We start from the raw sequence: 57,671 nt of genomic DNA on the forward strand, positions 1-57,671 counted from the left end.
CGAACGCCACCTCGCGCCGGGCGGTGGCCGTGGCCACCCGCATGAGGACCACGCCGGAGACCTGGGCGTCCCGGCCGACCGGCTCGGCGATCACCACCGACCCCGGGCCGAACGGGGTGACCAGGGGCAGGCTTCCGGTGGTACGGCCGGACAGCGCCCGCTCGGCGGGCTCGCGCTCCCAGGCCCCGCCGCCCGCCACCCGCTCGCCGTCCCGGCCCCGGATCTCCACCGCGGTGCCGTACAGCCCGTGGTAGCGGGAGACCTCCTGGGCGAGCCCGGTGGTGTACCCGTCACGGATCGCCTGATCGGCGAGTTCGGCGAGGCGGGTCGCGTCCGCGCGCCGTTCCAGCAGCAGTTGCCCGGTGCGGTGCGAGGAGTACGCGCGGGCGAAGGGCACCGCGAGCGCGGCCACCAGGCACGCGATGAGCACGGTGTAGACCGTCAGGATCCTCAGGTGCATCCGCCGGTTCCCAGCCGGTATCCGGTGCCGCGCAGCGTTTCCACCAGCTCCGGACGGCCGGTCTTGGAACGGATTCCCGCAATATGAACATCGAGGGAGCGGGACGCCGACAGCAGCAGATCGCCCCAGATCGCGTCCAGGATCTCCTCCCGGCTGCGGACGACGCCGGGTTCGCGGGCGAGCAGCGCCAGCACGTCGAACTCCCGGCGGGTGAGGGCGACGGGGCGGCCGTCCACCTCCAGCTGCCGGGTGGCCAGGTCGATGCGTACGCCGCCGACCGCGACCACCGGGCCCGCGGCCGTGAGCGGCCGGGTGCCGCGCCGTACGACGGCCTCCATGCGCGCGATCAGCTCGGCCGTGCGGAACGGCTTGACCAGGTAGTCGTCGGCGCCGCCGCGCAGGGACCGCAGTACGTCCCGCTCGGCGGCGCGGGCCGTGACCACGATGACCGGGACGGCGGAGGCGCGGCGCAGCCTGCGCAGCGCCTCCAGCCCGTCCATGTCGGGCAGCCCCAGGTCGAGCAGGACGAAGTCGGCGCCGTCCTTGAGCCGGAGCGCGTCATCGGCGCGCCCGGCGCGGACGACCTGGTGCCCCAGCCGGTCGAGCGCCGAGGTCAGCGCGGCCGCCAGCCGGTCGTCGTCTTCGACCAGGAGTACGTGCATGGGCTTCAGGGTAAGGGGCGCGCCGAGGGCTCAGACAGCGGTCTTCCGCAGGCTGTCGGCGGCTTCCTTCTCGGCCGCTTCCCTGGTGAGGGCGGTGTCCCGGGTCTCGCGCATGGTGAGGTAGACGATGAGCGAGACGGCGGCGCAGCCGGAGACATACCAGTAGAAACCGGATTCCGCACCGGCCTTCTTGAACCACAGCGCCACATACTCCGCCGTACCGCCGAACAGCGCGTTCGCCAGCGCGTACGGCAGGGCCACCCCGAGCGCCCGGACGCGGGTGGGGAACAGCTCGGCCTTCACCACCGCGTTGATGGAGGTGTAGCCGGTGATGATGACCAGCGCGGCGAGCGAGAGCACCAGCGCGCCGAGGAAGGTGTCGGTGTTCGCGAGCGCGGTCATGATGGGCACGGTGCCGAGCATCGATCCGAAGCCGAAGGTGATCAGCAGCGGCCGTCGGCCGATCCGGTCCGACAGCGATCCGGCCGCCGGCTGGATCAGCATGAACAGGAACAGCGCGCAGAAGCTCACCAGCGACGCGTCGGACTTGCTCAGCCCGGCGGTGTTCGACAGGTATTTGGTGAGGTAGGTGGTGTACGTGTAGTACGCGACCGTGCCGCCCATGGTCAGGGCGATGACCAGCGCCGCCTCCTTGCGGTGGCGCAGCAGCTGGCGAAGGGTCCCGCGCTCGGCCGTCCCCCCGCCGGTGTCCTCCTCCTCGGTGTACGCCTCGGTCTCCAGCAGGTTGCGCCGCAGCCAGAAGACCACCGCGGCGGCCACGGCACCCACGATGAACGGGATGCGCCAGCCGTACGAGTGCAACTCGCCGTCGGACATGGTGCGCTGGAGCATGATCAGCAGTCCGAGGCCGATGAGCTGGCCCATGGTCATGGAGACGTACTGGAAGCTGGAGACGAAGCCACGGCGGCCGGGCTGGGACGCCTCGGTGAGATAGGTGGCGCTGGCCGCGTACTCGCCGCCGACCGAGAGCCCCTGGAGCAGCCGGGCCACCAGCAGGATGAACGCGCCGAAGTAGCCCACCTGGTCATATGTCGGCGCGATGGCGATGAGCAGCGCGCTGGCCGACATCAGCGTCACGGTGAGGGTGAGCGCGGCCTTGCGCCCGCGCCGGTCGGCGTACCGGCCCAACAGCCAGCCGCCGATGGGGCGCATGAAGAATCCCACGGCGAAGATGCCCGCGGTGTTGAGGAGTTGCGCGGTGTCATTGCCCTTGGGGAAGAAGGCACCGGCGAAGTAGGTGGCGAAACTGGCGTAGACGAACCAGTCGAACCATTCGACGAGATTGCCGATCGAGCCGCCGAGCACGGCTCGCCAGGGGGTACGGGGGTGTGCTGCTGAGCCGGTGTCGCTCACTGGGCCTCCAGGTACGTGCGGAAGCGGGTCGGCCGCTCGTTGAGGCGGTCGTCGCGCAACGCAGCGTCGGTGCGGACAGGGGCCGGCGTACAGACTCCGGACCGAGAGCTAACGTCCGGTTAACACACCGTCCCGCGCCGGACCTTTCCCCGCCGGGCTCCGTCCCGAACCGTTGACGTCTTCTGGGGGCCGCGGGATTGTGGTGGCTCCTGTTTGCTTGTGTTCGAAGTTTCGGACTTCGGGAGGCGGCCATGCGTGGCGTGTCAGCACCGGGCGAGTCGTACGGACGCAGGAGATTCCTCGGCGGAGCAGCCGCCCTCGGCGGGGCCGCGGCCCTGGCCGGGTGGCCCCGCCCGGCCGCCGCCGCACCGGCGGCGACCTGGGAAGACGTGATCAACGGCTCCTTCGGGAGCTACGGCGCCTTCGAGGCGGAGTGGAACTACCTCTATCCCTGGGGCTCCGACCACAACGGGAGCGCCCGGATGTACGGCAGCTCCACCGACCACAACCACATCACGCTCGCCTCCGGGGTGCTCACCCTGAAGGCCACCCGCATCACCTGGGACGAGGGCACCAGCAGTTCGTCCCCGCACCTCCCGATCCGCTACCACTCGGGCGCGGTGCACGCGAAGAACCAGATCGTGGTGACCGACCAGTTCCCCGACTACGAGGTCAAGGGCGAGTTCCAGGCGCCGAGCGCGGCCGGGACCTGGCCCGCCTTCTGGCTGACGGGGGTCAACAGCTGGCCGCCGGAGAGCGACATCCTGGAGTTCAAGGGCAACGCCAACAACTGGTTCAACACCTTCCGCAGCTCCTCCGACGTGTCCAGCACGATCGTCGGGGTCTCGGGCCCCGGGAACTGGCACACCTACCGCGCCTGGATCACCAAGGTGAACGCCACGGACGTGGACATCCACTACTACCTGGACGGCACCTGGAAGGCCGTCCACCGGGGCGCCGGTTTCGTCGGCAAGCCGCTGTGGCTCATCATCAACCTCCAGATGGACGGCTCCTCGGGCTCCTCCGGCCCGGGCGGCGACACGTACTACCGGGCCCGGAACGTGTACGTCGGCCGGAACCGCACCAGCTGACACCCCCTATCCGTGCGTCTGGAGCACCGCCTCGCCGCGGTCGGGGGTGCGCCTGCGGGCCGGGTGCCGGGGCCGGGGGATCCGGCGGGTCAGCCGGGGCGGAGCCTCCGGGGCCCTGGGGCCGGGCGGCCGGTCGTCGGGACCGTCGTCCTCCGGCCGCCGCACGGTGTCCGCCCCGGTCTCCGCGCCGTGCACCGTCAGCATCACCAGTCCCGTGCTCGCCACCAGTGCCGCGAGCAACGCCAGCAGCGTGCCCGGTGTGCCGTACTGGAAGTGCTCGCCCAGCATGGCGATGCCCACGGCCGTCGCCACCACGGGGTTGACCACCGTGGCCGTCGCGAGCGGCGAGGCCAGCCCGGCGCCGTGGTACGACGCCTGGGACAGCAGCACCCCGCTCCCGGCCAGCAGTCCGATCATGACGAGGCTGGGCAGCGCGTCGGCCCAGGAGCCCCAGATGCCCTCCACGGCGACGTTCTTGACGAACACCGAGGAGACGCCGAAGGCGGTCCCCGCGGCGATGGCCAGCAGCACCCCGCGCAGCCCGCCCGGCCGCAGCCACCGCGCGGCCGGCGCCAGCGCCGCGATGGCGGAGAGCGTGACCACGGCCAGCGTGAACCGCTCCCCGTCCGACAGCGCCTGGGACCGCGACGAACCGGTCAGCGACAGCAGCCCCGCAAGACCCGCGGTGGCCAGCACCGCGCCCCGCCACCCCGCCGTGCCGACCGGGCGCCGTACGAACACCGCCGCCATCGGCAGGGCGAAGACGATGGTGAGGGCGCCCAGCGGCTGCACCACGCTCAGCGGCCCGTAGGCCAGCGCGATCACATGGAGGACGGCCCCGGCCCCGTTCAGGGTCACCGCGGTCCACCAGCTCCCGCGCCGCAGCGCGCCGGTGGCGCCCGGCGGCGTGGTCGCCGCGACATGCTCCTGGAGGATGGCCCCGGCGGCGTAGCACACCGAGGAGACCAGTGCCAGCAGCACCGACAGCGCGAGCGAGGTCACGTCGAGGCCCCCTGGGCCGATCCGTCAACGTCCATGCCCTCATCCTTGAGGGTCGGACCCCACTCCGTCGTCGTCCTTGAGCACAGACTTCCTCCTACTACTTGCGTAGTACTGCGCGCCACCATTTCGCCTTGGCGGCGGCTGTGCGGGCCCGCTGGAGCAGTTCGTTCTGCGGCTGGGCGGGCCGGTAGACCGTGAGCGCCCCGGGCCGCTTGTCGATCAGCAGCGCCTCCGCGGGCTCCGCGGCCACCTCGCCGTCGTAGGCACGGGTGTCCAGGGCGTGCAGGCCGGTCAGCCGCAGCTGCCGCATCCGGCGGGTCGTATAGACGCGCGAGCGCCCCAGCGTGCCGGTGAGCGCCGAGAACAGCAGCCGGGTACGGGCCAGCGGCTGGTCCCCGTCGATGGCCCGGACGTCGAGCAGCCCGTCGTCCAGCTGCTGGCGGTACGCGGGCGCGAACCCCTCGGGGGAGTAGCCGCCGTTGCCGACGAACAGCACCCACAGCCGCCGCGGGTGCCCGTTGACCTCGATCTCCATGGGGGTGGCCGTGCGCAGCACCCGGCCGAGCGCGACGGCGGCCGCGGGCCACTTTCCCAGCCGGTCCTGCAAGCTTTCGCGGATGCGGACCAGCTCGGGGTAGAAGCCGAGGCTGAAGGTGTTGACGAAGTGACTGGTGCCGTCGCCTTCGGCCCCTTCGGCGCCTCCGGCGAGCGGGGTGGCCCGGGCGAGGTCCACGGCGACCGCGTCGCCCTCGGCCACCGCGTGCGCGGTGTCCTCGAAGTTCGGCACGCCGATGTCCAGCGCGAAGTGGTCGAGGGTGCCGCCGGGGAAGACGGCCAGCGGCAGCCCCCGCTCGGCGGCGAGCGCGGCCGCCGCGTTGACGCTGCCGTCCCCGCCGCAGATCCCCAGCGCCCCGGCCCGCTCGGTGGCGCGGCGGGCGGCCTGACCGAGCAGCGCCATGAAGTCGTCGTCGGGTCCGCAGTCCACGATCTCGGCCGCGGGCAGCAGCAGTTGGAGCTGCTCGGCGTCGGTGAACCCGCCCGCCGGCGCGGCGTTGCCCGCACCGTGGTTGACGACCACGACCAGCCCCTCGCCCTTGGGCAGGGCGGGCGCCGAGACCCGCGGCCGGGCCTGCGCCGGGACCTCCGGGCGCGGCGGCCACCAGCGGCAGGTGAGCGCGGCGGCCCCGGCCCCCAGGGCGATACCGGCCACCACATCGCTCGGGTAGTGGACCCCCACATAGACCCGGGAGGCGGCGACGGCGGCGGCGAGCGGGGCGACCAGCGTGCCGTACCGGGACGACTCGATGGCGACCCCGGTCGCGAAGGCGGCCGCGGAGGCGGAGTGCCCGGAGGGGAAGGAGCTGGTCCACGGCTGCCGACGGAGGCGCCGGACCAGCGGCACGGCGTCCAGCACCGGGCGGCGGCGCTCCACGGTCCACTTCACCACCATGTTCGACGCCAGCGAGGCTGCCGCGAGCGAGCCGACGCCCCGCAGCGCCGCCCGCCGCGCCGTGCGCCCGCCCGCGATCCCGAGCACGGCGGCCGTGCCGAACCACAGCTTGCCGTGGTCGGCGGCCCGGCTCAGCCGGGGCAGCAGGGGATGAGCGCCGCGCAGCCGGCTGGCCGCGACCCGCGCGAACAGCTGCCGGTCGATGTCACTGATCGGTCCCATGCCTCATGGGTAACCCGGAATGGCCAGGGCACGCCTCACCGGCACACGGTGTGATCCATCCCCCTTGGTTCCGCGCGGCGCGGGGCGGGGCCGTACGCGCGTACGGCCCCGCCCCGTATGACGTGACGTGGCGTCAGGAGGCGGGGAGCCCCCAGCGTGGCGCCGCCTCGTTCGGCTCGACCGGCCTGACCCTCATGTCCGGGTGATCGCCGCGCGCCGTGATCACCGCCTCGTGCCGCCTGCCCAGCGCGATGCGGATCGTCCCGGCGCCGACGTGCTCGTACGGCAGCCGCCGCCCGTGCTCGTCGTGCACCTCGATGCTGCCGGGCAGGGAGTGCCGTACGACGCAGGGCGCGCCCGCCTCGCTGCGCAGCCGCACCCAGCGGGTCACCCCGCCCTCGCGCGCCGCGCTCAGCAGGAACGCGCCCTGGGTGCGGAAGTCGTGCACCATGAGTTCGCGCCAGGCGGCGGGCAGCGCGGGGAACACCCGGATCACCCCGCCCCAGCTCTGGCACACCATGTCGTGCAGCGACTGCGCGGCCGACAGCGGGGTCTCGATGACCGGGCCCGACTCCTTGTACAGGGTGTTCGGCTGGATGAAGCGGGTCATCAGCTCGCCCAGGTACTTCAGCGCGTCCTCGCCGCGCCCCATCTGCGCGGACATCGAGGCGGCGCCGGTGAAGGTGTAGCCCTGGAGGGCGCCCTCGAAGCCCACCCAGTGGTTGAGGGACGTCTCGATCAGCTCGCGCCGGTCCGGGTCCTCCCAGGTCACCTCGTACAGCGGATAAACGGCGAGCATATGGGAGTAGTGGCGGTGCGACTTGGCGAACGGGACGCCCGCGCCGATCATGAAGCCGTTCTCGTCGACCGGATACGGGGTGAGCTTCGTGAGCACCTCCCGCCAGCGCGGTGCCGACGGGTCGTCGACGCCGAGGGTCTTCGCCGAGTCGAGGAGCGTGGCACAGCCCCAGCGCAGCAGCATCAGGTCGTAGTTGCAGTCGGGGGCGTTCACCCCGTACTCGGGCGAGAAGGTGGCGGGCAGGTGCAGCTTGCCGTCGCTGCCGGGGGTGAGGAAGTGGAGGTAGTACGCGACGGCCTTGCGCAGCAGGGGGAAGACCACGTCCCGCAGGATCGCGATGTCCATGGTGTGGCGGTAGCTGAGCCACACGTTGTGCAGCGCCCAGGTGAGGTTGCCGACCTCGGGGGTGGGCGGATCCTGGCCGGGTATGCCGACGGCGAAGCCGCCGTTCGTCACCGAGGCGCCGTTGACCAGCTGCGTGTCGGTGGTCCGCGGGATGCCCGCGGAGTCCTTGCGGTACGGGGTGTGGAGCTGGTTGGAGAGGTTGTCGCGGAACTCGCTCAGGGCACGGGTCACCGCGTCCAGCTCCAGGTGGTTGGAGCCGTGGATCAGCCAGTACTCCAGCTGCACATTGAGGTTCCACCAGGTGGCGGGCCACGGCGTGGGCTCCAGCCACGGCCCGCAGGTGGCCATTACGGGCGCGTCGGCGCGGGCTGCCGAGGCCACCTTGTAGAGCTGGATCCAGTAGAAGCGCTGGAGGCGGGCGTCGGGGAGGGAGAGGAAGCTCTTGCGGTAGTACGCGTGCCACCACGTGCGGTGGGTGGCCGCCAGCGCGTCGTACGGCAGCGCCGACGCGGCCCGGACGGCCTTCAGCGCGCGGTCGCGGGCGGTGCTGCGGGGGTGCGAGTGCGCGACGGTGACATAGAGGGTGCGGCGGCCGGAGCGGGCGCGCTCGCGCCAGGCCGTCACGTGCTGCCCGCCCGCGAGCAGTGGCTGCACGGCGGCCCGCATGCCGTGGTGGTCCTCGACGGTGGCCGGGGGGTTGCCGGTGTAGCCGTCGGGGACGGGCTTGAACGCGACGCGCGGGCTGATGGCCTCGGCCGGGTGGAACACCCAGCGGAAACCCGTCTCGCCACGGGTGGGGGTGACCTCGACGGCCATGACCGAGCGGGAGTTGTGGACCAGCGCGCGCAGGGTCAGGGTGCCCCGGTCGGTGGTGATCGTGCCGGTCAACTCGGCGTCGCGCAGCCGCAGCCGCCAGTCGACGGCCTTGACCGTGCCGACCGGCTCCAGGGTGAAGTGGCCGATCGGAAGCCGGGCGAGCCCGAAGAGGGAGCCGAACTCGGGGCGGTGGTCCTGCACCTCGGTGTGCTGGATGGTGAAGCGGACGGCCCCGGCGGTGTCGGGGTCGGCGTAGATGCCGGAGCCCAGGAGGGCGTTGCCGAGGTACGGGCCCTCGTACCAGGTCGTGGGCATCTTCTGCCAGACCATGTCGGCGTCGTCGAGGACGGTGGTCCAGGGGTCCGCGGCGGACGACGTCCGCCGGGCGGTGTCCGGGGCCGCGCGGGAGGCCGCGTGCGCGGCCGTGGCCGGCGCGGTGAGCCCGATGGTTCCGGCGGCCATGGCGCCACCGACGACGGTTCTTCTGGTGGGTGCGGTCACGTACGTGCCTCCAGTTCCTCGGGCTGAACCACTGGGCATGATGCAGCCCTTCCGGAGGAACCGGAAGCCCTCGCGCACGATAAACATCGGATGAGCGACCCGGACCGGTGCGTCGATTTGCCGCCACGAGCCTGTCGGAACGGCAATACCTCGGATCTCCTCGCCTTCGGCGGGCGAGATAGATCAACGGGCCGTGAACACCACCCACACCGTGCCCGGCGCGAACGTCATCCGGTCGCCGTCCGTGGTGGTGAAGGTGGTGCCGCCCCCCGCGCCCGGACGGGACCAGCGGGTCTCGTACGCCTTGCCGTCGCGCAGCACCACCGCCTTGCCCGAACCGACCGTCTCGGTGAAGGGCGTGACGCTGCCGAGCACATCGTGGAAACGCGACGGGCGCACCGTCGTGTGCTGCACCACGACCGTGGCGGCGCCCAGCCGTCCGCCGTCGGTGGTGCGGGCCGGGGTGCCGTCCATCGCCACCAGCCACCGCTTGGCCGCGGCGGACCAGGTGAAGGTGAACCCCGCGGACGGATAGCGCACCGACTGCCGCTTCCTGGGCTCCCCGCCCGGTGGCGCGGCGCCGAAGCGGAAGCCGATGTCCGAGGCGTCCGAGGCGTGCGGGGCGAGGCGCAGCGCGGTCTCGGGGCGCACATAGAGGTTGTGTGGCGCGGGGTGCTCCGTACCGCGGATATAGGCGCGGGGCGCCGTGGCGGGCGGCAGCGGATACAGCGGCGCGGCCTCCACGGTGGACCGCAGCCGGGACTGGACGCCCGAGTACGCGAGAGCCGGGCGCCCGAACTGGCGCAGCAGATCGAGGTCGCTCTCGCGGGCGCTGCGCACCGGCCCCACTTCGGTGGGCAGGCGGCTGGAGAAGACCGCGAGCATGCGGCTCAGTCCGCCCTCCACCTGCTCGACGTAGACGATGTCGGCCGCGCCGAGGCCGGTCTGGGGGCGGGCCTGGCTCGCGTTGTCGATCTTCACGGCGAGGACGGGCGCGGGCTTCGCGGACAGGCCGGTGAAGGGGAACTGCCCGGTGGCGGGGGACCGGGCGTGCTCGGTGGGCCGGGCCCGGCCGCCGTCCCGGCCCTGGTCCTGGCAGCCGCCCAGCAGGGCGAGCAGGCCGAGGACGACGAGCGCCGCGAGCAGCGGGGTCGCGGGCCGGGCGCCCGGTGGGCCGGGCCTCATCCGTTCGGCGGACATATGCCCCACCCCCTCCCGTCCCAGCTCACCACGGATGGTGGCCCGCGGCCACTTGGCGCGGAGCATTCGGCCGCGGTGTTCGTTCTTTGCCCAGTCCTCGGGAATCGACGGGCGGAGCCTTCAAGTGCTGGTTAACCTGACGACAGATCCGGTTCAGCCGACCACGAAGGAGTGTGCGGTGACCCCCGAGCAGACCACGAGCGACGAGTCACACGCGGAGAACGGCGGGCGGCGGGCGGAGCCGCCGGAGGTGGGCAGTCTGGAGGTGTGGGCACGCTCCGCTCCGATCCGCCTCGCCGGTTACGAGGACGACCTGGCCGAGCCGCACATTCTCCAGAGTGTGGACTGAGCGGCGCCGCCGATTCGCTGCAATGCAGAACAATTCGGACGGTCGTCATTCAGCCGATTTCGGCGCGGCCCACGAGGGGTGATGCCCCCGCTGTACAGCAGGAACAGACATTCGAAGGGCTTTGGCCAAGGCTGAAAATTCGATCAGTCGGCACAAGGGGTGTCCGATCCTCACGGCTCCTCCACATGTGTGAAGCCGTGGTCGGGGGCGTTTGTTCCGGAGCGATGAAAACCAGTCACCGCGGGGGCGCCGACGGCGCGTTGTGTGGCGTTCGTGGATTCGATCTACGCCGGGATGGCGCACTATATGGACTGCGCGGTCTCGGCTTCGGCCGCGCAGCCGGTCCGGACGACGCTGTCCGTGAACCGGCGCCAGGGGGAGGGACATCAGCCGTCGGGGAGGGGAGCCCCGGCCGCGTGAAGCCGCGTTTCCGAGGATCATTCATCGCTCATCCGCCTCGGCACGCCGCCATCGGTGTGCCGACGCGCGTCATTCACCGGTCGGCGCCGCGCGCCCTGCGCGGCTGCCCCTGGGGGGAGTTCACCATGGGTCGGATGACCCGGCCTGCCGCGGCATGCGCCGCTGCGGTCCTGCTGACGGCATTCGCTCCGGCACTCACCGCGAGCGCGGCCGTGACGCCGAGAATCGACCTGCGGGTCCTGGTCCTGGACGACCACGGTCCCGCGACCGCCGCCATCACGGCCGAACTCGACGGCTCCGGCACCCCGTACACCACGGTCGACCTGACGGCCTCCGGGCGGTCGCGCATCGACGCCGCGTTCCTCAGCGACACCGTCGACGGACGGCCGCGCGCCAAGTACCAGGCGGTCGTGGTCCCCAACGACAATCCGTTCGGGGACGGTTCGGCGGAGATGGCCGCGCTCACCGCGTACGAGAAGAAGTTCGGCATCCGCCAGGTCGACGCGTACACCTACGCCCGCCCGGCCGTCGGCCTCAACTCCCCGCAGAGCCCCGGGTACGCCGGGTCGCTCGACGGCCGGACCGCGAAGGTGACCCCGTCCGGCGCCGCGGGCCCGTTCGGCTACCTCGACGGCACCGTTCCGTTCGAGGACAACGACCCTGACGTGACCGAGAGCTATGGCTATCTGGCCGTCCCGCTGGAGCAGCAGGCCGAGGGCGCCACCTACACCGCTTATGTGGACGCGCCCATCCCCGGCAGCTCGGCGCGGGGCTCGCTGGTCGGCGAGTACGCCCACGACGGGCGCCGCGAACTGGTCGTCACGTTCGTCTACAACCGGTACCAGAGCCAGTTCCGGCTGCTGGCCCGCGGCATCGTCGAGTGGCTGACCCAGGGAATCCACCTGGGTGCCGACCGCAACTACCTCGCCGTCCACGTGGACGACGTGTTCGCCGCCGACGACCGCTGGGACACCGAACTCAACTGCACCCCCGGCGACATCGACTGCGGCACCGCGGGCAACGGCGTCGAGAACGACCCCATCCGGATGACCGCGGCCGACGCGCAATACGCCAAGGAGTGGTCCACCGCCCACGGACTCACCCTGGACCTGGCCTTCAACGGCGGCGGCAGCGAGGCCTACAAGGACGAGAACGGCGGCAGCGACCCGCTCGCCCGGCAACTCGTCGCCGACCAGGGCTCCTTCCGGTGGATCAACCACACCTACAACCACCCCTTCCTGGGCTGTGTGCAGGACACCACCGTCGTCCCCTGGAAGTGCGCCACCACCCTCCTCGGCACCACCCGCTACGTCGGCCTCACCGACATCACCGGGCAGATCGGCGACAACCTCACCTGGGCGGGCCGCCAGAACCTCGCCGTCGACAAGACCGAACTGGTCACCGGCGAGCACTCGGGCCTCAAGACCCTGCCGCAGCAGCCGAACGACAACCCCAACCTGTCGACCGCCCTCGGCCTCACCGGCGTCACCTCGCTCGGCAGCGACGCCTCCCGGGAACCGGACCAGCGCACCCTCGGCCCCGCCACCACCGTGCCGCGCCACCCGATGAACATCTTCTACAACGCCGGGCGCGCCGCCGAGCAGGCCGACGAATACAACTGGATCTACGCGAAGAAGGCCGACGGGGGAAGCGGGGTGTGCGAGACCTCCTCGGCCACCACCTGCCTGGAGGCTCCGCTGGACACCGCCACCGGTTACGCCTCGTACATCGTGCCGCTGGAGTCCAAGATCGCGCTCGGCCATGTGCTGGCCAACGACCCGCGTCCGCACTACGTCCACCAGTCGAACCTGGCCGAGGAGCGGATCGTCTACCCGGTGCTGGAGAAGACCCTCGGCGCGTACGAGGGCCTCTTCGCCGACGACACCCCGCTCGTCAACCTGCGGATGAAGGACGTCGGCGAGGAGCTGCACAAGCGCGCCGCCTGGGACGATGCCCTGGCCGCCGGGCGCGTCACCGCGTACCGCATCGGCGACACCATCACCGTCACCGCGCCCGGCGGCACCCAGGCCCCGGCCACCCTGCCCGCCGGCACTCAAGCGACCCAGACCGGCAACGCCATCGCCTTCGGCAGCGCCTACGCCGGGCTGCGCTCGGGCTGGGCCACGCCCACCCTCGGCCGGATCACCTTCACCCTCCCCGGCGACGCGGTCCCGGACGACCCGTCCGCCGCGGCCCCCGCCCTGCGCGCCGCGGCGCCCGCCGACCGGCTGCCCGTTCCGGCCGGGGTGCGCGACCCGGTGCCGTACGGGCCCGGCGACACCAGCCGCCACTGAGGCCCCGCACCGCCCACGGCGTCACCCGTCCGCCCCTCCTTCACCGCGGCGTTCACCGCTGCCCTCACCCGCCGCCGTCCGCACGGCGCCGTCCTGGAGACCGAACCGACATGCGAGGACCGCTTGCCGAGCCCACGGCCGGCACCGTCTCGGTGACCCTGCTCACCGAGGGCACCTACCCGCACGGCCACGGTGGGGTCAGCGTGTGGTGCGACCAACTCGTACGGGGCATGCCGGACATCGACTTCCGGGTCATCGCGGTGACCGGCACCGGACGGGAACCGCTCGCCTGGGAACTGCCCGCCCAGGTGCGCGGCGTGGACTGCCTGCCGCTGTGGGGACCGCCCCCGGCGGTCCGGGTGCGCGCCCCGCGCGGGCGGGCGATGCGGACGTTCCTGGCCGGGTACGAGCGCTTCCTGCTCGCCCTGCTCGACCCGGCCCAGGAGCACGCCTTCGCGCCGGAGCTGTACCGGCTCGCGGAGTACGCCCAGCGCGGCACCCTCTCCGCGGCGCTGGCCTCGGAGTCCGCGGCCCGCGCCCTGGCCCGAATATGGACCCGGCCGCACCTGCCCACCGCTGCCGCCCGCCCCACCCTGCACGACGCCCTGACCGCGACCGACCTGCTGGAACACGCCCTGCGCCCGCTCGCCGCCCGGCCCCCGGCCGAGGGCGTCGCCCACGCCGTGAGCGGCGGACTCGCGGCGCTGCCGGGCCTCGTGGCCCGGGAGCGGTACGGCACCCCCTTCCTGCTCACCGAGCACGGCGTCTATCTGCGCGAGCGCTACCTCGGCTTCCGCGCCGAACCGTACGGCTGGCCGGTCAAGGCGCTGCTCCTCGGCTTCTTCCGGCTGCTGGCGATCGAGAGCTACCGGCGCGCCGCGCTCGTCACCCCCGGCAACCGCTACAACCGGCGCTGGGAGGAGCACGGCGGCACCCCGCCGGAGCGCATCCGCACCGTGTACAACGGCGTCGACCCGGCCGCCTTCCCGCCCGCCGGACCCGAACCCGGCGTCCCCACCCTGAGCTGGGCCGGACGCGTCGACCCGATCAAGGACCTGGAGACGCTGATCCGCGCCTTCGCCCTCGTGCGCAAGGAGCTGCCCGACGCGCGGCTGCGCCTCTTCGGGGGCACCCCGCGCGGCGCGGAGGGCTACCGCGACGGATGCCAGTCGCTCGCCGTGGAGCTGGGCGTGTCCGACGCCGTCACCTTCGAGGGCCGGGTGGAGGACATCCGGGACGCCTACGCGGCGGGGAACGTGGTCATGCTCTCCAGCATCAGCGAAGGCTTCCCCTTCACCCTCATCGAGGCCATGTCCTGCGGCCGCGCCACCGTGTCGACCGATGTGGGCGGTGTGCGCGAGGCGGTCGGCGACAGCGGCCTCGTCGTCCCGCCGCGCGACCCGGAGCGCATGGCGCGGGCGGCGCTCACGCTGCTGGGCGACCCGGCGCTGCGCGCCGGAATGGGGGAGGCGGCCCGGCTGCGGGTGATCGAGCAGTTCACCCTGCGCCGGACCATCAGCGCCTTCCGCGAGATCTACCACGAGCTGGACGCCACGTCCCGGGCCACCGCGACCGCGGCCCCGGAGATGGCGCTGGTCGCGGGAGGTACGGCATGAGCGGCCCGCTGCGGCTCGTACCGCCCGGCCCGGCCACGTCCGTACCGCCGCCGCGCCGGTCCGGCGGTCGCCGTCGGCGGCCTCGCTGGGCCGACGACCCGATCGACGAACTCATCGCCGACCGGGGCGAGTTGATCGCCGAAGCCGTCCACCCCGACGAGATCGCGGCCGTACTGGAGGCCGACGGGCTGACCGGGGACCAGGCGCAGGAGCGCTTCGGGCGCCGGGACACCTTCGAGCTGGCGGCCGAGCTGTACGCACGCGTACCGCGCCGCCACCCCGAACCGCCGCCGCGCACCGACCCCTGGGCCGCGCGCCCCGGACGGTTCCTGTTCCGCGGGCTGGTGTTCGCCCTGCCCGGGCTCGGCTACGCGCTGGGCGCGCCGTTCCTCAGCGGCCCGCCCGACGTCCTCGGGCTGCCCGCCGGAAGCGGTGCGCTCACCGCCTCCGCGCTGGTCGGCTGGGCCTGGAACCAGGCGCTCGCCCACCGGGCGTACACCCGGCTGGCGTCGGGCGGCCGCGCGGCGGCCGGGCGGTGCCTGCGCCTCGGCGCCCCGCTGGGCGCGCTGCTCGCGTATCTGGCCGCGCTGCTGCTGCCCGCCCCCGGTGCGGCGCTCGCCTTCGCGGCGGGACAGTCGGCCTATCTGGCGGCGGCCACGGCACTGCTCGTGCTCGGCAGGGAACGGCTGCTGCCGCTGGCGCTGCTGCCGACGGCGGTGGGCGCGGGACTGTCGCTCGCCGTCGAACTGCCCTCCTGGGTACGGGCGTTGGCGCTGCTCGCCACGGTCGGTGCCGTGCTGGCGGCCGCCGCACGCGTCACCGTACGGGCCATCGACCCCGAGGCCACGTCGGGCGCGGCCCCGCCGCTGACCGCCTCGCTGCCGTACGGGCTGTTCGGGCTCGGGTGTGCCGTGCTCACCACCGTGGCCGCGCTCGGCGACATGGTGCGGTACGGGGCGGGGGCAGCGCTGGCCGGTGCCGTGGTGATCGCGCTGACCCTCAGCATGGGCGCCGCCGAATGGCTGCTCCACCGCTGCCGGGGGCTCGCGCTCGCCGCGCTCGCCCACAGCACCGGCCCGGCGGGCTTGCGCCTGCGGGCCGCCCGGGTGCTCGGGCTCTGCCTGGCCGGATACCTCGCCGCCCTGACCGCGCTCGTGTTCGCCACCCACGCACTGTGGCCCGCCGCGTCCCCGGGCACCGCGCCACCACCGCTGGGGGCCGCCCGGCTGCTCGCCGTCCTGGCCCTCGGGGCGGTGCTGTGGAGCGGGCTGCTGCTCCAGGCGTTCGGCAGCGCCTGGCTCCCCGCCGCGGTGTGTCTGACCGCGGCCGCGGCCGAAACCGCCGCGCTCGCGCTGAGGATCTCCGCCCCGGCGGTCGTCCAACTCGCGGTCTGCGGCGCGGCGTCGGCCGTCCTGCTGGCCTACGCCACCGCACTCCTCGGCCGGATCACCACCCACCGCTGAGCCACCCCCCGCTCCCGTACCACCACCACAACACCCCGCAACAGAAGTGGAGTTCCCGCATGTCCGAAAACAGGTCCGACAACACCCAGCGTCCGGCCGCCACCACCCCCGTCGCCGTCACCGGCGCGGAGGGGTTCATCGGCTCGCACCTGGTCGAGGCGCTGGTCGCCACCGGCCACACGGTGCGCGCGATGGTGCAGTACAACTCCTTCTCCGACTTCGGCTGGCTGGAGACCCTGCCCCGGGACGTGCTGTCCGAGGTCGAGGTGGTCCTCGGCGACGTCCGTGACCCCGGGTCGGTCACCGGCCTGGTCAAGGGCGCCGACGCGGTCTACCACCTCGCCGCGCTGATCGCGATCCCGTACTCGTACCGCGCCCCGCACTCGTACGTCGACACCAATGTCACCGGCACCCTCAACGTGCTGGAGGCCGTGCGCCACCTGGAGATCCCGCGCCTGGTCCACACCTCCACCAGCGAGACGTACGGCACCGCGCAGACCGTCCCGATCACCGAGGACCACCCCATCAACACCCAGTCCCCGTACGCCGCTTCGAAGGCGGGCGGCGACCGGCTGGCCGACAGCTACCACGCGAGCTTCGGCACCCCCGTGGTCACCCTGCGGCCGTTCAACACCTTCGGCCCGCGCCAGTCCATGCGCGCCGTCATCCCGACCGTGATCGGCCAGGTGGCCGCGGGGGAGCGCACCGTCACCCTCGGGGATCTGCGTCCCACCCGCGACTTCACGTACGTCAAGGACACCGCGGCCGCCTTCCTCGCCGTCGGCACCGCGCCCGCCGCGGACGTGGTCGGCCGCACCTTCAACGCGGGCACCGGCGGGGAGATCTCCGTCGGCGACCTGGTCACCCTCGTCGGCAAGCTGATGGAGACCGACCTCGACGTCCGTGAGGACACCCAGCGCGTCCGCCCCGCCGACTCCGAGGTGATGCGGCTGGTCTGCGACGCCTCCCGGCTGCGCGCCGCGACCGGCTGGGCCCCGGCGCACAGCCTCGAAGAGGGCCTCGAGCACACCATCGCCTTCTTCCGCGACCCGGCGAACCTCGCCCGCTACAAGACCGACATCTACAACGTCTGACCCCGCCACCCTTCGTACCGGAGAGGAACCCCACCCCATGCACGCAGTCATCCTGGCCGGAGGCAAAGGCGTCCGGCTGCGCCCGTACACCACCGCCCTGCCCAAGCCGCTCGTCCCGATCGGCGAGCAGCACGCGATCCTGGAGATCGTGATGCGCCAGCTCGCGGCGGCCGGTTTCACCAGCTGCACCCTGGCCATCGGCCACCTGGGCCACATCATCCGGGCGTACGTCGGCAACGGCTCCCAGTGGGGCCTGCGCGTCGGATACGCGACCGAGGACAGCCCGCTGGGCACCATGGGCCCGCTGCTCACCATGCTCGACCGGCTGCCCGAGCACTTCCTGGCGATGAACGGCGACGTCCTCACCGACCTCGACTTCGGCGACGTGCTGCGCAGACACCAGGAAGCCGAGGCGCCGCTGACGATCGCGACCTACGCTCGCCAGGTGAACATCGACTTCGGCGTCCTCAACACCGACGAGGGCCGGGTGGTCGGCTTCGCCGAGAAGCCGAGCATGGACTACCGCGTCTCCATGGGCGTCTACGGCGTCTCCCGCGACGCCCTCGCCCGCTACACCCCGGGCCTGCCGCTGGGCTTCGACGAGCTGGTGCTGGACCTGCTGGAGGCCGGGACCCCGCCGCAGGCGTACGAGTTCGACGGCTACTGGCTGGACATCGGCCGACCCGACGACTACGACCGGGCCAACGCCGAGTTCGACGCCCGCCGCGGCATGCTGATCAAGGGAGCGTGAGGGGGCCCGTGCGCATCCTCGTACTGGGCGCCACCGGCTTCCTCGGCGGGCACACCGTCCGGCATCTGCGCGCCCTGTCCGGCGTGCGGGTGCTGGTCGGCGCCCGCCCGGCCGGTCCGGTCCCGCATTCCGACCCGACTCCCGATCTGACCGTCGACCTCGCCACCGCCGACCCGGCCGAGCTGGCCGACGCCCTGCGTGCCCTCGCCCCCGACGCCGTGATCAACTGCGCGGGCGCGGTCGGCGGCGGCGCGGTGGCGCTCGCCGGGGCCAACGCACGCGGCCCGGCCGTCCTGTGCGAGGCGCTGGCCGCCGCCGCGCCCGGCGCCCGCCTCGTCCACCTCGGCTCGGCGGCCGAGTACGGGGCGGGCGAGCCCGGCCGCCCCCTCGGCGAGAACGCGCCCGCCCGCCCGCTCGGCGTGTACGGCGCGACCAAGCTGGCGGGCACCCTCGCCGTCCTCGACTCGGGCCTGGACGCCGTGGTCCTGCGGGTGTTCAACCCGCTCGGCCCCGGCTCCCCGGCCGCGAGCCTGCCCGGGCGGCTCGCCGCCGAGCTGCGGCTCGCGATGCGGCATGACGCCGACGACGCCGACGACGCCGACGACGCCCACGAGCCGGACGCCACCGTCCGCGTCGGGGACCTGTCCGCCCACCGCGACTTCGTGGACGTCCGCGACGTCGCCCGGGCCGCCGGTCTCGCCGCCACCACGCCCGGCCGGGCCCCGCGCCTCCTCGCCATCGGCGGCGGCACGGCCCGCCCGGTGCGGGAGGTGGCCGAGGGGCTGGTGAGGGAGAGCGGCTTCCGCGGCCGCATCGAGGAGAGCGGCGGCGGCTCGGCCCGCTCGGCCGCCGTCAGCTGGCAGCAAGCGGACATCGGGGCCGCCGGGCGGCTGCTCGGCTGGCAGCCCCGGTACTCCTTCGCCGAGTCGCTGACCGGTCTGTGGGCGGCGAGCAAGGACCCGGCCGAAGCGCCCGCCCGATGACGGCTCATCAGCGCCGTCTGCTCGTACCCCTGTACGTCCACCCGGCGGCCGATCCGCACCCCTGGCGGGTGCTGGAGCGGGCCGCCGGGCGGCTGTACGGGGTCATCCTCAACCGGGCGGACGGGCCGGGCACCCGCCCCGACCCGGTGTTCGCCGAGGCCGCCGCGCGGCTGCGCGCCGCGGGCGCGCCGCTGCTCGGGTACGTCGACACCGCGTACGGCCGCCGCCGGGTGGGCGCGGTGCTCACCGACGTGCGGCGGCATCGTCGCTGGTACGGCGTGGACGGCGTGTTCCTCGACCGGACCGCGGCGCACGCCGCGACGCTGCCCCGCTACCGGCGGCTGGCGCTGGCGTCCCGGGTGCTGGGCGCCCGTACGGTCGTGTTCAACCCCGGCACCCACCCCGATCCGCGGTACGCCGCCCTGGCCGACCTGCTGGTCACCTTCGAGGGCCGCTGGGACACCTACCGGCAGGCCGAGGTGCCGGACTGGACCGCCGCCCATCCGCCGGGGCGCTTCTGCCATCTGGTGTACGACGTGCCCGGCGGGCGGGCCGGACAGGTGGGCCGCACCGCCCGGGCGCGCGGCGCCGCCGTGCACTGCGCGGTGCCCGGAGCGGGCGCCAACCCCTGGCGGTCCGCGCCCGACGAGCTGGAGGAGGCCCCCCGGTGACCGTACGTACGGCGCTGACGGCGCGGCGCCTGACGGCGGCGCTGATCGCCGCGCTGCTGCTGATCCTGACCGGATGCTCGGGCGGCGGGTCCGCGGACCGCGACGGCGGTGACCGGCCCTCGCGCTGGCAGCCCCGCCCCGGCACCGCCTGGCAGTGGCAGCTGGCGGGCCGGATCGACGAGTCGGTCGACGTACCCGTCTACGACATCGACGGCTTCGAGAACTCCGCCCGGACCGTCGCCCGGCTGCACGCCCGGGGCCGCAAGGTGATCTGCTACATCAACGTCGGCGCCTGGGAGAACTTCCGGCCCGACCGCGCCGCCTTCCCCCGGTCCCTGCTGGGCCGGGGCAACGGCTGGCGGGGCGAACGCTGGCTGGACATCCGCCGGCTGTCCGTCCTGCGTCCGCTCATGGCCGAGCGGATGGACATGTGCCGCGCCAAGGGTTTCGACGCGGTGGAGCCCGATCTGACGGATGGTTACCGCAACCGCACCGGCTTCCCGCTCACCGCCGCCCACCAGCTCGCCTACAACCGCGCGATGGCGCGGCTGGCCCATGAGCGAGGACTGGCCATCGGCCTGAAGAACGACCTGGATCAGATCCCCCAGCTGGTGCGGGACTTCGATTTCGCGGTCAACGAGGAATGCGCCCAGTACGACGAGTGCGACAAGCTCACGCCCTTCATCCGGCGGAAGAAGGCGGTCTTCCACGTCGAGTACGCCCTGGAGCCGGGGGACTTCTGCCGGACCGCGAAGCGGCTGCGGCTCAGCTCGATGCAGAAGCGGCTGGACCTCGACCCCTGGCGCCGCCCCTGCTGAGCGCCGTCCGCGGCCCCCTCTTCTGGTGCTATATCCGGCCATTTTCCCAGGGGCCCGGCCGGACCCGCATCCCGTGCCCGCGCGATACCGCGCGGGCACGGCGCCATCTCCGTCCGGCGCCCCGAGATCGCGCGTGTCAAGGCCCAACGGCCTCGGTGCGGGGATTGGCAACTTGCTGCCGAAGGGGAAGCAGCGGCGCTCAGACGCGGTTTGCTGATTCAAGCAGACGGACAACGGCCTGCGGCGGTGATCGGGGGGACCAAGAGCGAGGTGGCCCTGGACGGGGGTCGGGGCCGCCCGTGGCGCAGGCGGCGTCGGGGAGATTCAGCCCCGACGCCGCCTCCCGGCCACCGCGTCGGACGAATGGGCCCTCAGCGGCCCCTAAGGTCTGGAGCCATGCCGAACACCGCCGCCGACACCGCCGCCGATACCGCCGCGCTGATCGAAGATCTGTATCCCGCCCTGGCCGCGCTCCGGGAGGCGGGCCCGGTCCACCGGATCGCCGGCACCGACGGTCGCCCCGCCTGGCTGGTCACCCGCTACGACGACGTCCGGCGGGCGTTCGCCGACCCGCGCCTGTCGCTGGACAAGCGCCACGCCGCGCCGGGCAACTACAGCGGTTTCTCGCTGCCGCCCGCCCTGGACACCAATCTGCTCAACATGGATCCCCCGGACCACACCCGGGTGCGCCGCCTCGTGGTCAAGGCGTTCACCCCCGGCCGGGTCGAGAAGCTGCGGGAACCGGTCCGGGGTGTCGCCGGTGAGCTGCTCGACGCCATCGAGCCCGACGGCCGTGCGGATCTGCTCGCCGCGTACGCCGGACAGCTGCCCATCATCGTCATCTGCGATCTGCTCGGCGTCCCGGAGGGCGACCGCCGGGACTTCCGCGCCTGGAGCGACGCCCTGATCACCCCCGACCCGGCACGGCCGCAGGGGGCGAAGGAGGCGGTCGGCGCCATGCTGCGCTTCTACACCGGCCTCATCGCGAAGAAGCGCGCCGAACCCGGCGACGATCTGCTGTCCGACCTGATCAGGGTGCGCGACGACGAGACCGAGGGCGGCGCCGACCGGCTCAGCGAGGACGAGCTGACCTCGCTGGCCTTCCTCATCCTGCTCGCGGGGTACGAGAACACGGTCCACCTCATCGCCAACTCCGTGCTCTCCCTGCTCGACCACCCCGCACTCCTCCACGAGCTGCGCGAGGACCCCGCCCGTATCCCGGCCGCCTTCGACGAGCTGGCCCGCTACGAGGCCCCGGCCCCGCTCGCGATCCGCCGCTTCCCCCGGGAGGACATCGAGATCGGCGGTGTGACGATCCCCGCCGGGGAAACCGTGCTGCTCTCCGTGGCCTCGGCGCACCGCGATCCGGCGCACTTCCAGGACCCGGACGCTCTCAATCCGCATATTGGCCGATCCGGGCACCTCGCCCTCGGTCACGGCATCCACTACTGCCTGGGCGCACCGCTCGCCCGGATGGAGACCGACATCGCTCTGGCCACGCTGTTGTCCCGTTTTCCGGGGTTGCGGCTGGAGGTGCCGAGGGAGGACCTGCGGTGGCGTCCGACGATCCGCGCACGTGGCCTGATCTCGCTCCCTGTGACCTGGTGAGTGAAGGGGCGAACACGTTTTTGATGCATAACCCTCGGTGGATGCGGTAAAAAGGTCATCGAGCCCGCCCGGTGTGCATCCCCCGTCGCACCGGGCGGGCCTCTGTGTGAGAGCACTCCTCTCCCTCGGGATGAGCGCACTCCTCACCGCGCTCGCGCCGGATGTCACGGCAACCCCTATGGCCCCCATAAACCCCTGACTTACCGACCGGTAATCGGGCGGAACCGGGCATCCGGGGCCGAGAGTAAGCTCACATCCCTACCCTCTGCTGCGGCTTTAGCCAAGGCCATTAGCCTCCCTTCCATGACGGTCCTGCCCGACGGGCTTCCCCTAGCCGATGAATTCCCGGACGTGACGCGAGACGAGTGGCAACGCCTCGTGGAAGGCGTGCTGCGCAAAACCGGCGCGTCGGACGCCACGGGCGCAACAGCCGAAGAGGCCCTCGCGACCGAGGTCGAGGACGGCATCACGGTCCGCCCCCTCTACACGTCCCAGGACGCCCCCCAGGGCCCAGGACGCCCCGGCTACCCGGGCTTCGCCCCGTATCTGCGCGGCGCGCGGGCCGCGGGGTCCGCGGTCTCCGGCTGGGACGTACGCCAGCGGCACGCGCACCCGGACGCGGGCACCACGAACCGGGCCGTGCTCGCGGACCTGGAGAACGGCGCCGGGTCGGTGTGGCTGGCCGTCGGCGAGGGCGGGGTGGCCGTCGACGCGCTGCCCGAGGCCCTGGCCGGTGTCTACCTCGACCTCGCCCCCGTCGTCCTCGACGCGGGCCCCGACTTCGAGGCCGCGGCCCGCGCCCTGCTGCGGCTGTACGCCGACCGTCAGGTGCCGCCGCACGCGGCGCTCGGCAACCTGGGCGCCGACCCGCTGGGTCTGGTGGCCCGCACCGGCCGGGACGCGGACCTGCCCGCCCACCTGGCCGCAGCCGCCGACCTGGCGGTCGTCTGCTACCGCGACCACCAGGGCGTACGGGCCCTCACGGTGGACGCGCTGCCGTACCACGAGGCCGGTGGCGGGGTGGCCCAGGAGCTGGGCTGCTCGCTGGCGGCCGGGGTGGCGTATCTGCGCGCGCTGACCGGGGCCGGGATGACGGTCGAGGCGGCCTGCGCCGAGCTGGAGTTCCGCTACGCGGCCACCGCCGACCAGTTCACCACCATCGCCAAGCTGCGCGCCGCGAGGCGGCTGTGGGCGCGGGTGGCGGAGGCGTGCGGGGCGGCGACGGGCTCGGCGGAGTGCGCCCAGCGCCAGCACGCCGTCACCTCGCCGGTGATGATGACCCGGCGCGACCCCTGGGTGAACATGCTCCGCACCACCGTGGCGAGCCTGGCCGCCGGGGTCGGCGGCGCCGACGCGGTCACGGTGCTGCCGTTCGACAGCGCGATCGGCCTGCCGGACGACTTCGCCCGCCGTATCGCCCGCAACACCTCCACGATCCTGCTGGAGGAGTCGGGGCTGGCCCGGGTGATCGACCCGGCCGGTGGCTCCTGGTACGTCGAGTCGCTGACCGAGGAGATCTGCCGCGCCGCGTGGGCCTGGTTCCAGGAGATCGAGCGGGCCGGGGGACTGGCCGCCGCCCTCGCCTCCGGCCTGGTGCGCGACCGGCTGGCCGCCACCTGGGAGCGCCGCTCGCGCGACCTCGCCCGCCGCAAGGAGCCGATCACCGGTGTGAGCGAGTTCCCCCACCTGGCCGAGCCGCCGGTCCGGCGCGAGGCCGCGCCCGAGCGGTCCGGCGGCGGGCTGCCGCGGGTGCGCCGCGACGAGGCGTACGAGGCGCTGCGTGCCCGTTCCGACGCGCAGCTGGCCGACCGGGGCGCCCGGCCCCGGGTGTTCCTGGCCGCGCTGGGACCCGCGGCCGTGCACACCGCCCGCGCCTCCTTCGCCACCAACCTCTTCCAGGCGGGCGGCATCGAGGCCGTGCAGGAACCGGCCACGGTCGACGCCGGGTCGGTGGCCGGGGCGTTCGCCGCGAGCGGTGCCACGGTGGCGTGCCTGTGCTCCAGCGACACGGTGTACGCGGAGCAGGCGGTGGCCGTCGCCGAGCGGCTGAAGGCCGCCGGGGCGGCCCGGGTCCTGCTGGCCGGACGGCCTGGGACACTTCAAGACGAGTACGAGCGGGCCGGGGTGGACGGTTTCGTCTTCGCCGGCTGCGACGCGGTCGAGGTGCTGTCCTCGGCTCTGGACATCATGGGGGTGCGGTGATGGGCGGCAGTCCGGCGGAAGCGGGCGGGATCCCGGATTTCTCGGCCGTCGAGTTCGAGGGACCGGCCGACGAGGCGTCCTCCGGCGGCGGTGCCGGTTCCGCCGCCTGGGCCGCCGCGGTGCAGGACAGTGTCGGCAAGGGCGTCGAGGATCTGGTGTGGGACACCCCCGAGGGCATCGGCGTCAAGCCGCTGTACACCGCGGAGGACCTGGACGGGGTGGACTTCCTGGACACCTACCCGGGCGTGGCGCCGTATCTGCGCGGCCCGTACCCGACGATGTACGTCAACCAGCCGTGGACGATCCGGCAGTACGCGGGCTTCTCCACCGCGGAGGAGTCCAACGCGTTCTACCGCCGCAACCTGGCGGCCGGGCAGAAGGGCCTGTCGGTCGCCTTCGACCTGCCCACCCACCGCGGCTACGACAGCGACCACCCCCGGGTCACCGGTGACGTCGGCATGGCGGGCGTGGCCATCGACTCGATCTACGACATGCGGCAGCTCTTCGACGGCATCCCGCTGGACCGGATGTCGGTGTCGATGACGATGAACGGCGCGGTGCTGCCCATCCTCGCGCTCTACATCGTGGCCGCCGAGGAGCAGGGCGTACCGCCCGAGAAGCTGGCCGGGACCATTCAGAACGACATCCTCAAGGAGTTCATGGTCCGCAACACCTACATCTATCCGCCGCAGCCGTCGATGCGGATCATCTCCGACATCTTCGCCTTCACCTCGCAGCGGATGCCGCGCTACAACTCCATCTCCATCTCCGGCTACCACATCCAGGAGGCCGGGGCCACGGCCGACCTGGAGCTGGCGTACACCCTCGCGGACGGGGTGGAGTACCTGCGGGCCGGGCTCGACGCCGGGATGGACGTGGACGCGTTCGCGCCGCGGCTGTCGTTCTTCTGGGCGATCGGCATGAACTTCTTCATGGAGATCGCCAAGCTGCGGGCGGCCCGGCTGCTGTGGGCCAAGCTGGTCAAGCAGTTCGACCCGAAGAACCCCAAGTCGCTCAGCTTGCGCACCCATTCGCAGACCTCCGGGTGGTCGCTGACCGCGCAGGACGTCTACAACAACGTGACCCGTACGTGTGTCGAGGCCATGGCCGCCACCCAGGGGCACACCCAGTCGCTGCACACCAACGCCCTGGACGAGGCCCTCGCCCTGCCCACCGACTTCTCCGCCCGCATCGCCCGCAACACCCAGCTGCTGCTCCAGCAGGAGTCGGGCACCACCCGGGTGATCGACCCGTGGGGCGGCAGCGCCTACGTCGAGAAGCTCACCCACGACCTGGCGCGGCGGGCCTGGCAGCACATCGAGGAGGTCGAGGCGGCCGGGGGCATGGCCAAGGCCATCGACGCGGGCATTCCCAAGATGCGCGTCGAGGAGGCCGCGGCCCGCACCCAGGCGCGGATCGACTCCGGGCGCCAGCCGGTGATCGGCGTCAACAAGTACCGGGTCGACAGCGACGAGCAGATCGAGGTCCTCAAGGTCGACAACTCCTCGGTGCGCGCCCAGCAGATCGAGAAGCTGCGGCGGCTGCGCGCCGAGCGCGACGAGACCGCCTGCCAGGACGCGCTGCGCGCGCTCACCGCCGCCGCCGAGTCCGGCCCCGGCAGCGGTCTCGAGGGCAACCTGCTGGCGCTCGCCGTGGACGCCGCCCGTGCCATGGCCACCGTCGGGGAGATCTCCGACGCGCTGGAGAAGGTCTATGGCCGCCACTCCGGCCAGATCCGTACGATCTCCGGTGTGTATCGAGACGAGGCCGGACCGTCGTCCGGTGTGGACCGCACCCGTGCGCTGGTGGACAAGTTCGAGAGCGCCGAGGGCCGCCGCCCCCGCATCCTGGTCGCCAAGATGGGCCAGGACGGGCACGACCGCGGCCAGAAGGTGATCGCGACCGCCTTCGCCGACCTGGGCTTCGACGTCGACGTCGGCCCGCTGTTCCAGACGCCGGAGGAGGTCGCCCGGCAGGCGGTGGAGGCCGATGTGCACATCGTCGGCGTCTCGTCGCTGGCCGCCGGCCACCTCACGCTGGTGCCCGCGCTGCGCGAGCAGCTGGCCGAGGCGGGCCGGGAGGACATCACCGTCGTCGTCGGCGGCGTCATCCCGCCGCAGGACGTCCAGACCCTGCACGAGGCCGGTGCCGCGGCCGTCTTCCTGCCGGGCACGGTCATCCCGGACGCCGCCCACGACCTGGTGCGGAAGCTGGCCGCCGACCTCGGCCACGAGCTGTAATGCCGCGGACGATCGACATCGACGAGTACGCCAAGGGCGTGCTCGACGGCAAGCGTGCGTACATCGCCCGCGCCATCACCCTCGTCGAGTCCACCCGGGCCGACCACCGCGACCTCGCCCAGCGGCTGCTGATCGAGCTGCTGCCGCACACCGGCGGGGCGCGGCGGGTCGGCATCAGCGGGGTGCCCGGGGTGGGCAAGTCGACCTTCATCGACGCCCTGGGCACCATGCTCACCGGGCTCGGCCACCGGGTGGCGGTGCTCGCCGTCGACCCGTCCTCCAGCCGGACCGGCGGCTCCATCCTGGGCGACAAGACCCGGATGGAGCGGCTGGCCGTCGACAGAGACGCCTTCGTACGGCCCTCGCCGAGCGCCGGGACGCTCGGCGGGGTCGCCCGCGCCACCCGCGAGTCGATGGTGGTGATGGAGGCCGCGGGCTACGACGTGGTGCTCGTGGAGACCGTTGGCGTGGGCCAGTCCGAGACCGCCGTCGCGGGCATGGTCGACACCTTCCTGCTGCTCTCCCTGGCCCGCACCGGCGACCAGTTGCAGGGCATCAAGAAGGGCGTCCTGGAGCTGGCCGACGTCGTCACCATCAACAAGGCGGACGGCCCGCACGCCCGGGACGCCAAGTCCGCGGCCCGTGAACTGGCGGGCGCGCTGCGGCTGTTGCAGCCCCCGGACGCCCCGTGGAACCCGCCGGTGCTCACCTGCTCGGCGCGCGAGAACACCGGGCTCGACGTGGTGTGGGAGCGGCTGGAACAGCACCGCCGGGTGCTGGAGGCCACCGGCGCGCTGGAGGCCAAGCGCCGCGACCAGCAGGTCGGCTGGACCTGGTCCATGGTGCGCGACCAGCTGCTCGCCCGGCTGCACGCCCACCCCGAGGTGCGCCGCCTCGCGCCCGGCCTCGAACAGGAGGTCCGCGACGGCACGCTGACGGCGACGCTGGCCGCGGACCGGCTGCTGGAGGCGTTCCGTACGCCGACCGAGCCGTCCGACGGCTGAGTGCCGACCGTGGGATGGGCCGCCGAGGTAGGGCCGTTCTTCGCCCTGCGCACCGGCCCTGGTGAGCCGGGCGCGGAGGGGTACGCGCGCATCGGCGAGGCCTACCGGCTGACCGCCGAGGACACCGCCGCGCCCCTGCTGCGCGGCCGGGTGGAGGCCGTCGCCGCGAGCCTGGGCACCGAGGAGCCGAGGGTCGCGGCCTCCCTCGCCTTCCAGGGGCTCGCCGCCCGCGTCTGGTCGCTCGCGCTCGGCCCCGCGGCCCTCTCCGGCACGGTGTACGACCTCCGCCCCGACCAGCTGTGGTGGAACCCCGCGCGCACCGCCCCCGACGACCTGTGGTGGCCCGGCCCGCCGCGGGCGAAGGGCGAACCCGGCGGGCTCGCCGGACAGCTCGCCGAGTCCGCGTACGCGCATCTGACGCCGCTGCACCACGCCGTCGGCCGCGCGTACCGGGTCTCGGACCGGCTGCTGTGGGGCAACGCGGCCTCGGCGCTGGTGGGTTCGCTGCGGGTGCTGCACGACTGGTGCCGGGCGCGGGGCCGCTACGAGGCGGGGGAGCGGGCGTTGGCCGTGGCCCGTGCCCAGTTCGCGTACCCGCCGCTGCGCGACACGGGGGAGTTGACCACCGCACCGCTCGCCTTCCGGCGCCACACCTGCTGCCTGTACTACCGGGTGCCGGGCGGCGGCCTGTGCGGGGACTGCGTCCTGCGGCGATGACCCGCGTACCGCATGCGGTGACCGCGTACCGCGGCGCGCGGCGGCCGGATACGGTGTGCACATGCCGAAGAACGAGAACGTGTTCTCATCCTGGCGGGCGTGGCGCCGCCGTGCCACCTCCCGGCTGGTGCACCGCGGATGGCGCGCTATCCAGGGCGCGGGCGCGGTGACCGCCGAGCGGCCCGGCCCGTACCGCTTCGCCCGCATCGGCACCGGCACCCGGCTGGCGTTCCCCCAGGGCACCATCTTCGGCGAGGCGTGGATCGAACTCGGCGAGCACTGCGTGGTCGGCGAACAGGTCACCCTCACCGCGGGCATGATGCCCGGTGTGGACCTCGGCCCCGATCCGGTTCTGCGCCTCGGCAACGGCGTGGTCCTCGGCCGCGGCAGCCATGTCATCGCCTCCCGGTCCGTCGTGTTCGGCGACGACGTGTTCTGCGGCCCGTACATCTACGTGACCAGCGACAACCACTCGTACGACGACCCCCACCAGCCCATCGGCCGACAGTGGCCGCGCTCCGCCCCCGTCGAGATCGGCTCCGGAAGCTGGCTGGGCGCGGGCGCGATGATCCTGCCCGGGGCGCGGCTGGGCCGCAACGTCGTCGTCGCGGCCGGTGCGGTCGTGCGGGGCGAGGTGCCCGACCACGCCGTGGTCGCCGGGGCGCCCGCCCGCATCATCCGGCGGTGGGTCCCCGAGGACGGCTGGCAGCCGCCGCTGCGGACGCCCGCGCCCGAGCCGATACCGGCCGGGATGACGGCGGAGCAGCTGCTGGCGCTCGCTGAGGCGGAGCCGGAGGCGGGAGCGTCCTAGGGGGTGTCCGCAAAGTCCCGTCGGGCCCGCGACGCCTGGCACGCTCCCCCAGCTACCGCTGGGAGGTGCCCCCTCTCGCTGCGTTGTCGGGGTCCTTGCGATCGCACGCGCCCCCGGCTACCGCCGGGAGGTGCCCCCTGACGCCGCGGGCTGATCCAACGCGACTTTGCGGACACCCCCTAGCAGGTCAGTAGAGTTGCAGCCGCCCCCGAACCACCACGAGGAACACCTGTGAGCCCACCACCCACCCCCCTGACCGTCATCGGCATCGGCGCCGACGGATGGGACGGGCTCGCCCCGGCCGGTCGCGAGGCGCTCCGTACGGCCGAGGTCGTCATCGGCGGACCGCGCCAACTCGACCTGCTGCCACCGGACTGCGCCGCCGAGCGGGTGCCCTGGCCGTCGCCCCTGCGCCCCGCCGTCCCCGGGCTGCTCGCCGAACACACCGGGCGCCGGGTCTGCGTGCTGGCGAGCGGCGATCCGATGTTCTTCGGCATCGGCCGCACTCTCACCGAGCTGCTCGGCCCCGGCGCGCTGCGGGTGCTGCCGCATCCGTCGTCCGTCTCCTACGCCTGCGCACGGCTCGGCTGGGCGCAGGAGGCCACCGAGGTGATCAGCCTCGTCGGCCGCCCCCTCGCCACTCTGTCCCGCGCCCTCTACCCGGGCCGTCGGCTGCTCGTCCTCAGCGCAGGGGCCGGGACCCCGGCCGAGGTCGCCGGGCTGCTGCGGGACCGCGGCTTCGGCCCGACCCGGATGCGGGTCCTGGAACAGCTGGGCGGCGCACGGGAGCACACGGTCGAGGGCACCGCCGAGGCGTGGGCCCACCCGCCCGGCGACCCCCTCAACGTCATCGCGCTCGACTGCGCCCCGGCCGCGGACACCCGGCACCTGTCCGCCGTCCCCGGGCTGCCGGACGCCGCGTACGAACACGACGGCCAGCTGACCAAGCGCCACATCCGCGCCGCCACCCTCGCCGCCCTCGCCCCCGCCCCGGGCGAACTGCTGTGGGACGTCGGCGGCGGCTCCGGCTCCATCGGCGTGGAGTGGATGCGCGCACACCCCGCCTGCCGCGCGGTGTCCGTCGAACGCGATCCGGTGCGCGCCGACCGCATCACCCGCAACGCCACCGCCCTCGGCGTCCCCGCCCTGCGCGTCGTCACCGGTGCCGCCCCGGCCGCCCTGGACGGCCTGCCCACGCCCGACGCCGTCTTCGTCGGCGGCGGCGCCACCGCCCCCGGCCTGCTGGAGACCTGCTGGGACGCCCTCCCGCCGGGCGGCCGCCTCGTGGTCAACACCGTGACCCTCGAATCCGAAGCCCTGCTCACCACCTGGTACACCCGCCACGGCGGCGACCTGGTCCGCCTCGCCGTCTCCCACGCCGCCCCCGTGGGCGGCTTCACGGGATGGCGCCAGGCGATGCCGGTCACCCAGTGGTCCACCACCAAACGCGGAGAAACACGATGACGGTGTACTTCATCGGCGCGGGCCCCGGCGCCGCCGATCTCATCACCCTGCGCGGCGCGCGGACCCTCGGGCGCTGCCGGGTGTGCCTCTACGCGGGCAGCCTCGTCCCGCGCGAACTGCTGGCCGAATGCCCGCCGGACGCCCGGCTCGTCGACACCGCCGGGCTCGACCTCGACCAGATCACCGCCGAGTTCGCCGCCGCGCACGAGGCGGGGCACGACGTGGCCCGCCTCCACTCCGGCGATCCGTCGGTCTTCAGCGCCGTCGCCGAGCAGATGCGGCGCCTCGACGCGGCCGGGATCCCGTACGAGGTCGTCCCCGGCGTCCCCGCCTTCGCCGCCGCGGCCGCGGCGCTGGGCCGGGAGCTGACCGTGCCGACCGTCGGCCAGACCGTCATCCTCACCCGCATCGCCCAGCAGGCCACCCCCATGCCCGACGGCGAGGACCTGGCCACCCTCGGCCGCAGCCGCGCCCTGCTCGTCCTGCACCTCGCCGCCCGCTACGTGGACCGCGTGGTCGGTGAGCTCCTCCCGCACTACGGTCTCGACTGCCCGGCCGCCGTGGTCGCCATGGCCAGCCGCCCCGACGAACTGGTGCTGCGCGGCACCCTCGCGGACATCGCGGACCAGGTGAAGGCGGCCGGTGTGGTGCGCACGGCCGTCATCATGGTGGGCCGCAGCCTGGCCGCTGAGCAGTTCCGCGACAGCCACCTCTACTCCCCGGAGCGCGACCGCCCCCACCCGGCGTGCGACACGCCCGGCGCCTGAGCGCTCGCGCGGGCGCGTCAGACCTCCCGCGGCCCGCGGGAGGCGGCGCGGCCCACGATCGTGCCCGCGCGGTCTATGCAGATCACGTCGACCGCGACCGGGGCCCCGCGCAGGACGCCCAGGGCCGTGTCACGGGCCGCCGCCGCGACCAGGTCGCCGAGGGGGACGCCCCGGGCCGCGCACAGCTGCACCGTCTCCAGGCCGGTGTTGGCCGCCGCGACCGCCGCGGCCAGTTCCTCGTCCGCGCCGCCGCGGCGGGCCAGGTCGGCGAGGTAGGCCTTGTCGACCTGGGAGCGGGAGGAGTGCAGGTCGAGGTGGCCCGCGGCGAGCTTGGAGAGCTTGGCGAAGCCGCCCGCGACCGTCAGCCGGTCCACCGGGTGGCGGCGCAGGTACTTGAGCACGGCGCCCGCGAAGTCACCCATGTCCAGCAGGGCGTCCTCGGGCAGCCCGTGTTCGGCCACCGCCACCTTCTCGGACGTCGACCCCGTACATCCCGCCACGTGCCGCCGCCCCGCCGCCCGCGCCACGTCCACCCCGCGCCGGATGCTGTCGATCCAGGCCGAGCACGAGTACGGCACCACGATGCCGGTCGTCCCGAGGATGGACAGCCCGCCGAGGATGCCCAGCCGGGGGTTCCACGTGCTGCGGGCGATCTCCTCGCCGTGGTCCACCGCGATCTCGATCTCGACGTCACCGCTGCCGCCGTGGCGGGCCGCGACCTCGGCGACGTGGTCGCTCATCATCTGCCGCGGCACGGGGTTGATGGCCGGTTCGCCGACCGCGAGAGGCAGCCCGGGCCGGGTGACGGTGCCGACGCCGGGCCCCGCCCGGAACACCACGCCGCGGCCCCGCGGCAGGGCCCGTACGGTCGCCCGCACCAGCGCGCCGTGCGTCACATCGGGATCGTCCCCGGCGTCCTTCACGACCGCGGCCATCGCCCGGTCCGCCCCCAGCTCCTCGGCGGCCAGCGCGAACGCGGGCCGCTGGCCCTTCGGCAGCGCGATGGTCACGGGATCGGGGAACTCTCCGCTGAGCAGCGCGGTGTACGCGGCCGTCGTCGCGGCCGTCGCGCACGCCCCGGTGGTCCAGCCGGGCCGCAGCCCGGTGCGCTCCAGCTGCGCCCCGCGGCCCCCGCTCGCCCGGGTCTCCGGCTCAGCCACGGGCCACCCGCCGCGCATACGATGACGGGCGCACCGGCGACGAAAGGCATCCGATGAACAGCGCACCGGCGCGCCATGTGCTCATCCTGGGCGGCACCACCGAGGCCCGCCGACTCGCCGCGGAGCTGGACGCCGATCCCGCCCTGCGCGTCACCAGTTCCCTCGCGGGCCGGGTCGCCGAACCGCGACTGCCCGCCGGGCAGGTGCGGATCGGCGGATTCGGGGGCCCCGAGGGCATGGCCCGCTGGCTCCGCGAGCACCAGGTGGACGCGCTCATCGACGCCACCCATCCTTTCGCCGACACGATCAGTCACAACGCGGCCCGTGCGGCCGCCGCCGTCCATGTTCCCCTGCTCGCCCTGCGCCGCCCCGGGTGGGTGGCGGGCCCGGGCGACCGCTGGCACCCGGCGGCCTCGCTGGAGGAGGCCGCGCGGCTGCTGCCGCAGCTGGGGGAGCGGGTCTTCCTCACCACCGGCCGCATGGGGCTGGCCGCCTTCGCCCACCTCACCGCCCCGTGGTTCCTGATGCGCTCGGTCGACGCCCCGCAGCCACCGGTTCCGCCCCGCATGGAGGTGATCCTCGACCGCGGCCCGTTCACCCTCGAAGGCGAAACCGCCCTGCTGCGCGACCACCGCATCGACGTCCTGGTCACCAAGGACAGCGGCGCCGGGGCCACGGCCCCCAAACTGGCCGCGGCCCGCGACGCCGGGATCCCCGTGGTCGTCGTCCGGCGCCCGCCCGCCCCGGAGGGAGTCCCGGTGGCCCGGACCCCCGCCGAGGCCGTCGCCTGGCTCCGTACGGCCGCACGCGCCTGACTCCGGGGGACGTCACCCCTCGGGGTAGCGGCGCGGGGTCCAGACGATCTCGGTGCCGTCGCCGCGGCGGGCGGTGCGCGTCTGGGAGGAGCCGATCAGGAGGATCGTGCGCATGTCCACGTCGGCCGGGTCGAGGTCGGCCAGCCGGATGATGCGGACGCTCTCCTCGGGGCCGCCGATGTCGCGGCCCAGGACGACCGGGGTGTCCGGCGCGCGGTGCTCCAGGAGGAGTTCGCGCGCCTTGCCGACCTGCCAGACCCGGCTGCGGGAGCCCGGGTTGTAGAGGGCGAGGACCAGGTCGGCGGCGGCCGCGGCGCGCAGGCGCTCGGCGATGACCTCCCAGGGCTTGAGCCGGTCGGACAGGGACACCACGGCGTAGTCGTGGCCGAGCGGCGCGCCCGCACGGGCGGCCGCGGCGTGGGCCGCGGTCATGCCGGGCAGCACACGGACCGGGACGTCGCGGTACGGCTCCTCGGACGCGGCCTCCAGCACGGCGGTGGCCATGGCGAACACGCCGGGGTCGCCCGAGGAGACCACGGCGACACGCCGACCGCGCCGGGCGAGGTCGAGGGCGAATTCGGCGCGTTCGGCCTCGACCTTGTTGTCGGAGGGGTGGCGCCGCTGCCCGGGGCGTACGGGGACCCGGTCCAGATAGGTGGTGTAGCCGACAAGGTCCTCGGCGGCGGCCAGTTCACCGCGCGCCTCGGGGGTGAGCCACAGCGGACCGGCCGGGCCGAGGCCCACCACCACGACCTCGCCCGGGCGTCCGGACACGGAGGCGTCGGGGGCGCCCGGTGCGTCCGAGGCGCCCGGTGCGTCGATACGGCTCGGCAGCACCGCCACCGAGAAGTAGGGCACCGACGACGGGTCGACCTCGTCCAGCGCGCCGGTGCGCTCCGCGCTCATCGTGGCGCGCTCCACGTACCGCGCGTCGGCGAGCCGCCCCGAACGCTCCAGGGCGCGCCGTACGGCCGGGAAGGTGCGGCCGAGCTTCATGACCGCCGCCGCGTCGGTCGTCGCGAGGCGCGCGGTCAGCTCTTCCTCGGGCAGCGTGCCCGGGAGGACCGTCAGCACCTCCTCGCCCTCCACCAGCGGCGCGCCCAGCCGGGCGGCGGCCGCGCTCACCGAGGTGACACCGGGGATCACCTCGGTGGCGTAGCGGTCGGCGAGCCGCTTGTGCATGTGCATGTACGAGCCGTAGAAGAGCGGATCGCCCTCGGCCAGCACCGCGACCGTGCGCCCCGCGTCGAGGTGTGCGGCGAGCCGCGCCGCCGCCTCCGTGTAGAACTCCTCCATCGCGCCCCGGTAGCCGCCCGGATGGTCGGTGCCCTCCGTGGTGACCGGGTAGACCAGCCGCTCCTCGATGTGGTCGGGCCGTAGATGCCGCTCGGCGATGGAACGGGCGATGCTGCGGCCGTGCCGGGCGCTGTGGTAAGCGACCACGTCGGCCCCGGCGATGACCTCCACCGCCCGTACCGTCATCAGGGACGGATCGCCGGGGCCGAGGCCCACGCCGTACAGCCGGCCCTTCGCCGCGGGCGTCGCCTGTCGCTGCTGCTCGCTCACTCTTCCTCGCTCGCTATCGCGTTGATCGCGGCCGCGGCGATGGCACTGCCGCCGCGTCGGCCGCGCACCACCAGATGGTGGGGCGCCGCCGGATGCCCGGCCAGCGCCTCCTTGGACTCGGCGGCGCCGATGAACCCGACCGGTACGCCGATGACGGCGGCCGGGCGCGGCGCGCCCTGCTCGATCATCTCCAGCAGCCGGAACAGCGCCGTGGGCGCGTTGCCGACCGCCACGACCGACCCCTCCAGCCGGTCCCGCCACAGCTCCAGCGCGGCGGCGCTGCGCGTCGTGCCCATGCGCCGCGCCAACTCCGGTACGGCGGGGTCGGACAGCGTGCACACCACGTCGTTGTCGGCGGGCAGCCGCTTGCGGGTGACGCCGCTGGCGACCATCTGCGCGTCGCAGAGCACGGGCGCACCGGCGCGCAGCGCCTCCCGGGCCCGCGTCACCACCTCGGGCGTGTACGCGAGGTCCTTGACCAGGTCGACCATGCCGCACGCGTGGATCATCCGCACGACGACCTGGCTGACGTCGGCGGGGAGGCCGCCCAGGTCCGCCTCGGCGCGGATGGTGGCAAAGGAGGCGCGGTAGATGGCCGCCCCGTCCTTCTCGTAGTCGAACACTGTGTCCTCGATCATGTCGTTGATCATGCCGTTCCGCGGGCCGTCGCCACGGCGTCGGCCAATTGCTCTGCTGCCACGTCTGTCACGCCGTCGTCTGTCGCGCCGTCCGGCTCGCGCGTGTCGCGCACGGTGAGCCGGTAGTCCGTATCGGACGTGGCCAGCGCGTCCACCCAGCGGCCGCCGGGGTGCCCGCAGCGCCGCTCGCAGCCGGAGAAGTACACCGGTGGCGTGTCGCCGGAACCCTGCGGCGTGTCGGCGGAGCGGGGGGCGCCCGCCACCGCGCGCGCCGCGTGGGCGCGCACATCGGCCAGGGACTTGGCGCAGCCCGGCCGTCCCGTGCACGCGCCGACCCCGACCCACGGGGAGCCATGATCGGTCACCAGCCCCGCGTCGGCCGCCTCCCGCGCCGCGGCCGCCACGCCGTCCGCGGTGAACCCCGGGAGCACCACGCCGCGCCAGGGTGTCACACGCAGCTCACCCGACCCGCCCCGGGAGGCGAGCCCGGCGAGCAGCCGCCACTGCGCCGCGCCGACCCGGCCCAGGGGAACGAGGACCGACACGGCGTGGCGCCCGTCCGGCCCGGACACGACGCCCGGCGCGGGCGGCGCGCCGGGCGCCAAGTCCCGGCCGGTCCGTCCGATACGTACGGCTTCGACGCCCGCGTCCGCGAGCCGCGCCGCCAAGCCGTCGGCGGTCACGGCGTGTTGCGCGGGCAGTTCGCGCACCCGCCACGCCCGCGTGCCGCTCGCCCGGACCCGGGCCAGGAACTCCGCGGCGGCCAGCGCGGCGGCACGCGGCGCGTCCCGCCCCCGCACCTCCAGCGCAGTCCCGTCGGCCTCGGCCCCGGGCCCCACCCGCAGCACCGCTCCGCCGTCCCGCGTTGCGATCAATGTCACATCCGCGCCGAGTGCGGCGACATCGCCCCGGCCGTCGTCCATCGCGAACAGGAAACGACCCGACAAGCCGGACAACTCTTCCCATGTCCCGGCGCACAGAGCGGCGTCCAACTCCCGTGCCCACGCGGTGACATCGCCGTATCCGGCGCCGTCGAGGCCGCCCAGCGGGGACGCCACGATGTTGCGCACCCGGTCGAACCGGTCGGAGGGGAGCAGCCCGGCGGCCCGCAGCGCCGCCGCCAGCTCGCCGCCGCACGCCGCGTCCAGGCCGCGGACCTGGAGATTGCCCCGTGAGGTGAGGTCCAGCCGACCGTCCCCCAGCTCCTCGCTCGCCCCTGCCAGCGCCCGCGCCTGACCGGCCGTCAGCAGGCCGCCCGGTATCCGGACGCGGGCCAGGGAACCGTCGTCCGCCGGGTGCAGCCGCAGTGCGCCGGGGCAGGCGTCATCGCGTCCGCGCGCCCTCGGCGAGGGCGCTTCATCCGCAGGTGGGATGGTTGTCGGGGGGAGGGACATGGCGGCGAGCATACCGACGTCCGGTCGGCCCGCACTGTCCCGTGCCAGGTCAGCAACGCCTACTATGCTCTGCGGCGGGCCGTCTGGCCCGCCGGACGCTCAAGACGGCGTTCAAGACGCACAAGACGGCGTCAAGGGGAGGAAACCGGTGCGAATCCGGTGCGGTCCCGCCACTGTGAGCACGGCAGCCCGCCGTGCGAGCCAGGAACTCCCGCCGTCTTCCAACCCGCCCGGGGCGCGGACCCCGAGGAAGGCGCTGAGCCATGATCCTGCTGCTGTCGACGTCCGACACCGACCTGCTCAGTGCCCGTGCGGCCACGGGCCCGGTGCCGTACCGCCTCGCCAACCCGGCGCGGCTCGCGCTCGACGATCTGCCCGGGCTCCTCGACGGTGTCGACCTCGTCGTCGTGCGGCTGCTCGGTGGCATCCGCGCCTGGGAGGACGGCCTCGAAACCCTGCTCGCGGGCGACCTGCCCGTCGTCGTCCTGACCGGTGAACAGGCCCCTGACGCCCAGCTCATGGAGGCGTCCACGGTCCCCGTGGGGATCGCCGCCGAGGCGCACGCCTACCTCGCGCACGGCGGGCCCGCCAACCTGGGCCAGCTGGCCCGGTTCCTGTCCGACACCGTGCTGCTCACCGGCCACGGCTTCGAACCGCCCGCCACCGCCCCCACCTGGGGGCCGCTGGAGCGCACCGCGCGCGAGGACGTCACCGGCCCGACGATCGCCGTGCTCTACTACCGCGCCCACCACATGAGCGGCAACACCGCCTTCGTGGAGGCGCTGTGCCAGGCCGTCGAGGACGCCGGGGCCCGCCCGCTGCCGCTGTTCGTCGCCTCTCTCCGGTCTCCCGAGGCCGAGCTGATCGAGGCGCTCGGCGCGGCCGACGCCGTCGTCACCACCGTGCTCGCCGCGGGCGGCACCCGCCCCGCCGAGGCGTCGGCGGGCGGCGACGACGAGGCGTGGGACGCGGGCGCGCTCGCCGCGCTCGACGTCCCCGTGCTCCAGGCGCTGTGCCTGACCTCGCCACGCAGCGCGTGGGAGGAGAACGACGAGGGTCTGTCGCCGCTGGACGCCGCGACCCAGGTCGCCGTCCCGGAGTTCGACGGACGGCTGATCACCGTGCCGTTCTCCTTCAAGGAGGTCGACGAGGACGGCCTGCCGGTCTACGCCCCCGACCCCGAGCGCGCCGCGCGTGTCGCCGGAATCGCGGTACGACACGCCCGGCTCCGGCACATACCGGCGGCCGACAAGCGCCTCGCGCTCGTCCTGTCCGCCTACCCCACCAAGCACTCCCGGATCGGCAACGCGGTCGGCCTCGACACCCCCGCCAGCGCCGTCGCCCTGCTGCGCCGACTGCGCGCCGAAGGGTACGACTTCGGCCCCGAGGAGGGCGAGGGCGCGCTTCCGGGCCTGGCCTCCGGCGTCGGCGACGATCTGATCTACGCCCTCATCGAGGCGGGCGGCCACGACCAGGACTGGCTCACCGAGGAGCAGCTGGCCAAGAACCCGGTCCGCATCCCCGCCGCCGACTACCGCCGCTGGTACGCCACGCTGCCGCAGGAGCTGCGCGACGCGGTCGAGGAGCACTGGGGCCCGCCGCCCGGCGAGATGTTCGTGGACACCAGCCGCGACCCCGACGGCGAGATCGTCCTCGCCGCGCTGCGCCACGGCAACCTCCTGGTCGTCATCCAGCCGCCGCGCGGCTTCGGTGAGAACCCCATCGCCATCTACCACGACCCCGACCTGCCGCCCTCGCACCACTACCTGGCCGCTTACCGCTGGATGGCGACCCCCGAGGCCGACGGCGGCTTCGGCGCCGACGCCATGGTGCACCTGGGCAAGCACGGCAACCTGGAGTGGCTGCCCGGCAAGAACGCGGGCCTGTCCGCCGCCTGCGGACCCGACGCCGCGCTCGGCGACCTGCCGCTGATCTACCCCTTCCTGGTCAACGACCCCGGCGAGGGCACCCAGGCCAAGCGGCGCGTCCACGCCACCCTGGTCGACCACCTCGTACCGCCGATGGCCCGCGCCGACTCCTACGGCGACATCGCCCGGCTGGAACAGCTGCTGGACGAGTACGCCGCCATCTCCGCGATGGACCCGGCGAAGCTCCCCGCCATCCGCGCCCAGATCTGGACCCTGATCCAGGCCGCCCGGCTCGACCACGACCTGGGTCTTGAGGAGCGGCCCGACGACGAGGGCTTCGACGACTTCCTGCTGCACGTCGACGGCTGGCTGTGCGAGGTCAAGGACGCCCAGATCCGCGACGGTCTGCACATCCTCGGCGGCGCGCCCACCGGACCCGAGCGCGTCAACCTCGTCCTCGCCATCCTGCGGGCCCGCCAGATCTGGGGCGGTACTTCGGCGCTCCCCGGGCTGCGCGAGGCGCTGGGCCTGGACGAGTCGGCCGCCACCCGCACCGGCGCGGACGAGGCCGAGGAGCGCGCCCGCGCCCTCGTCCAGGCGATGGAGGACGCCGACTGGGCCCCGGAGGCCGCCGAGAAGGCCGCCCTGGAGCTGCCCGAGGCCCAGCGCCCCGGCGTCACCGCGATCCTGGAGTTCGCCGCCCGCGAGGTCGTGCCGCGCCTGGCCGCCACGACCGACGAGATCGACCACACCGTCCACGCCCTGAGCGGCGGCTTCGTGCCCGCAGGGCCGTCCGGCTCGCCGCTGCGGGGCCTGGTCAACGTCCTGCCGACCGGCCGCAACTTCTACTCCGTCGACCCCAAGGCCGTGCCCAGCCGCCTGGCCTGGGAGACCGGCCAGGCGCTCGCCGACTCGCTGCTGGAGCGCTACCGCGCCGACAACGACGGCCAGTACCCGCGGTCGGTCGGCCTGTCGCTGTGGGGGACGAGCGCCATGCGCACCTCCGGCGACGACGTGGCCGAGGCGCTGGCGCTGATGGGCATCCGCCCGGTGTGGGACGACGCCTCGCGGCGCGTGACGGGACTCGAACCCGTACCCGCCGACCAGTTGGGCCGCCCGCGCGTCGATGTCACGCTGCGCATCAGCGGCTTCTTCCGCGACGCCTTCCCGCACGTCGTCGGGCTGCTGGACGACGCCGTACGGCTCGCCGCGTCCCTGGACGAGGCCGACGACGTCAACTACGTGCGCGCCCACACCCGCGCCGACCTCGCCGAGCACGGCGACGAGCGCCGCGCCACCACCCGCATCTTCGGCTCCCGGCCGGGGACGTACGGCGCGGGGCTGCTCCAGCTCATCGACAGCCGCGACTGGCGCACCGACGCCGACCTCGCCGAGGTCTACACGGTGTGGGGCGGCTACGCCTACGGCCGCGGACTGGAGGGCCGCCCGGCGCGCGAGGAGATGGAGAGCGCGTACCGCAGGATCGCGGTCGCCGCGAAGAACACCGACACGCGCGAGCACGACATCGCCGACTCGGACGACTACTTCCAGTACCACGGCGGCATGGTCGCCACCGTGCGCGCCCTGAAGGGCACCGCCCCGGCCGCGTACATCGGCGACTCCACCCGCCCCGAGACGGTGCGCACCCGCACCCTGCACGAGGAGACCTCGCGGGTCTTCCGGGCCCGGGTGGTCAACCCGCGCTGGATCGAGGCGATGCGCCGGCACGGCTACAAGGGCGCGTTCGAGCTGGCCGCCACCGTCGACTACCTCTTCGGCTACGACGCCACCACGGGCGTGGTCGCCGACTGGATGTACGACAAGCTCGCCCAGACCTATCTGCTCGACCCGGAGAACCGCGCGTTCCTGGAGGAGGCCAACCCCTGGGCGCTGCACGGCATGGCCGAGCGGCTGCTGGAGGCCGAGAGCCGCGGTCTGTGGGAGCAGCCGGACCCGGAGGTGCTGGAGCGGGTCCGGGAGCTGTTCCTGGAGACCGAGGGCGGCCTGGAGGGCGGGGACGACTGAGGTCCCCCAGGAAGCAGGACGGGCGGGGGCTCAGCCGGAGGACGGCCGGGCCGCCGCCCGGATCCGGTCCGGCCAGGGGGGACAGTTGACCAGTTCGGTCCACTCGCGGTCGTAAGCCCCGGGCACCGCCCGCCCCGCGGACGACCAGCGCTCGACCAGCGCCGCGTAGATCGGTACGCAGCTCGACTGGTGAAGCGTCTGGTGAACCGTTCCGCCTTCGGTGCTCCGGTCCAGCGCTCTGCTCGGCTGCGAGAGAGAACGGCGTCGCATCGTCGTCGTCATGTTCGGCCAACGCGCCGCGCCCCGCGGGGTCACCTCCTTCGCGCGTACCTCACCCGCACCGGCGTGGCCTCGTACGCACCAGCGACCCATGATCGTCCGCCCGGGTGACGTCCGCTCAGGAGCCCGGTGCCCTGTGCGTATTCCGGGCGTGACGCTCCGCCGCGACAATGAAAAGCGTTGCCGAATTCATAAGGCAATGCCACCTGATAACCGTGTCCATTGCAGTCTTTGGAGAATTCTCCGAAGTGCTGTTCAATTGCCGTTGCCCATAAAGCGAGCCGAGGAGGAGCGGGTGGGAGCCCATACGCACGGACACGGCGAGGGCCATGGCGGGCACACGCACGGTGTGGCGGAGAACGCCGACCGCCGGTGGCTGTCCATCGCGCTCGCGCTGATCACCGGCTTTATGCTGGTGGAGGTCGTGATCGGGGTGATTGCGCGTTCGGTGGCGCTGCTTTCCGACGCGGCCCATATGCTCACCGACGCCGCCTCGATCGTCCTCGCGCTCATGGCGATCCGGCTTTCGGCCCGGCCCGCCCGCGGTGGCTATACGTATGGGCTCAAGCGGTCGGAAATCCTTTCCGCGCAGGCCAATGGGCTTTCTCTGCTGCTGCTCGGCGCATACCTCGGCTATGAGGCGGTGGAGCGGCTGATCGATCCGCCCGAGGTGACCGGTGGTCTGGTGCTGATCGTCGCGCTCGCCGGGGTCGTGGTGAACATCGTGGCGGCGTGGTGCATGTCGAAGGCGAACCGCTCCTCGCTGAATATCGAAGGTGCCTTCCAGCATGTGCTGAACGACCTCTACGCCTTCATCGCCACCGCGATCGCCGGACTGGTCGTGGTGACCACCGGCTACGCCCGGGCCGACGCGATCGCCGGTCTCATCGTGGTCGTCCTCATGATCAAGGCGGGCGTGGAACTGCTGCGGGCCTCCGGGCGCGTGCTGCTGGAGGCGGCTCCCGCCGGGGTCGAGCCCGACGAGATCGGGGGCCTGCTCGCCGCCCACGCCGAGGTGGCCGAGGTGCACGATCTGCACGTCTGGCAGATCACCTCGGGCGAGGTCTCGCTGTCCGCTCATGTCCTGGTCGCGGCGGAGGGCGACTGCCACGCGGTCCGGGAGGGGCTGGAGGAGGTGCTGCGCGAGGAGTACGGCATCACCCACACCACGCTCCAGGTGGACCACCTCGACAACCCGGCCCCGCGGCCCCGGGTGGACGGGGACGAGCACCGCCGCGCGGACGAACCGCTGGTCGAGCACTGTCTGACCGCCCACGGCCCGGTCCACCGCGCGGGGGCGCACGACCACTGACCAAGGCCGTGCGCGCAGGGCCCGGGGGCGTCGTCCGCCCCCGGGCCCCGTGGCGTCACCGCCGTGGGCGGAACGTCAGCCGGCGCTGCCGGTGACGGACGCGGCCGCCGCCGAGACGGTCAGCTCCCGCTCCCGCTCGGCCTGCCGTGCGGCCTCGCGGGCGGCGAAGGGGCACTGCCAGTCGGCCGGCTTGGGACGGCCTGAGTACCGGCGGGTCTCGGGCAGCTCCTCGTACTCGTACAGATTGGGGTTGATGTCCCCCTGGAGCTGGATGTCCTGCTTGCGGATCTTTTCCGCGAGCCGGTCCCACATCCCGGCGTCCTTGATCCGGTCGAACTGTTCGTGGGAGTTGAAGGCCAGCATCGGGAAGGGCGGCCTGCGGCCGAACCGGCGGTGGGTCTCGTGCAGGCCGATCACGAAGAAGGGATGGCCGGCCACGCTGAACGCGAACTCCGGGGACTGCGGATCGGACGAATAGCCCTCCGCCCAATGATGGAAATCCGCGTCCTGTTCGTGCAGCAGTTGCAACTGTTGCCAGAGGAGCTCTTCGAAGCGCAGCTCATCGACCCCGCGCGGTTGCTCGAACGTCGCGATGAAACTGGTGAACGTCCGAGCGCTCCAGTCCGCCGAACTCACGAACTCCGCGAGATCGAGCGCCAGCAGCCGGGCGGAATCCTCGCCCCCCAGCAGGTCATAGTGGCGGTGAGTAATGCCTCCCCGGCGCCAGGCGGAACGCCCCGCCAGGCACGCGAACCGTTCGCCGAGGATGAACTCCTCGACGTCACCACGCGCATCCACCGTCATGGCCAGCCTTTCTTCCACCTACGTGCCTCCTCGCAGCAGGTCATCTCCTTCACGCATCCGAAAGCACCCACCCCTCACCGGCGGTACCCGGAAGGACCGAGTCCGCTGGAGGACGGGGAAGGTCACTTGGTGATTGTGACGGGCCGAGGCCGATCAACGAAATTCGTGGCGAGCTTCGTACCGAAGAAATCGCCCATGGTGGGATGTTCGTGGCGAACGGTCGCCGAATAACGGTCGTTTCAGGCGGCGGCCGGGGCGGCCTGCGGCTTGAACACGACGGTCAGGAGCGACTTCGCGAGCTGTGCGAGCAGCGCTTCCAGAGCCATACGGGCCAGCTTGGCCAGGACGGTCGTCAGGATGTCGGCCATGGGTTACCTCGCTGGGTGGAACAGATCGTTACGGAGGCGGATACCGGAAGCACGTCATCCGCTTCCATTCCCCCAGCCTGGCCCGAGTGGGGAAGCAGACTGCACACACAAGGTGAAAACAGGGTGAACGGTGACAAGCTCCCGGTGAGACCCTGCCCCTGCCGGACCGCGCAGGGGACCCGCCGCGAGACCAGCAGCCGCGGTGCGGCGGCGGCACCCAGGGTGGCACCGGCCGAGCACATGCCCACCGCCGTCCAGGCCACCGGCCCCAGCGGCGTACAGCCGAAGAAGTGGCTGACCACCGGCGTCTCGATGACCGCGAACAGGGCGGCCGCCGACGCCACCCCCGTGACCAGCACCAGCGGGCTGTGGCAGTCGGTGATGAACGCCTGGCCCAGCTGGGTGCCGACCAGCGCCGCGAGCCCCATGGTTCTCGCCCGCCGGGCCCGGCCCGTCATCCGCCCGCAGCCCCACGCCGCCGCGGCGCCCAGCGCGGTGGCGGTGCCGCGCACTGCCAGGATCCGGCCCAGGTCGGAGCCGAGCAGCGCGGGGGAGGGGCCGCCCGCCAGCGGATCCTCCCCGGCCGGGCCCTCTCCCGCGGTGTCCTCCCGGGCCCGGGCGAGGGCGACGGCGAGCGCGGGCAGCATGTCGGTGAGCAGGTTGACCAGCAGCAGCTGACGGGTGCCGAGCGGCGCCCGGCGCCCGGGTGAGCCCGCGCACCTCCACATGCGCCCGGCCCTCCCTCGCCCACACCCTGCGGCGGGTGCGTCGCTCACCGGCGTCCAGCAGGACGTCGGCGGCGTCCGCCAGGCGCGGCCGCAGGCCGCTGACGCCGCGGACCGGCAGGGTGAGGAGATCGGACAGCATCGCAAATGGCCGCACTGGCCGCGCTCCCTCGGTCGCCGAGAACACCGAACAGCACTATGTGTGCCTGATTCCCCGAAAACTAGGCAAAAGGGGCGGCCGGATGGACGAAGGGCGTCACGGGCCCGGCGGGTCCACCTGCTCCAGCCGGACCGGCGGCAGGAACTCGCCGATCAGGGTGCGATGCCACCACCCGCCCCCGGCGCGCCGCTCCCGCCGGGTGGTGAAGCGGTAGAGGTACAGCCGGGCCCGGATGTGGGTGGGCGGCTCGTCCGGGAAGGGGGAGGCGCGCAGGAGCTTCAGCGTGGCCCGGTCGTTCACCAGCAGCTTGCCGACGAGCGGGGTGAACCACGACCCGGCGTACGCCGCGGAGATCCCGGCGAACCACATCATCCAGTCCAGCCGCAGGTGGTACGGCGCGAACTGCCGCGGCATCCTGCGCACATCGCCCGGCTTGCCCCGGAACTCGTACTCCTTCCACACGGTGTCCGGGGTGAGCACGGCCGCGGCGGTGCCCTCGATCACCACCTCCTGCCGGCTGCGGTTGACGCTGCCGAACGCCCCGTAGGTGTTGACCAGGTGGAGCGGGTTGAAGGAGTAGTTCATCAGCTGGCGGCCCGAGAGCAGATTGCGGGCGGGCCAGTAGCTGAGCACCACGACGAAGACGAACGCCGCCGCCACCAGCACCTCGTACCAGACCGGGGGAGCGGCGAGCGGGGGCGGCGTCGGCAGCGGCAGCACCTCGGCGGCCATCCGCCCGTCGACGGCGGAGAGGGCCAGCAGGATCGTCGCCCAGTTCAGCCAGGAGAAGTTGCCGGAGGCCACCAGCCACAGCTGGGTGACCACGATGATGCCCGCGGCCACGCTCGCCGCGGGCTGCGGGGTGAACAGGACCAGCGGCACGACCAGCTGGGCCACGTGGTTGGCCGCCGTCTCGACCCGGTGCAGTGGCTTCGGCAGATGGTGGAAGTACCAGCTCAGCGGGCCCGGCATCGGCTGGGTCTCATGGTGGTAGTACAGGCAGGTCAGATCGCGCCAGCAGCGGTCCCCGCGGAGCTTGATGAGCCCGGCGCCGAACTCCAGCCGGAACAGCAGCCAGCGCAGCAGCCACAGGATCAGGACGGGCGGCGCGGTCCGCTCGTTCCCCAGGAACACGGCCAGGAACCCGGCCTCCAGCAGCAGCGACTCCCAGCCGAACCCGTACCACACCTGCCCCACGTTGACGATCGACAGATACAGCAGCCACAGCACCAGCCACGCCGCCATCGCGGCCCACAGCGGTACGTCGTCGGCGGCCCCCGCCAGCACGGCGGCGGCCAGCGCGGCGCCGAGCCAGGCCAGGGCGGTGAAGAAGCGGTCGGAGTAGTGCAGATGGAAGAGGCTGGGCGAGCGGCGGAACGGCACCCGGGCGAGGAACCGGGGCACCGGGGTGAGCCCCCGTTCGCCGATCAGGGCCCGGCCCTGGGTGGCCGCCGTCAGGAAGGCGAGGAGGTAGATGGCGGCCAGCCCCCGTTGGAAGACCAGCCGGCTCAGCCAGTAGCCGGATGACGTGAACCACTCCATAAGGGCTGCTCCCTGGGCCTGTTGCCGCCGCGGCCTGCGGCTATCCGTACCACCTCCGGCGAGTGCCCGCAGCGCGGCGCGGCATTCGGGGCCCGGAACGAGCTGGACAGCGAGCGGGCGGAGAGATGGGGCGCCCAGCCCAGTTCGCGGGCGGCCGCGAAGATGCGGTTCCGGGTGGCGGGGGAGACCCCGGGCCGGTCGTTGAAGGCGAGGGAGACCGCGCCCTTGGAGACCCCGGCGCGCGCGGCCACGTCCCGTATGGTGACGCGCCGTCCCCGTTCCGCCCCGACCTCGCCGTCCATAACCGCTCCCCCGTGTCCGGCCCGTGTGAACCGCCACACGATATCGCGGTGGTGAACCGGTCCAGCGGGCCGCAGCGGCGTTCAGCGAGCGGACTGCGGTGGGCTCACGGGGAGGCCGGGGTCGTCGACGACATCGCCGAAACCGCCGGCATCGATGACATCGCCGACACCGCCGTTCAGGAGACCGAGCCGCTGGAGCGTCCGGCGCAGCGCGGCCAGATCGAGCAGCCCCGGTGGCACCGGCAGCCGGTGCCACGGCACATAGCGGTCCACCAGGCCGAACGCCAGCCGTGCCCCGGCCCGCACCGGCAGCCCGAGGACCGTGTCGCGCGGCGGCGGCGCGGTGCTGGAGCACAGCCCGAGACGCTGCGCGGCGGCCGCCTCGTACGCCGCCTTGCGGGCCCGGTTGAGGTTGCCCAGCGGCCGGAACTCCGCCGTGGTGTGCCACGGGTTGAACGCGAGCTGCTCGACCCGGCGGGCCGCCGACCGGGCCGCGGCGGTGTCGAGATCCTGGCGGGGTACGGTCAGCAGCGCCACCGGAACGACCGGGGCGTCGCTCTCCCGCCACTCCACCGAGCCGTCCTCGACCGGGGTGCGGCGCTCGTCCGCGTACCGCTGCACACACAGCTCGAAGCACACATCGCCGGTGGCCAGCCGCATCGTCAGCTCATGGCGGAGGTAGTCCGGGTCGGAGCTGTCGGGGAGCGGTGCCGGGGTGCCGCCGGGGGCCGGGCGCAGCTGGTAGCGCACGGGCCCGGCCGCGCCCCACAGGATCGCGCCCCGGCTCCAGAACGTCTCGCGGGCCAGCGAGCCGACGGCGTAACGGGTGGCGGTGTGCACATTGCGGCGCATCCGGTCGGCGGCGCCCCAGCCGACGGCCAGCGGCAGCCTGACGAAGAGCCCGAACGCCCGCTCGACGGTGGTGTCCGCACCCGCCGTGGCCTTTGCGAAGGCCACGAACTCGCGTGCGTCGGCGGCGTGGGACACCGGAAAGCTGGTGGCCAGCAGATCGTGGCTCTCCCCGGGGGCGACCTGGACCCGCACCGCCATCCCGCGCAGATCGGGGGTGGCGTCGTGGCGCGCGGTGCCGCTCTCGTTGGACAGCCGCACCACGGCCGGGTACGTGGCGCCCGGCCGGGCGTACCCCACGCACAGCTCGGGCGGAAGGCTGTCGTGGAAGCGCAGCCGCGCGTTCTCCACGCCGAGCGCCGCCTTCGCGTGGAACGTGCGCAGCAGCTGCGCGGCCCCCGACGCCTGCTGATGCGCCCGCTGGACGCTCATCAGCTCGCGCGCCAGTTTCTCGAAGAGCAGCCGTTCGGCCTCGGGGCTGCCCCCTTCGTACGCCTCATGAGCCTCGTACGGCTCGTACTGCGGTACGGACCGCTCACGCTGTCCGGTGTCGGGCATGGGGACTCTCCGTGCGGGGGCGACGAGACGTATGGGGGCAAACGAAACATCGAGCATGTAGAGGGACAAGAGAGACAGTAGGGGAGGGGGACGCACCCCGCAGCCCGGAGTGGTACGGGGGTGGGGCGCGGGCGGCCGGGCGCGTACCCGCCGGTGCTGCGGCACACTGGTGGCATGCCGGAGCTGCCCGAGGTGGAGGCCCTCGCCGGAATCCTGGCCGACCGCGCCGTGGGCCGGGAGATCGCCCGCGTCCTGCCCGTCGCCGTGAGTGTGCTGAAGACGTACGACCCGCCGCTGACCGCCCTCGAAGGCCGCACCGTCACCGCGGCCGGCCGCCACGGCAAGTTCCTCGACCTGGCCACCGACGGCCCCCACCTGGTGATCCACCTCGCCCGAGCGGGCTGGCTGCGCTGGAAGGACGGACTGCCCGAGGCCCCGCCGCGACCCGGCCGGGGCCCGCTGGCGCTCCGGCTGCTGCTTGCCGGACCGGAGCGCTCCGGCTTCGACCTCACCGAGGCGGGCTCCCGCAAGGGGCTCGCCGTGTACTGCGTGCGCGACCCCGGCGAGGTGCCGGGCATCGCCCGCCTCGGCCCCGACCCGCTCGACGACGCCTTCACCCGGGAGGCGTTCGCCGGGCTGCTGCGCGGCGTACGCCACCGGATCAAGGGGGTGCTCCGCGACCAGAGCGTCATCGCCGGGATCGGGAACGCCTACTCCGACGAGATCCTGCACGCCGCCCGGATGTCGCCCTACCGGCTCGCCTCGGACCTCACCGAGGAGGAGATCGCCGTCCTGTACGAGGTGATGGGCGCCACCCTGCGCGACGCGGTCGAACGCTCCCGGGGGCTGGCGGCCGGGGACCTCAAGGCGGAGAAGCGCAGCGGGATGCGGGTGCACGGCCGCACCGGCGAGCCCTGCCCGGTGTGCGGCGACACCGTCCGCGAGGTGTCCTTCAAGGACTCCGCGCTCCAGTACTGCCCCACCTGCCAGACGGGTGGCAAACCGCTCGCCGACCGCCGGATGTCCCGGCTGCTCAAGTAGGCCCGCCGCATCGGCCCGCCGCACATAACACCGCCGTACCGGCCTGCGCGAACCGGCCCCGGGACCCGCGCCCGGGCCCTATGGTGCTGTCACCTTTTACCGACCCTCTGTCACGGAGCACCATGACCAAGGCCCTGATCATCGGTGGCGGCATCGCCGGTACGGTCACCGCGATGGCCCTGCACAAGGCGGGCATCGACGCGGTCGTCTACGAGGCGTACCCCCCGGACGCCACCGACACGGGCGGTGCGTTCCTCCTCGTCGCGAACAACGGCCTGGAGGCACTGCGCACCATCGACGCCCATGGACCGGTCCTGGAACGCGCCTTCCCGGCCAGCCGCGTCGAGTTCATCAGCAACACCGGCAAACGGCTCGGCGACAAGCCGATGGCCGGGGCCCAGGACGGCGGCCTCGGGGCGGTCACGATCCGACGCGCCACCCTGGCCCGGGTGCTGCGCGAGGAGGCGGTGCGCCGCGGCGTGCGCATCGAGTACGGCAAGCGGCTGCTGGCCGCCCAGACCGGCCCGGACGGCCGCGTCGTCGGGTCCTTCGCGGACGGCGGCCGGGCCGTGGGCGACGTCCTCATCGGCGCCGACGGCATCCACTCCCTCATCCGCCGGACCATCGACGCGGGCGCGCCCCGGCCCCGCTACACCGGACAGCACACGGTGTGCGGTTACACCCGCGACGCCGCCGCCCCGCCCGCCCCGGACACCTACACGATGGTCTTCGGCAAGCAGGCGTTCTTCGGCGCCACCGCCGCGCCCGACGGCGAGGTGTGGTGGTTCAGCAACGCCCCGGCCGCCGAACTGTCCAAGGCGGAGCTGGCCGCCGTCACCCCCGGGCAGTGGCGGGAGCGGCTGACGGAACTGTTCGCCGAGGACCACACCCCGGCCGCCGACATCGTCCGCGCCACCGGCGAGAACATCGTCGCCACCGCCGCCTACGACCTCCTCTCCACCCCCGTCTGGTCCGAGGAGGGCATGGTCATCGTGGGGGACGCCGCCCACGCGTGCGCGCCCAACGCCGCCCAGGGCGCCTCGATGGCCATCGAGGACGGGGTGGTGCTCGCCAAGTGCCTGCGCGATCTGCCCGGCCCGCGGTCGGCGCTCGCCGCGTACGAGGGGCTGCGCCGGGAACGGGTCGAGAAGGTGGCCGCGAACAGCGCGGGCCTGGCCCGCCGCAACGCCCCCGGGCCGGTCAAGCGGGCCCTGCGGGACGCCACGATGGCCCGCAGACTCGACCGGGCGGGCACCACGGGCGGCGAGGACTGGCTGACCGGCTACCGCATCGACTGGGACGAGCCGGTCAGCGCGTAGCAAGCGGGGGCATTCTCCGTCGGGCCGAGGTCGACCGCCACTCCAGGTTTGGTCCCGGCCTGTACGGGCACTTGGAGCGCTCTGCCCTCGTCGCGCCCGGGAGTCCGTGTGAGCCCAGTACGCATCGTGATCGTAGGGGCCGGTTTCGCCGGCTACCAGGCCGCCCGTACGCTGTCGCGCTCGCTGCGGCGGGCGGCGGAGATCGTCCTGATCAACCCCAACGACTACTTTCTGTATCTGCCGCTCCTCCCCGAGGTGGCCGCCGGGGTCCTGGAGCCCCGCCGGGTGTCGGTGTCCCTCACCGGCACCCTGCCGCACGTCCGGCTGGTGCTGGGCAACGTCGACTCCGTCGACCTCACCGGCCGCAAGGTCAGCTGGACCGACCCCGAGGGCGGGCGCGGCGAGATGAGCTACGACCGGCTCGTCCTGGCGGTCGGCAGCGTCAACAAGCTGCTGCCGATCCCGGGCGTGGCCGAGCACGCGCACGGCTTCCGCGGCATGCCGGAGGCGCTGTACCTGCGGGACCACGTCACCCGGCAGATCGAGATGGCGGCCAACGCCCGCGACCCCCGCGAGCGGGCCGCGCGCCGCACCTTCGTGGTGGTGGGCGCCGGATATACCGGCACCGAAGTGGCGGCCCACGGCGTGCTGTTCACCGATTCGCTCGCCCGGCGGAACGCCGCGCTGCGCCGTGAGCCCCGGCCCCGCTGGGTCCTGCTCGACGTGGCGAAGCGGGTGCTGCCCAGCCTGGACGAACGGCTGTCCCGCACCGCGGACCGGGTGCTGCGGCGGCGCGGTGTGGACGTCCGGCTGGGCACCTCGGTCAAGGAGGCCACCTCCGACGGCGTACTCCTCGACGACGGCGAGTTCATCGACACCCGGTCGCTGATCTGGTGCGTCGGCGTGCGCCCCGACCCGCTGGTGAAGGACCTCGGGCTGGCCACCGAGCACGGACGGCTGCGGGTCGACCAGTATCTGACCGTGCCCGGCCATCCGGAGGTACTGGCCTGCGGTGACGCCGCCGCGGTGCCGGACCTGACCCGGCCGGGCGAGTTCACGCCGATGACCGCGCAGCACGCGCAGCGCCAGGGCAAGACGGCCGCCCGCAACATCCTCGCCTCCCTCGGACGCGGCACCCCGCGCCCGTACAAACACCACGACCTGGGGTTCACGGTCGACCTCGGCGGGATCCAGGCGGCCGCGGACCCGCTGCACGTCCCGCTGGCCGGCCCCGCGGCCAACGCGGTCACCCGCGGCTACCACCTGATGGCCATGCCCGGCAACCGGGTCCGGGTGGCCGCCGACTGGCTGCTGGACGCGGCGCTGCCGCCGCAGGCGGTGCAGTTCGGCCTGGTGCGGTCCTGGTCGGTGCCGCTGGACACCGAGTCCCCCGAGGTCGCGCGGTCCGGCCGCGGCGGCTGAACCGCCGGAAGGCCGGGCTGCCGGAAAAAACCTGGAAGGAGAACAATGCGACACGAACAGCTCAGCGAGCTCGGGCAGCAGCTCCGGGTGGACTCCGTGCGGTCCTCGGCCGCCGCCGGGTCCGGCCACCCCACGTCGTCGATGTCGGCGGCGGACCTGATGGCCGTCCTCATGGGCAACCACCTGCGCTATGACTTCGAAAAGCCGGAGCACCCGGGCAACGACCACCTGATCTTCTCCAAGGGGCACGCCTCTCCGCTGCTGTACTCGGTCTACAAGGCGGCCGGGGCGTTGAAGGACGAGGAACTGCTCACCTTCCGCAAGCTCGGCAGCCGGCTGGAGGGCCACCCCACACCCGAACTGCCGTGGGTGGACGTGGCCACCGGATCGCTCGGCCAGGGGCTGCCGTACGGCGTGGGCATGGCGCTGGCCGGAAAGCGGCTCGACCACGTCCCCAGCCGGGTCTGGGTGCTGTGCGGGGACAGCGAGATGGCCGAGGGCTCGATGTGGGAGGCGTTCGAGCACGCGGGGTACGAACGGCTCGACAACCTCACCGCCATCATCGACGTCAACCGGCTCGGGCAGCGCGGACCCACCCGCCACCAATGGGACCTGGACGCCTACGCCCGCCGCATCCGCGCCTTCGACTGGCACACCATCGAGGTCGACGGGCACGACATCGCCGCGATCGACCGCGCGTACGGCGAGGCGACGTCGACCGTCGGCCGCCCCACCGCCATCATCGCCCGCACCCAGAAGGGCCGCGGCGTCGCCTCCGTGGAGAACCACGAGGGCATGCACGGCAAGCCGCTGAAGGACCCCGAGGAGGCCATCGCCGAACTCGGCGGCGTACGGAACATGGCGGTACCGGTGCTCGGCCCGCCCGCCGAGCAGCCCACCCGGCCCACGTCGGAAGGCCCGCTGAGCCTGCCGCGCTTCAACACCGGCGACACCGTCCCCACCCGCGACGCGTTCGGCGAGGCGCTGGCCGCCGTCGGCACCGCCCGCGGCGATGTGGTGGCGCTCGACGGCGAGGTGGGCGACTCGACCCGGCTGGAGTACTTCCACAAGGAACACCCCGAGCGCTACTTCGAGTTCTACATCGCCGAACAGCAGATGGTGGCCGCCGCGGTGGGCATGCAGACGCGCGGCTGGAACCCGTACGCCTGCACCTTCTCCGCCTTCCTCACCCGCGCATACGACTTCGTCCGGATGGCCTCCGTCAGCCGCGCGAACCTCAACCTGGTCGGCTCGCACGCCGGGGTCGCCATCGGCCAGGACGGGCCCTCGCAGATGGGCCTGGAGGATCTGGCGGCGATGAGGGCGGTGCACGGCAGCACGGTGCTCTACCCGTGCGACGCCAACCAGGCGGCCCAGCTGACCGCCACCATGGCCGAGTTGTCGGGCATCCGCTACCTGCGCACCTCGCGCGGCGGAACGCCCGTCGTCTACCCGGACTCCGAGCGGTTCCCCATCGGCGGATCCAAGATCCTGCGCGCCACCGAGAGCGACCGGGTCACCCTCGTCGCCGCCGGGATCACCGTCCACGAGGCGCTGGCCGCCGCGGACCGGCTCGCCGAGGACGGCATCGCCGCCCGCGTCATCGACCTGTACTCGCTCAAGCCGGTCGATGCCGAGGCGCTGCGCACCGCCGCCGAGGTGACAGGCCGTCTGATCACCGTCGAGGACCACCACCCCGAGGGCGGTGTGGGCGACGCGGTCCAGGGCGCCTTCGCCGACGGCCACCCGGCGCCCCGCATCGTACGGCTCGCCGTACGGAACATGCCGGTGTCCGGCACCCCGGCCGAGCAGCTGAACCAGGCCGGGATCGACGCCGAGGCCATCACCGCGGCGGCCCGCGAACTCGTGGCCGCCTGACCCCGCAACACCCCTATGTGACGAAGCTCTTCTCGTCACCCGTCCGCCCCTCCCGTACGCTGCTGCCCACGCGCACGGCAGCGGCAGGGGTGGGGGCAGATGGGCAACTCGGGGGAATCCGCGTCCGGCAGGGCGCGGCACACGCGCACGGTGGCGGTCGCGGCGGCGGCCGCCGCACTGTGTCTGACGGCGGCCGAGGGCGCGAGTCCGGCCGCCGCGGCGGAGCCGTCGTACGCCGCCACCACGGGCGTGGGCGTGCACAACGCGTACGAGAAGGCCTCGTGCCCCTCTTCGCGGACGCGCTGGACTCCGGCGCCTCCCTGCTCGAACTCGACGTGTCGACCAACGCGTTCGGCTCCGGGTGGCGGGTCTCGCACGGCGACCCGGCACCCGCCCCACCGAGGCCCAGGCCCGGGCGCGGGTGAACGAGCTCGCCGCGCGGCACGCCAGCTTCGCGACCGCCGACTGGTACCCGCTGCCGTCCGGGCTGTCCGCCGTCGTCCCCCGTGGCTGACTCAGCCGGGCAGATCACCGGAGCCGGAGTCGGTCTCCTCCAGCCGGAATCCGACCTTCAGCCCCACCTGGTAGTGCGCGATCCGGCCGTTCTCGATGTGCCCGCGGACGGCTCCGACCTCGAACCAGTCCAGATTGCGCAGCGTCTTCGAGGCACGGCCGATGCCGCTGCGGATCGCGTCGTCCACGCTCTCGGTGGACGAGCCGACGATCTCCGTCACCCGGTAGGTATGGGACATGGCAGTCTCCCCCCGTCGTGGGGCGGTCCGATTGCTCCTCTCCCCACGGTGCCTCACCCCGCCCCGGTCCGCGAGCCGGACGCGGAAGGTGTCCCGCCCGGTGCGTCACGGCACCACCGTGACCGGCCAGCGCCCCGCCTTGACCAGCCGGACCGCCACCGAGCCGACGATGCGGTGCCCCGCCTGCTCGGACGCGCCGACCACCACCGCGTCGGCCTTCAGCTCGTCCGCCGCCGTCACCAGGCCGTTGTACGGATCGCCGCGGAAGGTATGGAACTCCCAGCGCACCTCGAACACCCCGCGCAGCCGCTCGGTCGCCTCCCGCATCTCCCGCAGCAGCTCCTCGGCCACCTCGCCCGTGGTATCCGCCACGGAGGCGCCCAGCGCCGCACCGGCCGCCATCACGGGCTGCACGTACACCACGGCGAGCAGCGCGTTCTGGCGTCGGGCCAGCCCCGCGGCGTACGCGGCGGCACGCCAGGACGACTCGGAGCCGTCCAAGCCGACCACGATAACCTTCGGACCGTCAGTTCCGCGCTCGAAGGACGCGGGAAGTTTGTCCACCACATCTGCGAGGCTAGCGCCAGGAACGAACCGGTAATCATCCGGTCCGTCCCGCGGCGTGAGACCGCCGCGACCGCACACATGACCGCCGACCGTATGACAGGAGAAACAATGGGCGGCACGCACCGGGGCGAACTACTCGCCATCAGTGACCTGCACGTGGCCTACGAGGAGAACCGGGCGATCGTGGAGCGGCTGCGGCCCGGCTCCGAGGACGACTGGCTGATCGTCGCCGGGGACGTCGGCGAGGTCTTCGCCGACATCGAATGGGCACTGGGGCTGCTGAGCGAGCGCTTCGCCAAGGTCATCTGGTCGCCGGGCAACCATGAGCTGTGGACCCACCCCAAGGACCCGGTCGAGGCCCGGGGCGTGGCGCGCTACGAGGCGCTGGTGGAGATGTGCCGCAGCAAGGGCATCGTCACGCCCGAGGACCCGTACCCGGTGTGGGAGGGCATCGGCGGGCCGCTCACCATCGCCCCGCTGTTCCTGCTCTACGACTACACCTTCCGCCTCGACGGCATCCACACCAAGGAGGCCGCCCTCGCCCATGCCCACGACGAGGGCGTCGTCTGCACCGACGAGCACTTCCTGCACCCCGACCCCTACCCGACCCGCGACGCCTGGTGCCGCGCCCGGGTCGCCGAGACCGAGGCCCGGCTCGCCGCCTGCGACCCCGCGCTGAAGACGGTGCTCATCAACCACTGGCCGATGACCCGGCTGCCCACCCGCGTGCTGCGCTACCCCGACTTCGCGCTGTGGTGCGGCACCGAGCTGACCGCCGACTGGCACGTCCGGTTCCGCGCCGAGACCGTGGTCTACGGTCATCTGCACATCCCGCGGAACACGGTCGAGGACGGGGTGAAGTTCCAGGAGGTCTCGGTCGGCTACCCGCGCGAGTGGAAGGCCCACGGCCGGCTGCCCGAGGACCCGCTGCGCCGGGTGCTCCCGGTGCCGGTGTCCTGACCGGGGAAGAGGGTCACGTACCTCCGCGGACGCCGGGGAACAGATCGGTGAACGGGGTGGTCGCCTCGCCGACCGTCCGCCCGAAGGGCTCGTCGAAGTCCCACACCAGGTAGAGCAGGAAGATGATGAGGGCGGTGAACATCACCGCCAGCATCAGTTCCCGTGGTGAGCGGCGGATCTGGAGGGTGAAGACCAGCCCGATCACCAGCGCCGCGCCGAACAGCAGCCCGACCCACACCACGTCGGGCATCGTCGGACCCGCGCTCTGCTGGCGGGCGCCCCGCGCGTCGTCGACGGCGGCGACCTGGTCCACGATCGGCTGGTACGCCTGCGACTGGAGGTCGGTCCGCGGCTTGGCCAGGGTGACGTCGTGCCGCAGCCTGGCCAGCAGATCGTTGCCCCGGTCGGTGAGCTCGCCCTTGTCGACCATCACCTTCCACTCCCGGGACACCACATGGCGCACATACGCGTCGACGTCGTCGCGGATGCGGTCGCGCACCGGCTGCGGGTAGACGCTCACCCGCTCGGACACCTCGTGCAGCGCCTGGGCCTCGGTCCGCACCCCGTCCTGGGCGGCGCCGCGGGCCTCCCAGACCCCGGCGATGGCCAGGCCCAGCACGATCGCGTAGACCACGCCGATCATCATGATCATGTAGTCGAGGACATCGGGGGTCTCGCTCGGATCGTCGTCGTCGCCCAGCCGCCGGGCGTTGAGGATCGCGAGGACGACGACGGCCGTGCAGATCCCGGCCATCAGAAGAATCAGGATCAGCCATTCGGGCATGGGCAACCTCCGGTACGGATCGGCCGGGACGGCCGGAAGTGTGTGCGGGTCAGCCGCGGCGCCCGCCGCGCGAGCCGGAGCGCGAGCGGGGACGGAGGGCGGCGGCCGCGAGGACCGCGGGCGCGGTGAGCAGCAGGGTGAACGTGACCAACGAGGTTCCGCCGTCGGGTTCGTGGTGCGCGGGCTTGTGATACGCGTGCACCTGGACGCGGCGGGTCTCGCTCGGCGCGGGAGCCGGCTCGGGGGGCGGTGCCGGAGGTTCCGGGGGCCGGGTCGGCGGAGCGACCGGGAGCGGTGGCGCGGGGCGCCGCACGGACGGCGCGGGCACCGGCGCGGGCGCTGCCGACCGGGTGGGCGCGGGGGTGCGCGTCGGGGTGGGGCTCGGCGCCGGAGTGGCCGAAGGTGACGCGCTGGGCGTGGGCGTCGGCGCGGGGGTCGGCGTCGGTGAAGGCGTCGGCGTCGGCGAAGGCGTCGGGGTGGGGCTGGGCGTCGGCGTGGGTGTCGGTGTTGGCGTCGGAGTGGGGCTGGGCGTGGGGGTCGGCGTCGGCGTGGGCGTCGGCTTGGGCGGCGGGCACCAGCCGTACCGGAACCCGAGCCAGCCCCGCCGCGCCGCCACCGACGCCCTGACGCACACACAGAAGCCCGGGCCGATCTGGACCCGCACCCGCACCCTCAGCCTCGTACGCGGCCCATGGTCCGCATCCCCGTCCCCCGTCCCCGCCCCGCTCCGGGCGTCGATCGTCCGCCGCGGGGCGGTGGTGGCGGCCGCCCGGCCGTCACCACCCCCGTCGGCCAAGGCTGTCGCCCCCGTCGAGGCGAGCAGCAGAGTCGTGGTCAGGACCCCCGCACGCCATGCGCGATGCCATCGATTCACGAGGAGATGTTCCGCCGAACGGGTCGCCGCCAGCCGTATGTGCCCAACTATTCGCCCGAATAGGGGAAAAGATGTGGAGGTTTCGGTGGGTGAGGTTTACGCACGCAGATCCTTGGGTCGGGCCCGGTCCAGGATCGGGCCGGTGTCCGTCCCCGGCGGCAGGGTGCCGAACGCATGCCCCCAGTCCCCGTCCAGCCGGGAGGCGCAGAACGCGTCGGCGACCGCCGGGTGGCTGTACCGCACCAGCAGGCTGCCCTGGAGGACCAGGGTCATCTGCTCGGCGAGGCGGCGCGCGAGGACCTGGGCCCGCTGCGGGTCGGCGAGCTGCGGCAGCAGCGCGCGCAGCCGGGCCGCCGCCGCGTCCAGCCGGGCGTCGGCCCCGGCGGCGGTGTCCACCTCGGCGAGGACGGCGTCCAGCGCGCCCGTCTCCCGGCCGAGCGCGCGCAGCACGTCGAGGGCGGCGACGTTTCCCGAGCCCTCCCAGATCGACTGGAGCGGCGCCTCCCGGTACAGCC

The 57,671-nt window shown here is 73.4% G+C and carries 49 protein-coding genes, 1 pseudogene and 1 riboswitch (2 of these 51 only partly in view); of the genes and pseudogenes, 27 read left to right on the plus strand and 23 right to left on the minus strand.

Annotated features, from left to right (window positions below; genetic code table 11):
- The 3 genes in view from LCH29_RS19805 to LCH29_RS19815 are tightly spaced (at most 30 nt apart) and all read right to left on the minus strand, a layout consistent with a single transcriptional unit that may run on beyond the window.
- Nucleotides 1-460, minus strand: the 5' portion of a protein-coding gene (locus LCH29_RS19805; protein ID WP_446463060.1) for a sensor histidine kinase. The gene continues 881 nt to the left of window position 1, outside the view; 460 of the gene's 1,341 nt are visible here — the first part of the coding sequence; its start codon is at nt 458-460; its stop codon lies off the left edge, out of view.
- Entirely contained in the window at nt 451-1,122 is a 672-nt protein-coding gene (locus LCH29_RS19810) for a response regulator transcription factor (protein WP_446463061.1), read from the minus strand. Before LCH29_RS19810 ends, LCH29_RS19805 begins: the two co-directional genes overlap by 10 nt.
- Before the next feature lie 30 nt (nt 1,123-1,152).
- Entirely contained in the window at nt 1,153-2,496 is a 1,344-nt protein-coding gene (locus LCH29_RS19815; RefSeq protein WP_446463062.1) for an MFS transporter, read from the minus strand.
- Between the two features lie 251 nt (nt 2,497-2,747).
- Between LCH29_RS19815 and LCH29_RS19820 the strand changes: the two genes are divergently transcribed.
- A complete protein-coding gene (locus LCH29_RS19820; RefSeq protein ID WP_446463063.1) occupies nt 2,748-3,587 on the plus strand; it encodes a twin-arginine translocation signal domain-containing protein in 840 nt (279 codons plus the stop codon).
- Between the two features lie 6 nt (nt 3,588-3,593).
- On the opposite strand, the gene LCH29_RS19825 is transcribed toward LCH29_RS19820, so the two are convergent.
- From LCH29_RS19825 to LCH29_RS19840, 4 genes are all read right to left on the minus strand, one after another.
- A complete protein-coding gene (locus tag LCH29_RS19825) occupies nt 3,594-4,589 on the minus strand; it encodes a DMT family transporter (RefSeq protein ID WP_446463064.1) in 996 nt (331 codons plus the stop codon).
- 97 nt (nt 4,590-4,686) lie between these two features.
- On the minus strand, nt 4,687-6,261 hold the full coding sequence (locus tag LCH29_RS19830; protein WP_446463065.1) for a phosphatase PAP2 family protein: 1,575 nt from the start codon (nt 6,259-6,261) through the stop codon (nt 4,687-4,689).
- A gap of 133 nt (nt 6,262-6,394) precedes the next feature.
- Nucleotides 6,395-8,761 carry a glycosyl hydrolase family 95 catalytic domain-containing protein gene (locus tag LCH29_RS19835; RefSeq protein WP_446463066.1) on the minus strand — a complete coding sequence of 789 codons (2,367 nt, stop codon included), beginning with the start codon at nt 8,759-8,761 and terminating at the stop codon, nt 6,395-6,397.
- Between the two features lie 144 nt (nt 8,762-8,905).
- Nucleotides 8,906-9,922: a DUF3048 domain-containing protein gene (locus LCH29_RS19840; protein WP_446463067.1), complete on the minus strand. Its 1,017-nt coding sequence runs from the start codon at nt 9,920-9,922 to the stop codon at nt 8,906-8,908.
- A gap of 178 nt (nt 9,923-10,100) precedes the next feature.
- On the opposite strand from LCH29_RS19840, the gene LCH29_RS19845 reads away from it, so the two are divergent.
- The 17 genes from LCH29_RS19845 to cobM all read left to right on the plus strand — a co-directional run bounded on the left by LCH29_RS19845 (nt 10,101) and on the right by cobM (nt 31,194).
- Entirely contained in the window at nt 10,101-10,271 is a 171-nt protein-coding gene (locus tag LCH29_RS19845; RefSeq protein WP_184502879.1) for a hypothetical protein, read from the plus strand.
- Between the two features lie 545 nt (nt 10,272-10,816).
- On the plus strand, nt 10,817-12,985 hold the full coding sequence (locus tag LCH29_RS19850; protein ID WP_446463068.1) for a hypothetical protein: 2,169 nt from the start codon (nt 10,817-10,819) through the stop codon (nt 12,983-12,985).
- 110 nt (nt 12,986-13,095) lie between these two features.
- Nucleotides 13,096-14,601, plus strand: coding sequence for a GT4 family glycosyltransferase PelF (gene pelF, locus LCH29_RS19855; RefSeq protein ID WP_446463069.1), 1,506 nt, complete (start codon nt 13,096-13,098; stop codon nt 14,599-14,601).
- The gene (locus LCH29_RS19860) at nt 14,598-16,064 is read left to right on the plus strand and encodes a hypothetical protein (RefSeq protein WP_446463070.1); all 1,467 of its coding nucleotides are present in this window, start codon (nt 14,598-14,600) and stop codon (nt 16,062-16,064) included. Before pelF ends, LCH29_RS19860 begins: the two co-directional genes overlap by 4 nt.
- 59 nt (nt 16,065-16,123) lie before the next feature.
- Nucleotides 16,124-17,158, plus strand: a complete 1,035-nt coding sequence (locus LCH29_RS19865) for a GDP-mannose 4,6-dehydratase (RefSeq protein WP_446463071.1) — start codon at nt 16,124-16,126, stop codon at nt 17,156-17,158.
- 37 nt (nt 17,159-17,195) lie between these two features.
- Nucleotides 17,196-17,909, plus strand: coding sequence for a nucleotidyltransferase family protein (locus LCH29_RS19870; protein WP_446463072.1), 714 nt, complete (start codon nt 17,196-17,198; stop codon nt 17,907-17,909).
- Nucleotides 17,910-17,917: 8 nt separating this feature from the next.
- Nucleotides 17,918-18,892: an NAD-dependent epimerase/dehydratase family protein gene (locus LCH29_RS19875; RefSeq protein WP_446463073.1), complete on the plus strand. Its 975-nt coding sequence runs from the start codon at nt 17,918-17,920 to the stop codon at nt 18,890-18,892.
- Nucleotides 18,889-19,563, plus strand: coding sequence for a spherulation-specific family 4 protein (locus tag LCH29_RS19880; RefSeq protein WP_446463074.1), 675 nt, complete (start codon nt 18,889-18,891; stop codon nt 19,561-19,563). Before LCH29_RS19875 ends, LCH29_RS19880 begins: the two co-directional genes overlap by 4 nt.
- Complete coding sequence (locus LCH29_RS19885) at nt 19,560-20,381, plus strand: endo alpha-1,4 polygalactosaminidase (protein ID WP_446463075.1); 822 nt, start codon at nt 19,560-19,562, stop codon at nt 20,379-20,381. Before LCH29_RS19880 ends, LCH29_RS19885 begins: the two co-directional genes overlap by 4 nt.
- A 396-nt stretch (nt 20,382-20,777) precedes the next feature.
- On the plus strand, nt 20,778-21,989 hold the full coding sequence (locus LCH29_RS19890; RefSeq protein ID WP_446463076.1) for a cytochrome P450 family protein: 1,212 nt from the start codon (nt 20,778-20,780) through the stop codon (nt 21,987-21,989).
- A gap of 303 nt (nt 21,990-22,292) precedes the next feature.
- Nucleotides 22,293-24,191 carry a methylmalonyl-CoA mutase family protein gene (locus tag LCH29_RS19895; RefSeq protein ID WP_446463077.1) on the plus strand — a complete coding sequence of 633 codons (1,899 nt, stop codon included), beginning with the start codon at nt 22,293-22,295 and terminating at the stop codon, nt 24,189-24,191.
- Nucleotides 24,191-26,431: a methylmalonyl-CoA mutase gene (gene scpA / locus LCH29_RS19900; RefSeq protein WP_446463078.1), complete on the plus strand. Its 2,241-nt coding sequence runs from the start codon at nt 24,191-24,193 to the stop codon at nt 26,429-26,431. Before LCH29_RS19895 ends, scpA begins: the two co-directional genes overlap by 1 nt.
- Nucleotides 26,431-27,435 (plus strand): methylmalonyl Co-A mutase-associated GTPase MeaB, encoded by a 1,005-nt coding sequence (gene meaB, locus LCH29_RS19905; RefSeq protein WP_446463079.1) that lies wholly within the window; start codon nt 26,431-26,433, stop codon nt 27,433-27,435. Before scpA ends, meaB begins: the two co-directional genes overlap by 1 nt.
- Complete coding sequence (locus LCH29_RS19910; protein WP_446463080.1) at nt 27,436-28,152, plus strand: (2Fe-2S)-binding protein; 717 nt, start codon at nt 27,436-27,438, stop codon at nt 28,150-28,152.
- A gap of 61 nt (nt 28,153-28,213) precedes the next feature.
- Complete coding sequence (locus LCH29_RS19915; RefSeq protein ID WP_446463081.1) at nt 28,214-28,963, plus strand: acyltransferase; 750 nt, start codon at nt 28,214-28,216, stop codon at nt 28,961-28,963.
- 231 nt (nt 28,964-29,194) lie between these two features.
- Nucleotides 29,195-30,427 (plus strand): precorrin-6y C5,15-methyltransferase (decarboxylating) subunit CbiE, encoded by a 1,233-nt coding sequence (cbiE, locus tag LCH29_RS19920; protein WP_446463082.1) that lies wholly within the window; start codon nt 29,195-29,197, stop codon nt 30,425-30,427.
- On the plus strand, nt 30,424-31,194 hold the full coding sequence (cobM, locus tag LCH29_RS19925) for a precorrin-4 C(11)-methyltransferase (protein ID WP_446463083.1): 771 nt from the start codon (nt 30,424-30,426) through the stop codon (nt 31,192-31,194). The genes cbiE and cobM overlap by 4 nt, the downstream gene beginning before the upstream one ends.
- A 17-nt stretch (nt 31,195-31,211) precedes the next feature.
- Here the strand turns inward: cobM and LCH29_RS19930 are convergent, their stop codons facing one another.
- On the minus strand, nt 31,212-32,372 hold the full coding sequence (locus LCH29_RS19930; RefSeq protein ID WP_446463084.1) for a cobalt-precorrin-5B (C(1))-methyltransferase: 1,161 nt from the start codon (nt 32,370-32,372) through the stop codon (nt 31,212-31,214).
- A 35-nt stretch (nt 32,373-32,407) separates the two neighbouring features.
- Here LCH29_RS19930 and LCH29_RS19935 point away from each other — a divergent pair, with 35 nt between their 5' ends.
- Complete coding sequence (locus LCH29_RS19935) at nt 32,408-33,169, plus strand: cobalt-precorrin-6A reductase (protein WP_446463085.1); 762 nt, start codon at nt 32,408-32,410, stop codon at nt 33,167-33,169.
- A gap of 12 nt (nt 33,170-33,181) precedes the next feature.
- Here LCH29_RS19935 and LCH29_RS19940 read toward each other — a convergent pair whose 3' ends face one another.
- The 3 genes from LCH29_RS19940 to cobG are packed head-to-tail and all read right to left on the minus strand — an operon-like array spanning nt 33,182 to nt 36,767.
- Nucleotides 33,182-34,735, minus strand: a complete 1,554-nt coding sequence (locus tag LCH29_RS19940) for a precorrin-2 C(20)-methyltransferase (RefSeq protein WP_446463086.1) — start codon at nt 34,733-34,735, stop codon at nt 33,182-33,184.
- Nucleotides 34,732-35,373, minus strand: a complete 642-nt coding sequence (locus LCH29_RS19945; protein ID WP_039940486.1) for a precorrin-8X methylmutase — start codon at nt 35,371-35,373, stop codon at nt 34,732-34,734. The genes LCH29_RS19940 and LCH29_RS19945 overlap by 4 nt, the downstream gene beginning before the upstream one ends.
- A gap of 8 nt (nt 35,374-35,381) precedes the next feature.
- Nucleotides 35,382-36,767 carry a precorrin-3B synthase gene (cobG, locus tag LCH29_RS19950; protein ID WP_446463087.1) on the minus strand — a complete coding sequence of 462 codons (1,386 nt, stop codon included), beginning with the start codon at nt 36,765-36,767 and terminating at the stop codon, nt 35,382-35,384.
- Between the two features lie 109 nt (nt 36,768-36,876).
- A riboswitch (cobalamin riboswitch) is annotated at nt 36,877-37,000 on the plus strand.
- A 30-nt stretch (nt 37,001-37,030) separates the two neighbouring features.
- On the opposite strand from cobG, the gene cobN reads away from it, so the two are divergent.
- Nucleotides 37,031-40,660: a cobaltochelatase subunit CobN gene (gene cobN, locus LCH29_RS19955; RefSeq protein WP_446463088.1), complete on the plus strand. Its 3,630-nt coding sequence runs from the start codon at nt 37,031-37,033 to the stop codon at nt 40,658-40,660.
- A gap of 30 nt (nt 40,661-40,690) precedes the next feature.
- Here the strand turns inward: cobN and LCH29_RS19960 are convergent, their stop codons facing one another.
- Complete coding sequence (locus tag LCH29_RS19960; RefSeq protein WP_009712520.1) at nt 40,691-40,930, minus strand: hypothetical protein; 240 nt, start codon at nt 40,928-40,930, stop codon at nt 40,691-40,693.
- 304 nt (nt 40,931-41,234) lie between these two features.
- Between LCH29_RS19960 and LCH29_RS19965 the strand changes: the two genes are divergently transcribed.
- Complete coding sequence (locus LCH29_RS19965) at nt 41,235-42,251, plus strand: cation diffusion facilitator family transporter (RefSeq protein ID WP_446463089.1); 1,017 nt, start codon at nt 41,235-41,237, stop codon at nt 42,249-42,251.
- Between the two features lie 75 nt (nt 42,252-42,326).
- Here the strand turns inward: LCH29_RS19965 and gntA are convergent, their stop codons facing one another.
- The 6 genes and pseudogenes from gntA to LCH29_RS19995 all read right to left on the minus strand — a co-directional run bounded on the left by gntA (nt 42,327) and on the right by LCH29_RS19995 (nt 47,559).
- Nucleotides 42,327-43,073 (minus strand): guanitoxin biosynthesis heme-dependent pre-guanitoxin N-hydroxylase GntA, encoded by a 747-nt coding sequence (gene gntA / locus LCH29_RS19970; RefSeq protein WP_446463090.1) that lies wholly within the window; start codon nt 43,071-43,073, stop codon nt 42,327-42,329.
- Nucleotides 43,074-43,294: 221 nt separating this feature from the next.
- The gene (locus LCH29_RS19975) at nt 43,295-43,423 is read right to left on the minus strand and encodes a hypothetical protein (RefSeq protein WP_281291699.1); all 129 of its coding nucleotides are present in this window, start codon (nt 43,421-43,423) and stop codon (nt 43,295-43,297) included.
- A complete protein-coding gene (locus LCH29_RS19980; RefSeq protein ID WP_446463091.1) occupies nt 43,408-44,151 on the minus strand; it encodes a cation transporting ATPase C-terminal domain-containing protein in 744 nt (247 codons plus the stop codon). The genes LCH29_RS19975 and LCH29_RS19980 overlap by 16 nt, the downstream gene beginning before the upstream one ends.
- 253 nt (nt 44,152-44,404) lie before the next feature.
- Nucleotides 44,405-45,850 carry a lipase maturation factor family protein gene (locus LCH29_RS19985; RefSeq protein WP_446463092.1) on the minus strand — a complete coding sequence of 482 codons (1,446 nt, stop codon included), beginning with the start codon at nt 45,848-45,850 and terminating at the stop codon, nt 44,405-44,407.
- 98 nt (nt 45,851-45,948) lie between these two features.
- Nucleotides 45,949-46,152: pseudogene (locus LCH29_RS19990) on the minus strand (LacI family DNA-binding transcriptional regulator); the annotation flags it as partial.
- 81 nt (nt 46,153-46,233) lie between these two features.
- Nucleotides 46,234-47,559 carry a hypothetical protein gene (locus LCH29_RS19995; protein WP_446463093.1) on the minus strand — a complete coding sequence of 442 codons (1,326 nt, stop codon included), beginning with the start codon at nt 47,557-47,559 and terminating at the stop codon, nt 46,234-46,236.
- Between the two features lie 174 nt (nt 47,560-47,733).
- Between LCH29_RS19995 and LCH29_RS20000 the strand changes: the two genes are divergently transcribed.
- From LCH29_RS20000 to LCH29_RS20020, 5 genes are all read left to right on the plus strand, one after another.
- Entirely contained in the window at nt 47,734-48,600 is an 867-nt protein-coding gene (locus LCH29_RS20000) for an Fpg/Nei family DNA glycosylase (RefSeq protein WP_446463094.1), read from the plus strand.
- A gap of 122 nt (nt 48,601-48,722) precedes the next feature.
- Nucleotides 48,723-49,919, plus strand: a complete 1,197-nt coding sequence (locus LCH29_RS20005) for an FAD-dependent monooxygenase (protein WP_446463095.1) — start codon at nt 48,723-48,725, stop codon at nt 49,917-49,919.
- Between the two features lie 108 nt (nt 49,920-50,027).
- Entirely contained in the window at nt 50,028-51,341 is a 1,314-nt protein-coding gene (locus LCH29_RS20010; protein WP_446463096.1) for an NAD(P)/FAD-dependent oxidoreductase, read from the plus strand.
- A 45-nt stretch (nt 51,342-51,386) separates the two neighbouring features.
- Nucleotides 51,387-53,219: a transketolase gene (locus LCH29_RS20015; protein ID WP_446463097.1), complete on the plus strand. Its 1,833-nt coding sequence runs from the start codon at nt 51,387-51,389 to the stop codon at nt 53,217-53,219.
- Between the two features lie 281 nt (nt 53,220-53,500).
- On the plus strand, nt 53,501-53,644 hold the full coding sequence (locus LCH29_RS20020; protein ID WP_446463098.1) for a hypothetical protein: 144 nt from the start codon (nt 53,501-53,503) through the stop codon (nt 53,642-53,644).
- Between the two features lie 90 nt (nt 53,645-53,734).
- Here LCH29_RS20020 and LCH29_RS20025 read toward each other — a convergent pair whose 3' ends face one another.
- Complete coding sequence (locus LCH29_RS20025; RefSeq protein ID WP_446463099.1) at nt 53,735-53,971, minus strand: dodecin; 237 nt, start codon at nt 53,969-53,971, stop codon at nt 53,735-53,737.
- A gap of 105 nt (nt 53,972-54,076) precedes the next feature.
- A complete protein-coding gene (locus LCH29_RS20030; protein WP_063731177.1) occupies nt 54,077-54,538 on the minus strand; it encodes a universal stress protein in 462 nt (153 codons plus the stop codon).
- A 108-nt stretch (nt 54,539-54,646) separates the two neighbouring features.
- Between LCH29_RS20030 and LCH29_RS20035 the strand changes: the two genes are divergently transcribed.
- Nucleotides 54,647-55,498, plus strand: a complete 852-nt coding sequence (locus LCH29_RS20035) for a metallophosphoesterase family protein (protein ID WP_446463100.1) — start codon at nt 54,647-54,649, stop codon at nt 55,496-55,498.
- A 13-nt stretch (nt 55,499-55,511) separates the two neighbouring features.
- Here the strand turns inward: LCH29_RS20035 and LCH29_RS20040 are convergent, their stop codons facing one another.
- From LCH29_RS20040 to LCH29_RS20050, 3 genes are all read right to left on the minus strand, one after another.
- A complete protein-coding gene (locus LCH29_RS20040) occupies nt 55,512-56,282 on the minus strand; it encodes a bestrophin-like domain (protein WP_446463101.1) in 771 nt (256 codons plus the stop codon).
- Nucleotides 56,267-56,857: a hypothetical protein gene (locus LCH29_RS20045; protein ID WP_446463102.1), complete on the minus strand. Its 591-nt coding sequence runs from the start codon at nt 56,855-56,857 to the stop codon at nt 56,267-56,269. Before LCH29_RS20045 ends, LCH29_RS20040 begins: the two co-directional genes overlap by 16 nt.
- Nucleotides 56,858-57,252: 395 nt before the next feature.
- A protein-coding gene (locus LCH29_RS20050) for an acyl-CoA dehydrogenase family protein (RefSeq protein WP_446463103.1) crosses the window boundary here: on the minus strand, nt 57,253-57,671 show its 3' end. The gene runs 1,237 nt beyond the window's last position; 419 of the gene's 1,656 nt are visible here — the last part of the coding sequence; its start codon lies beyond the right edge, outside the window; the stop codon is at nt 57,253-57,255.

This window comes from Streptomyces sp. BRA346 (assembly GCF_052851135.1).

What these genes read in the sequence shown, in the direction of transcription:
- LCH29_RS19810 (WP_446463061.1), bottom strand. Translation starts at nt 1,122, where the DNA reads ATGCACGTACTCCTGGTCGAAGACGACGACCGGCTGGCGGCCGCGCTG.
- LCH29_RS19820 (WP_446463063.1), top strand. Translation starts at nt 2,748, where the DNA reads ATGCGTGGCGTGTCAGCACCGGGCGAGTCGTACGGACGCAGGAGATTC.
- LCH29_RS19830 (WP_446463065.1), bottom strand. Translation starts at nt 6,261, where the DNA reads ATGGGACCGATCAGTGACATCGACCGGCAGCTGTTCGCGCGGGTCGCG.
- LCH29_RS19835 (WP_446463066.1), bottom strand. Translation starts at nt 8,761, where the DNA reads ATGCCCAGTGGTTCAGCCCGAGGAACTGGAGGCACGTACGTGACCGCA.
- LCH29_RS19840 (WP_446463067.1), bottom strand. Translation starts at nt 9,922, where the DNA reads ATGTCCGCCGAACGGATGAGGCCCGGCCCACCGGGCGCCCGGCCCGCG.
- LCH29_RS19850 (WP_446463068.1), top strand. Translation starts at nt 10,817, where the DNA reads ATGGGTCGGATGACCCGGCCTGCCGCGGCATGCGCCGCTGCGGTCCTG.
- pelF (WP_446463069.1), top strand. Translation starts at nt 13,096, where the DNA reads ATGCGAGGACCGCTTGCCGAGCCCACGGCCGGCACCGTCTCGGTGACC.
- LCH29_RS19860 (WP_446463070.1), top strand. Translation starts at nt 14,598, where the DNA reads ATGAGCGGCCCGCTGCGGCTCGTACCGCCCGGCCCGGCCACGTCCGTA.
- LCH29_RS19865 (WP_446463071.1), top strand. Translation starts at nt 16,124, where the DNA reads ATGTCCGAAAACAGGTCCGACAACACCCAGCGTCCGGCCGCCACCACC.
- LCH29_RS19870 (WP_446463072.1), top strand. Translation starts at nt 17,196, where the DNA reads ATGCACGCAGTCATCCTGGCCGGAGGCAAAGGCGTCCGGCTGCGCCCG.
- LCH29_RS19880 (WP_446463074.1), top strand. Translation starts at nt 18,889, where the DNA reads ATGACGGCTCATCAGCGCCGTCTGCTCGTACCCCTGTACGTCCACCCG.
- LCH29_RS19890 (WP_446463076.1), top strand. Translation starts at nt 20,778, where the DNA reads ATGCCGAACACCGCCGCCGACACCGCCGCCGATACCGCCGCGCTGATC.
- LCH29_RS19895 (WP_446463077.1), top strand. Translation starts at nt 22,293, where the DNA reads ATGACGGTCCTGCCCGACGGGCTTCCCCTAGCCGATGAATTCCCGGAC.
- scpA (WP_446463078.1), top strand. Translation starts at nt 24,191, where the DNA reads ATGGGCGGCAGTCCGGCGGAAGCGGGCGGGATCCCGGATTTCTCGGCC.
- meaB (WP_446463079.1), top strand. Translation starts at nt 26,431, where the DNA reads ATGCCGCGGACGATCGACATCGACGAGTACGCCAAGGGCGTGCTCGAC.
- LCH29_RS19915 (WP_446463081.1), top strand. Translation starts at nt 28,214, where the DNA reads ATGCCGAAGAACGAGAACGTGTTCTCATCCTGGCGGGCGTGGCGCCGC.
- cobM (WP_446463083.1), top strand. Translation starts at nt 30,424, where the DNA reads ATGACGGTGTACTTCATCGGCGCGGGCCCCGGCGCCGCCGATCTCATC.
- LCH29_RS19930 (WP_446463084.1), bottom strand. Translation starts at nt 32,372, where the DNA reads ATGCGCGGCGGGTGGCCCGTGGCTGAGCCGGAGACCCGGGCGAGCGGG.
- LCH29_RS19935 (WP_446463085.1), top strand. Translation starts at nt 32,408, where the DNA reads ATGAACAGCGCACCGGCGCGCCATGTGCTCATCCTGGGCGGCACCACC.
- LCH29_RS19945 (WP_039940486.1), bottom strand. Translation starts at nt 35,373, where the DNA reads ATGATCGAGGACACAGTGTTCGACTACGAGAAGGACGGGGCGGCCATC.
- cobG (WP_446463087.1), bottom strand. Translation starts at nt 36,767, where the DNA reads ATGTCCCTCCCCCCGACAACCATCCCACCTGCGGATGAAGCGCCCTCG.
- cobN (WP_446463088.1), top strand. Translation starts at nt 37,031, where the DNA reads ATGATCCTGCTGCTGTCGACGTCCGACACCGACCTGCTCAGTGCCCGT.
- LCH29_RS19960 (WP_009712520.1), bottom strand. Translation starts at nt 40,930, where the DNA reads ATGCGACGCCGTTCTCTCTCGCAGCCGAGCAGAGCGCTGGACCGGAGC.
- LCH29_RS19975 (WP_281291699.1), bottom strand. Translation starts at nt 43,423, where the DNA reads ATGGCCGACATCCTGACGACCGTCCTGGCCAAGCTGGCCCGTATGGCT.
- LCH29_RS19980 (WP_446463091.1), bottom strand. Translation starts at nt 44,151, where the DNA reads ATGTGGAGGTGCGCGGGCTCACCCGGGCGCCGGGCGCCGCTCGGCACC.
- LCH29_RS19985 (WP_446463092.1), bottom strand. Translation starts at nt 45,850, where the DNA reads ATGGAGTGGTTCACGTCATCCGGCTACTGGCTGAGCCGGCTGGTCTTC.
- LCH29_RS19995 (WP_446463093.1), bottom strand. Translation starts at nt 47,559, where the DNA reads ATGCCCGACACCGGACAGCGTGAGCGGTCCGTACCGCAGTACGAGCCG.
- LCH29_RS20000 (WP_446463094.1), top strand. Translation starts at nt 47,734, where the DNA reads ATGCCGGAGCTGCCCGAGGTGGAGGCCCTCGCCGGAATCCTGGCCGAC.
- LCH29_RS20005 (WP_446463095.1), top strand. Translation starts at nt 48,723, where the DNA reads ATGACCAAGGCCCTGATCATCGGTGGCGGCATCGCCGGTACGGTCACC.
- LCH29_RS20015 (WP_446463097.1), top strand. Translation starts at nt 51,387, where the DNA reads ATGCGACACGAACAGCTCAGCGAGCTCGGGCAGCAGCTCCGGGTGGAC.
- LCH29_RS20025 (WP_446463099.1), bottom strand. Translation starts at nt 53,971, where the DNA reads ATGTCCCATACCTACCGGGTGACGGAGATCGTCGGCTCGTCCACCGAG.
- LCH29_RS20035 (WP_446463100.1), top strand. Translation starts at nt 54,647, where the DNA reads ATGGGCGGCACGCACCGGGGCGAACTACTCGCCATCAGTGACCTGCAC.
- LCH29_RS20040 (WP_446463101.1), bottom strand. Translation starts at nt 56,282, where the DNA reads ATGCCCGAATGGCTGATCCTGATTCTTCTGATGGCCGGGATCTGCACG.